The organism is Pseudomonas eucalypticola, from assembly GCF_013374995.1.
Taxonomy (GTDB): Bacteria; Pseudomonadota; Gammaproteobacteria; order Pseudomonadales; family Pseudomonadaceae; genus Aquipseudomonas; species Aquipseudomonas eucalypticola.
Genome location: NZ_CP056030.1, coordinates 791,117 through 848,787 on the forward strand (window position 1 = coordinate 791,117; position 57,671 = coordinate 848,787).

At 60.3% G+C, this 57,671-nt stretch carries 48 protein-coding genes, 2 tRNA genes, 1 other RNA gene and 4 pseudogenes (2 of these 55 running past the window's edge); 36 read left to right on the forward strand and 19 right to left on the reverse strand.

Features of this window, described 5'->3' with window-relative positions; all coding sequences use genetic code 11:
* The 5 genes and pseudogenes from HWQ56_RS03620 to HWQ56_RS28985 all read left to right on the forward strand — a co-directional run.
* Positions 1-223 carry the 3' end of a GIY-YIG nuclease family protein gene (locus HWQ56_RS03620; protein WP_176569807.1) on the forward strand. Its footprint begins 713 nt before the window's first position, so only the last 223 of its 936 coding nucleotides appear in the window; the start codon falls outside the window, past its left edge; it ends in the stop codon at positions 221-223.
* Positions 224-410: 187 nt separating this feature from the next.
* On the forward strand, positions 411-3,599 hold the full coding sequence (locus tag HWQ56_RS03625; RefSeq protein ID WP_176569808.1) for a type I restriction endonuclease subunit R: 3,189 nt from the start codon (positions 411-413) through the stop codon (positions 3,597-3,599).
* Between the two features lie 276 nt (positions 3,600-3,875).
* Complete coding sequence (locus HWQ56_RS03630; RefSeq protein ID WP_176569809.1) at positions 3,876-4,088, forward strand: hypothetical protein; 213 nt, start codon at positions 3,876-3,878, stop codon at positions 4,086-4,088.
* 97 nt (positions 4,089-4,185) lie between these two features.
* Complete coding sequence (locus HWQ56_RS03635; RefSeq protein ID WP_209008698.1) at positions 4,186-4,641, forward strand: restriction endonuclease subunit S; 456 nt, start codon at positions 4,186-4,188, stop codon at positions 4,639-4,641.
* A gap of 110 nt (positions 4,642-4,751) precedes the next feature.
* Positions 4,752-6,049 (forward strand): annotated as a pseudogene (locus HWQ56_RS28985) (N-6 DNA methylase).
* A 112-nt stretch (positions 6,050-6,161) separates the two neighbouring features.
* Here HWQ56_RS28985 and HWQ56_RS28990 read toward each other — a convergent pair.
* From HWQ56_RS28990 to HWQ56_RS03660, 4 genes and pseudogenes are all read right to left on the reverse strand, one after another.
* Positions 6,162-6,515 (reverse strand): hypothetical protein, encoded by a 354-nt coding sequence (locus tag HWQ56_RS28990; protein WP_245217814.1) that lies wholly within the window; start codon positions 6,513-6,515, stop codon positions 6,162-6,164.
* A pseudogene (locus HWQ56_RS03650) lies at positions 6,512-7,492 on the reverse strand (integrase domain-containing protein). The gene HWQ56_RS28990 and the pseudogene HWQ56_RS03650 overlap by 4 nt, the downstream one beginning before the upstream one ends.
* Positions 7,470-7,829: a hypothetical protein gene (locus HWQ56_RS03655; protein WP_176569812.1), complete on the reverse strand. Its 360-nt coding sequence runs from the start codon at positions 7,827-7,829 to the stop codon at positions 7,470-7,472. The pseudogene HWQ56_RS03650 and the gene HWQ56_RS03655 overlap by 23 nt, the downstream one beginning before the upstream one ends.
* Positions 7,813-8,211: pseudogene (locus tag HWQ56_RS03660) on the reverse strand (DUF3987 domain-containing protein); the annotation flags it as partial. The pseudogene HWQ56_RS03660 and the gene HWQ56_RS03655, both read right to left, overlap by 17 nt.
* A gap of 126 nt (positions 8,212-8,337) precedes the next feature.
* Here HWQ56_RS03660 and HWQ56_RS03665 point away from each other — a divergent pair.
* Positions 8,338-9,534: an IS256 family transposase gene (locus HWQ56_RS03665; protein ID WP_060501916.1), complete on the forward strand. Its 1,197-nt coding sequence runs from the start codon at positions 8,338-8,340 to the stop codon at positions 9,532-9,534.
* Between the two features lie 58 nt (positions 9,535-9,592).
* On the opposite strand, the pseudogene HWQ56_RS03670 reads toward HWQ56_RS03665, so the two are convergent.
* Positions 9,593-10,597 (reverse strand): annotated as a pseudogene (locus tag HWQ56_RS03670) (DUF3987 domain-containing protein); the annotation flags it as partial.
* Between the two features lie 556 nt (positions 10,598-11,153).
* Positions 11,154-12,316, reverse strand: a protein-coding gene (locus tag HWQ56_RS03675) for an IS3 family transposase (RefSeq protein ID WP_176569813.1) whose coding sequence is annotated in 2 segments (ribosomal slippage) — positions 11,154-12,064 and positions 12,064-12,316 — 1,164 coding nt in all. Because the reading frame shifts where the segments join, the coding sequence is not laid out codon by codon here.
* Between the two features lie 240 nt (positions 12,317-12,556).
* Between HWQ56_RS03675 and HWQ56_RS03680 the strand changes: the two genes are divergently transcribed.
* Positions 12,557-13,663 carry an endonuclease NucS domain-containing protein gene (locus HWQ56_RS03680; protein WP_176569814.1) on the forward strand — a complete coding sequence of 369 codons (1,107 nt, stop codon included), beginning with the start codon at positions 12,557-12,559 and terminating at the stop codon, positions 13,661-13,663.
* Positions 13,664-14,102: 439 nt separating this feature from the next.
* Positions 14,103-14,468 (forward strand): DUF6124 family protein, encoded by a 366-nt coding sequence (locus HWQ56_RS28995; RefSeq protein WP_245217815.1) that lies wholly within the window; start codon positions 14,103-14,105, stop codon positions 14,466-14,468.
* A 241-nt stretch (positions 14,469-14,709) separates the two neighbouring features.
* Here HWQ56_RS28995 and HWQ56_RS03690 read toward each other — a convergent pair whose 3' ends face one another.
* From HWQ56_RS03690 to HWQ56_RS03725, 8 genes are all read right to left on the reverse strand, one after another.
* Complete coding sequence (locus HWQ56_RS03690; protein ID WP_158153873.1) at positions 14,710-14,964, reverse strand: hypothetical protein; 255 nt, start codon at positions 14,962-14,964, stop codon at positions 14,710-14,712.
* Positions 14,965-15,056: 92 nt separating this feature from the next.
* Positions 15,057-15,448: a transfer-messenger RNA gene (gene ssrA / locus HWQ56_RS03695) on the reverse strand.
* Positions 15,449-15,540: 92 nt separating this feature from the next.
* Complete coding sequence (locus HWQ56_RS03700) at positions 15,541-15,822, reverse strand: hypothetical protein (protein WP_158153874.1); 282 nt, start codon at positions 15,820-15,822, stop codon at positions 15,541-15,543.
* A 281-nt stretch (positions 15,823-16,103) separates the two neighbouring features.
* Positions 16,104-18,914, reverse strand: coding sequence for an FAD-binding and (Fe-S)-binding domain-containing protein (locus HWQ56_RS03705; RefSeq protein ID WP_176569815.1), 2,811 nt, complete (start codon positions 18,912-18,914; stop codon positions 16,104-16,106).
* On the reverse strand, positions 18,911-19,582 hold the full coding sequence (locus HWQ56_RS03710) for a LutC/YkgG family protein (RefSeq protein ID WP_176569816.1): 672 nt from the start codon (positions 19,580-19,582) through the stop codon (positions 18,911-18,913). Before HWQ56_RS03710 ends, HWQ56_RS03705 begins: the two co-directional genes overlap by 4 nt.
* A complete protein-coding gene (locus HWQ56_RS03715) occupies positions 19,579-21,036 on the reverse strand; it encodes a LutB/LldF family L-lactate oxidation iron-sulfur protein (protein WP_176569817.1) in 1,458 nt (485 codons plus the stop codon). Before HWQ56_RS03715 ends, HWQ56_RS03710 begins: the two co-directional genes overlap by 4 nt.
* Positions 21,033-21,857, reverse strand: coding sequence for a (Fe-S)-binding protein (locus HWQ56_RS03720; protein WP_158153878.1), 825 nt, complete (start codon positions 21,855-21,857; stop codon positions 21,033-21,035). The genes HWQ56_RS03715 and HWQ56_RS03720 overlap by 4 nt, the downstream gene beginning before the upstream one ends.
* A 94-nt stretch (positions 21,858-21,951) precedes the next feature.
* Entirely contained in the window at positions 21,952-23,646 is a 1,695-nt protein-coding gene (locus tag HWQ56_RS03725; protein ID WP_176569818.1) for a lactate permease LctP family transporter, read from the reverse strand.
* Between the two features lie 163 nt (positions 23,647-23,809).
* On the opposite strand from HWQ56_RS03725, the gene HWQ56_RS03730 reads away from it, so the two are divergent.
* Positions 23,810-24,577, forward strand: coding sequence for a GntR family transcriptional regulator (locus tag HWQ56_RS03730; protein WP_158153880.1), 768 nt, complete (start codon positions 23,810-23,812; stop codon positions 24,575-24,577).
* Between the two features lie 97 nt (positions 24,578-24,674).
* Here the strand turns inward: HWQ56_RS03730 and smpB are convergent, their stop codons facing one another.
* Entirely contained in the window at positions 24,675-25,157 is a 483-nt protein-coding gene (gene smpB, locus HWQ56_RS03735; RefSeq protein ID WP_008373856.1) for an SsrA-binding protein SmpB, read from the reverse strand.
* Between the two features lie 151 nt (positions 25,158-25,308).
* On the opposite strand from smpB, the gene HWQ56_RS03740 reads away from it, so the two are divergent.
* Both HWQ56_RS03740 and HWQ56_RS03745 read left to right on the forward strand, forming a co-directional pair.
* The gene (locus tag HWQ56_RS03740) at positions 25,309-25,743 is read left to right on the forward strand and encodes a type II toxin-antitoxin system RatA family toxin (protein WP_158153881.1); all 435 of its coding nucleotides are present in this window, start codon (positions 25,309-25,311) and stop codon (positions 25,741-25,743) included.
* Complete coding sequence (locus tag HWQ56_RS03745) at positions 25,736-26,044, forward strand: RnfH family protein (protein ID WP_245217816.1); 309 nt, start codon at positions 25,736-25,738, stop codon at positions 26,042-26,044. Before HWQ56_RS03740 ends, HWQ56_RS03745 begins: the two co-directional genes overlap by 8 nt.
* Positions 26,045-26,545: 501 nt before the next feature.
* Here HWQ56_RS03745 and HWQ56_RS03750 read toward each other — a convergent pair.
* Positions 26,546-27,070: an outer membrane protein assembly factor BamE gene (locus tag HWQ56_RS03750; protein ID WP_176569819.1), complete on the reverse strand. Its 525-nt coding sequence runs from the start codon at positions 27,068-27,070 to the stop codon at positions 26,546-26,548.
* A gap of 98 nt (positions 27,071-27,168) precedes the next feature.
* Here HWQ56_RS03750 and fur point away from each other — a divergent pair, with 98 nt between their 5' ends.
* On the forward strand, positions 27,169-27,573 hold the full coding sequence (gene fur / locus HWQ56_RS03755; RefSeq protein ID WP_158154920.1) for a ferric iron uptake transcriptional regulator: 405 nt from the start codon (positions 27,169-27,171) through the stop codon (positions 27,571-27,573).
* Between the two features lie 96 nt (positions 27,574-27,669).
* On the opposite strand, the gene recN is transcribed toward fur, so the two are convergent.
* Complete coding sequence (recN, locus tag HWQ56_RS03760) at positions 27,670-29,346, reverse strand: DNA repair protein RecN (protein WP_176569820.1); 1,677 nt, start codon at positions 29,344-29,346, stop codon at positions 27,670-27,672.
* 231 nt (positions 29,347-29,577) lie between these two features.
* Between recN and grpE the strand changes: the two genes are divergently transcribed.
* From grpE to HWQ56_RS03800, 8 genes are all read left to right on the forward strand, one after another.
* Positions 29,578-30,144, forward strand: coding sequence for a nucleotide exchange factor GrpE (grpE, locus tag HWQ56_RS03765; RefSeq protein ID WP_158154924.1), 567 nt, complete (start codon positions 29,578-29,580; stop codon positions 30,142-30,144).
* A gap of 127 nt (positions 30,145-30,271) precedes the next feature.
* Positions 30,272-32,191, forward strand: a complete 1,920-nt coding sequence (gene dnaK, locus HWQ56_RS03770; protein WP_176569821.1) for a molecular chaperone DnaK — start codon at positions 30,272-30,274, stop codon at positions 32,189-32,191.
* A gap of 189 nt (positions 32,192-32,380) precedes the next feature.
* Positions 32,381-33,508: a molecular chaperone DnaJ gene (dnaJ, locus tag HWQ56_RS03775; RefSeq protein ID WP_158154928.1), complete on the forward strand. Its 1,128-nt coding sequence runs from the start codon at positions 32,381-32,383 to the stop codon at positions 33,506-33,508.
* Between the two features lie 10 nt (positions 33,509-33,518).
* A complete protein-coding gene (gene dapB / locus HWQ56_RS03780; protein WP_158154930.1) occupies positions 33,519-34,325 on the forward strand; it encodes a 4-hydroxy-tetrahydrodipicolinate reductase in 807 nt (268 codons plus the stop codon).
* Between the two features lie 413 nt (positions 34,326-34,738).
* Entirely contained in the window at positions 34,739-35,875 is a 1,137-nt protein-coding gene (gene carA / locus HWQ56_RS03785) for a glutamine-hydrolyzing carbamoyl-phosphate synthase small subunit (RefSeq protein WP_176569822.1), read from the forward strand.
* A 137-nt stretch (positions 35,876-36,012) separates the two neighbouring features.
* Positions 36,013-39,234 (forward strand): carbamoyl-phosphate synthase large subunit, encoded by a 3,222-nt coding sequence (carB, locus tag HWQ56_RS03790; protein ID WP_158154934.1) that lies wholly within the window; start codon positions 36,013-36,015, stop codon positions 39,232-39,234.
* Entirely contained in the window at positions 39,231-39,707 is a 477-nt protein-coding gene (gene greA / locus HWQ56_RS03795) for a transcription elongation factor GreA (protein WP_158154936.1), read from the forward strand. Before carB ends, greA begins: the two co-directional genes overlap by 4 nt.
* The gene (locus tag HWQ56_RS03800) at positions 39,685-40,131 is read left to right on the forward strand and encodes an MFS transporter (protein WP_176569823.1); all 447 of its coding nucleotides are present in this window, start codon (positions 39,685-39,687) and stop codon (positions 40,129-40,131) included. The genes greA and HWQ56_RS03800 overlap by 23 nt, the downstream gene beginning before the upstream one ends.
* A gap of 13 nt (positions 40,132-40,144) precedes the next feature.
* Here the strand turns inward: HWQ56_RS03800 and yhbY are convergent, their stop codons facing one another.
* Positions 40,145-40,453, reverse strand: a complete 309-nt coding sequence (gene yhbY, locus HWQ56_RS03805; RefSeq protein WP_176569824.1) for a ribosome assembly RNA-binding protein YhbY — start codon at positions 40,451-40,453, stop codon at positions 40,145-40,147.
* 101 nt (positions 40,454-40,554) lie between these two features.
* On the opposite strand from yhbY, the gene rlmE reads away from it, so the two are divergent.
* From rlmE to HWQ56_RS03885, 16 genes are all read left to right on the forward strand, one after another.
* A complete protein-coding gene (gene rlmE, locus HWQ56_RS03810; RefSeq protein WP_158154940.1) occupies positions 40,555-41,178 on the forward strand; it encodes a 23S rRNA (uridine(2552)-2'-O)-methyltransferase RlmE in 624 nt (207 codons plus the stop codon).
* 219 nt (positions 41,179-41,397) lie between these two features.
* Positions 41,398-43,305, forward strand: a complete 1,908-nt coding sequence (gene ftsH, locus HWQ56_RS03815) for an ATP-dependent zinc metalloprotease FtsH (protein WP_158154942.1) — start codon at positions 41,398-41,400, stop codon at positions 43,303-43,305.
* Between the two features lie 8 nt (positions 43,306-43,313).
* Positions 43,314-44,165 (forward strand): dihydropteroate synthase, encoded by an 852-nt coding sequence (gene folP, locus HWQ56_RS03820; RefSeq protein WP_176569825.1) that lies wholly within the window; start codon positions 43,314-43,316, stop codon positions 44,163-44,165.
* A 16-nt stretch (positions 44,166-44,181) separates the two neighbouring features.
* Complete coding sequence (gene glmM / locus HWQ56_RS03825; protein WP_158154946.1) at positions 44,182-45,522, forward strand: phosphoglucosamine mutase; 1,341 nt, start codon at positions 44,182-44,184, stop codon at positions 45,520-45,522.
* A gap of 65 nt (positions 45,523-45,587) precedes the next feature.
* Positions 45,588-46,343: a triose-phosphate isomerase gene (gene tpiA / locus HWQ56_RS03830; protein ID WP_176569826.1), complete on the forward strand. Its 756-nt coding sequence runs from the start codon at positions 45,588-45,590 to the stop codon at positions 46,341-46,343.
* A gap of 4 nt (positions 46,344-46,347) precedes the next feature.
* The gene (gene secG, locus HWQ56_RS03835; protein WP_176569827.1) at positions 46,348-46,731 is read left to right on the forward strand and encodes a preprotein translocase subunit SecG; all 384 of its coding nucleotides are present in this window, start codon (positions 46,348-46,350) and stop codon (positions 46,729-46,731) included.
* A 22-nt stretch (positions 46,732-46,753) separates the two neighbouring features.
* A tRNA-Leu gene (locus HWQ56_RS03840) sits at positions 46,754-46,839 on the forward strand.
* Positions 46,840-46,937: 98 nt separating this feature from the next.
* Positions 46,938-47,014, forward strand: a tRNA-Met gene (locus HWQ56_RS03845).
* 131 nt (positions 47,015-47,145) lie between these two features.
* Entirely contained in the window at positions 47,146-47,604 is a 459-nt protein-coding gene (gene rimP / locus HWQ56_RS03850) for a ribosome maturation factor RimP (RefSeq protein WP_027981879.1), read from the forward strand.
* A 59-nt stretch (positions 47,605-47,663) separates the two neighbouring features.
* Complete coding sequence (gene nusA / locus HWQ56_RS03855; protein WP_027981880.1) at positions 47,664-49,145, forward strand: transcription termination factor NusA; 1,482 nt, start codon at positions 47,664-47,666, stop codon at positions 49,143-49,145.
* 27 nt (positions 49,146-49,172) lie between these two features.
* A complete protein-coding gene (infB, locus tag HWQ56_RS03860) occupies positions 49,173-51,677 on the forward strand; it encodes a translation initiation factor IF-2 (protein ID WP_158157551.1) in 2,505 nt (834 codons plus the stop codon).
* A gap of 109 nt (positions 51,678-51,786) precedes the next feature.
* Positions 51,787-52,188, forward strand: a complete 402-nt coding sequence (gene rbfA / locus HWQ56_RS03865) for a 30S ribosome-binding factor RbfA (protein ID WP_176569828.1) — start codon at positions 51,787-51,789, stop codon at positions 52,186-52,188.
* A gap of 3 nt (positions 52,189-52,191) precedes the next feature.
* Positions 52,192-53,109, forward strand: coding sequence for a tRNA pseudouridine(55) synthase TruB (gene truB, locus HWQ56_RS03870; protein WP_176569829.1), 918 nt, complete (start codon positions 52,192-52,194; stop codon positions 53,107-53,109).
* A 116-nt stretch (positions 53,110-53,225) separates the two neighbouring features.
* Positions 53,226-53,495, forward strand: a complete 270-nt coding sequence (gene rpsO, locus HWQ56_RS03875) for a 30S ribosomal protein S15 (protein WP_158157548.1) — start codon at positions 53,226-53,228, stop codon at positions 53,493-53,495.
* A gap of 253 nt (positions 53,496-53,748) precedes the next feature.
* Positions 53,749-55,854 (forward strand): polyribonucleotide nucleotidyltransferase, encoded by a 2,106-nt coding sequence (gene pnp, locus HWQ56_RS03880; protein WP_176569830.1) that lies wholly within the window; start codon positions 53,749-53,751, stop codon positions 55,852-55,854.
* A gap of 285 nt (positions 55,855-56,139) precedes the next feature.
* Positions 56,140-56,478: a BON domain-containing protein gene (locus HWQ56_RS03885; protein WP_158157546.1), complete on the forward strand. Its 339-nt coding sequence runs from the start codon at positions 56,140-56,142 to the stop codon at positions 56,476-56,478.
* A gap of 571 nt (positions 56,479-57,049) precedes the next feature.
* Here the strand turns inward: HWQ56_RS03885 and HWQ56_RS03890 are convergent.
* Positions 57,050-57,671, reverse strand: partial view of a DUF748 domain-containing protein gene (locus tag HWQ56_RS03890; protein ID WP_176569831.1) — the final stretch only. It continues 2,315 nt past the right edge of the window; only the last 622 of its 2,937 coding nucleotides appear in the window; its start codon lies beyond the right edge, outside the window — the gene reads right to left on this strand; its stop codon occupies positions 57,050-57,052.

Here is a 57,671-nt window from a genome sequence, read left to right on the forward strand (position 1 = left end):
GTACCAGCAGTTGGTGAGTGATGGTGTGATGGTCAGTGACGGAAGTGAGTATCTGGTGTTTAAGGACGACTATGCCTTCAGTAGCCCGAGTGCCGCAGCAGCGGTTTTGTGTGGGCGTGCAGCTAGCGGTCGAACCGCTTGGCTGGTCGAGGATAGTGGCGAAACTTATGCCGCCTGGCAGGACAGCCAACTCAACGGTGTTGGTGTGAAGCCAGAAAACTAGTAGCTCGATGAATAAGATCAAGCAGCTGCAGCGGTTGATCTTGATGGCGCCACCAACTACGAACTTGACTGTTGGCACCTACGAAGACGGTGGGTGAACGTTCCCCGGGTGTATCTGTAGATACGCCCGATAGACATTATTAGATGGGCTGTTCCCAAGGATGGCCGCGAAGTAGAAGGACGAAACGATGAGTCAGATCCACCACGAATGCGAACTGGAACGCTATATCGTCGAGCAGCTTGCAGGGGCCGGCTGGCTGGTGGGTAAATCAGCTGACTATGATCAAGGACGGGCGCTAATCCCTGAGGACGTGGTGGGCTGGCTGGAGGACAGTCAGCCAGTGGCCATGGCCAAGATCGTTGCCCTCAATGGTGTTGGCGCGCGTGATGTGGTACTGGACCGGTTGGTCAAGCAGCTGGAGAACAAGGTCGATGGTGGCGCGGTGAATGTGCTGCGGTACGGCTTTGCCGTGGCCGGTGGCGGCACGCTGGCTATGAGCCAGGCGCTGCCCGAAGACGCGCGCAACGACACGGTGATCGCCCGTTACGCTGCGAACCGTCTGCGCGTAGTGCCGCAGTTGCGTTACTCGTTGGACAAGGCCGACGAGATCGATCTGGCCTTCTTCATCAATGGTATTCCAGTGGCCACGGTGGAGTTGAAGACCGACTTCACCCAGTCAGTTGACGCCGCCATGCAGCAGTACTGCATGGACCGCCGACCTGAGCGCAAGAGCGGTGGCCTGGAGCCCCTGCTCACCTTCAAGCGTGGTGCGGTGGTGCATTTCGCCATGAGCGATAGCGACATACGCATGACCACCAAACTGTCCGGAGATTCGACCTTCTTCCTGCCGTTCAACCGGGGCAATGATGGCGCCGCCGGCAACCCGCCGGGCGACAACGGTAGTTACCCGGTGAGCTACTTCTGGGAGCGGGTGCTGCAGAAGGACAACTGGCTGCACATTTTCCACCGCTTCGTGCTGCAGGAGCGTAAGGAAGCCCAGGACGTCAACGGCAAAACCTACTTCAAGGAAGGCCTAATCTTCCCGCGCTTCCATCAGTGGGAAGGTGTGACCAGGATGATCGATGCGGTGCGGGTAGAAGGGGCAGGGCAACCGTATCTGATCCAGCACAGCGCCGGCTCGGGCAAGACCAATACCATCGCGTGGACCGCGCATTCGCTGATTCGTGTGCGCCGCCCAGACGGTGAGCCGTATTTCCACAGCGTGATCGTGGTGACAGACCGCCAGGTGCTTGACCAGCAGTTGCAGGATGCCATTCAGCAGATCGAGCACCAGGCCGGCGTGGTGTGCGCCATTGACCGCCAACAGTCGAACCTGCCCAAGAGCCAGCAGTTGGCCAAGGCCATGCTCGATGGTGTACCGATTATCGTCTGTACTCTGCAAACGTTCCCTTATGCGCAGAAGGCCATCCTCGGCGAGCAGAGCCTGCGCAATCGCCGTTTCGCCATCATCATTGACGAGGCGCACAGCTCCACCGGGGGCAGCACGGCGGATGACCTACGTTATGTACTGACCGGGCAGAGCGAGGCAGAGTGGGAAAAACTCTCCAAGGCGGAGCGGTTGTCCGTGTGGCAGAGCTCGCGCTCGCGCCCCGGCAATGCCAGCTACTTCGCCTTCACCGCCACGCCCAAACATTCGACGCTGAGCCTGTTCGGCCGTCCGCGCAATCCGGCGCAACCGGTTGGCACTGAAAACCCGCCCGCACCGTTCCATCTCTACACCATGCAGCAGGCCATCGACGAAGGCTTCATCCTCGATGTGCTGAAGAACTACACCAGCTACGAGGTGGCGTTCAAAATCGGCAGCGAGATGGTCGATGACAAGCGAGTGGACGAGAAGAGCGCCGGGCGCAAGCTGGCCAAGTGGCTGTCGCTCAACCCAGTGAATGTGGGGCAGAAGGTCGAACTGATCGTTGAACACTTCCGCAAAAACGTGGCGCACCTGCTCGGCGGCCAGGCCAAGGCCATGGTGGTGACCAGCTCGCGTGCTGCAGCGGTGAAGTACCACTTGGCGCTGGAGGACTACTGCAAACGCAAGGGCTATGACAACGTGCTGGCGATGGTGGCCTTTTCAGGTGAAGTGCCTAATACGGATGTGGATGAGCCCAGCTTGCCCAAGGATCATCAGTTCAGTGAGACCAACCTGAACCCCGGTCTGCATGGCCGCGATATGCGCAAGGTGTTCGACACGCCGGACTACCGGGTGATGATCGTCGCCAACAAGTACCAGACCGGCTTCGACCAGCCCAAGCTGTTGGCCATGTATCTGGACAAAAAAATATCCGGTGTGGAGGCCGTGCAGACCCTCTCTCGCTTGAATCGCACCTTCCCCGGCAAGGACAAGACGTTCGTCATCGACTTCGCTAATAAGGCCGACGAGATACTGGTGTCGTTCAAGACCTTCTATCGTGATGCCCAGGTGGCGGACATCCAGGATCCGAACATCGTTTATGACATCAAACAGCGCCTGGATGGTATGTTCATCTATGAGCAGGTTGATGTGCATGCCTTTGGTGATGCCATCGTCGATCCGAAGGTGACGCACCAGAAGCTGTTCTCGCTTACACAGTCAGCCACTGACCGCTTCAACGGAAAGTTGAAGACGCTCAATGATGCTATCGAACAGTGGGAAAAAGCCTGGGAGAAGTCCCATGACGAGGGCAGCGACAAGGACATGGAGTACGCCGATGTACAGCGTTCGGAGTATTGCAAGGCACGCGACGAGCTGATGATCTTCAGCGAGAGCCTGACCAAGTTCGTGCGTAGCTACGAGTATATCGCTCAGTTGATCGACTTCGGCGACCCCAGCCTGGAGGCTTTTGCCAGCTATGCACGCCTGCTGCGTAAACGGCTCAAGGGTATCTCCGCTGAACAGGTTGATCTGGGTGACCTTAAACTCAGCCACTACAAGATCAAGAAGGGCAGCAACCTCAGTGGTGTAACGGTGCAGGCTGAAACACCTGGTCTGTACGGTATGACCGACAACGGCCTACGTGACGGCCGTGACCGAGAGAAGAAATACCTCGCCGAGCTGATCGAGAAACTCAACAATTCCTTCGGCAAGGACATCACCGACACCGACCAGGTGGCCTTCGCGGTGCACGTTTCCGAGACGCTGCGCGCTGACAGCGTGGTGATGGCCCAGGTGCAAAACAACACTATGGAACAGACCATGAAGGCGGACCTGCCTTCAAAAGCCATCTCTGCCATCGCTGCCGCCATGAGCAGCCACACTAGCATGGCGACTAAGCTGCTCAGCGATGAGTCGACGCGCGAGATGTTCCTGACAGTGGTGTACGAGCTGTTGAAGAAGGATTCTGGTGCGGAGCTCTTTGGCCTAGCGAGGCCGAGTGAGTAGAGCTTGGTTAGCCCTCCACATTGAGGCGGGGGCTGCTCTGAAAGCTTTTGTCGTCGATTCGTTGGACTCCTCGCTGGGTTTCGTAGGGTCACTTCATCACGTAAAGCTTGTCCCTTCACGCTGACCTACCGCGCAAAAAAATGCAGAATGTGACAGTACTGTGTTGACGGGCCGCGTTCATTCCCTTGGCATGAGTTCCAAGTCGGCTGCAGTATGATTGCATTCTGCGCCTGAGACGGATCGAACTGACCATTGGTAGACACGCAAGGAGATTGAATGAAACGAAAACGATTGAAATTAGCGCCCCCGACGTATTTTTCCCTTGTGGTCTACCTTGCCCTCAGCCCCAATATCGAGGTCGGCTTCAATCGGTCGTGGCAGGTACATGCCGATGGCAGTGAAACTAGATATTTGCAAGTTGAAGTAAAAAAATCTGAACCTGGGAAGTTAATAAATGGTGGCGAAAAAAATACTCTCTCATATCGCTGATGTCTCATTAGGTCAGACTTTCCGGGAGCGAGCGGAGACAGACAGTCCTGAAAGCGGCATTAGGTTGATTCAGATAAAGGACATTCGGGAGGGAGAGTTGAATGATATAGACTCCCTTCCTTTTGCTGATATCGAGCCATCTAAACTGAAGGTTAAACTCCAGGCCGGAGATTTGCTGTTACCACTGAGAGGTACGCGAACTGAAGCCATGATGTTTAACGGGGTGAGCGATAATGTCACTACAACAAACCAAGTCGCCATAATTCGCCCAAGGCAGGGTGGAGGGGTGAAGTTAGAGTATCTTCATTGGTTTTTTAATTCGGCTAAAGGTAATGTTTTACTTGAGTCCATACGAACCTCTGCAAGCATACCAAATATAAGCGTTAAGAACTTGATTGAGATATCCGTGCCAGTCCCAAGCCTGGAAAAGCAAGAGCGAATTATTGATATTTATCATAATTGGTGTGCGCAGAGGATTACGTTGCGCGAGTTGATTGCTAATGGAGAGAGTATGGTGGCAAGTGCTGCTCACGAAATGCTGGATGGAGACTGATTGTAATGAGTATTTCATTTGTTGGTTTGAAGTCGTTTGTGCTGGAAAGCATAGAGCGTATGCGCGTTAGAGGAGCGGGTCTGGATGCAGTAAAGGTTCTGTTGCTCCTTATGGTCTGCAAAAAAAAATTTGATCTACTCGAGGCAGAACGGAGTATCCAAGCGAGAGAAGGCTGTATTAAAGGCTTAAGTCTCGATGAATTTTGCGATGTGCAATCATTGGAATATATTGTTGCGCAGATAGTTGAGGGTGAGTCTAATTCATTTTTCTCAGGCGCAATAAAAAGTATCTGGGGTGAAATAAAGTCTGTCCTAAATTCCAATGTGTCGGAAAGGAGTGAGTTGGTTCAGCTTTGGGATGCTTTTAGATGTTTTTATTTTGATGGGCTTGATCACGAAGAAGAATTGGGCAAGCTTTTTGAGTGGTTTTTGGTAGAGCTGGCTGAGCGGAATTCTAATAAGGGTGGCTATTTATTTACACCTGACGGGATAGTTAGTTTGATGGTCCGGCTCCTCGAGCCTAAAAGTGGAGAAAAATTATATGACCCGGTTTGTGGCTCCGGAGAGTTTTTGATAAAAGCTATCAATAAGGTTAAGGAGTCATCGGAAAGGGATTGGTTGCATGTTTTAGGGCGGGAAAGGTCAGCTGAGACAGCTTTTATAGCAATGGCAAATGCTTATGTCCACGGAATAAGTGTGGATAGTATAGAGGTTTGCGATGCGCTAGCCTATATGAATTATGGTGAGGCGATTTCCGGACAATTTGATCTGGCTCTTGCAAATCCACCTTTCTCACTTCGTCACTGGGATGGCCCAAGGTCGTCTGAATTTCTACATTATGGGACGCCTCCTCAAGCTAATGCGGATTTTGCATTTATCCAAAATGTCCTTTTCAGTTTGAATGAGAACGGTCGAGCAGCGATGGTTGTGCCGATGGGGGTTTTATTCAGAGGGGGGGGGAGAAAGAAATTAGGAAGAGGATGCTGTTAGAGAATAACGTGGATGCCGTTATTTCAATTCCGCCAATGTCATTTTATGGTACTGCCACACCGGCGAACATTTTGATAATGAGGAAGTCTTCAGTCTTTAGAGATGTTCTTTTCATTGATGGGTCAAGTTTTTTCTCCAGAAGTCGGCGACTTAATCGTTTGGGCGAGGATGCGATAGATAAAATTCTAAGTTTATATGTGGGTAGAAAGACTGTTGATGGTCTTGCTTGTTGTGTTCCGCTTAAGGAACTGGAGGGTGGTGACTGGAATCTGACTGTTTCTAGATATGTAGTCCCTCCCGTCACAGAAGGAGTTGAATCTGTAGCTTCTCTATTGAAGAGGCAAGATAAGCTGCATTTTGAGTTGAGTGTGCTGCAGCAGGAGATGAGGGTGCTTTTGAATAAAGATAATGTTGGTTAAGTTATAAGGTTTTTTGGTGGGAGGGTTGATTGCGCAACTTTGTTTGTTCTGTTTGTTTTTAGTGGGTTGAGGTTTTATAGGTATTAATTTCTAATGAATTAGCTTGTGGTGGTTAGCGCTCGGCCTCGCTTAAGTAATTCGTGGCTGTAGGGCTGGTTTTACTAATTTTGAGGAATAGACTCGTATAGGGCTGGTGCTTAAATGTAGCGGGCCCCTTAATTCTTTTCCAGATTAATAAGGCCGTAAGTCGATAATAGTACCGGCTGGCCTCAGAATGGCCTTTTAGGTACTGATTGAAAAACCAGCGAAAATGCTTGAACTGCCAGGTCCACGGATTATCACGGTGCCAGCGTCTTTTAATCGCCGCTTGTATTACTTGAGCCTGGCGTAGGTGCCGTTGCTGGGTTGATTTCGAGCCAGTCAGTACGCCTAGTAGGAACAGTGTCATGTCAAATGGCCTGCTCATCTTCGTCCGCCAATGTAAGTCGAAACCACATCAATACGGATATGCCCGAGTTCTAGACTGAGTTGTTGGCGTGACTGCCAATCAAGCTTGCGATTGATTTGATAGCATTGGCCGCCATATACTGGGGCTGCGTGGCCAGTGAGATGAGAGTAGCGTTCGCAGGCGTATGCCGCGCGCAGTTCATGAAAACCTTTTAGCCCGTGCATATGCATTATTTCGCGGGCGGGGAGCACCGTTCGTTGCAAGAATGCCACGTAGCTTTCGGTTCGCTCCAGTAGGTTACGGCTGCCCGCGGGCGAGACCTCACACGCCAGCTGGAGCGCTGCTTGCACCTCTTCATTGGCAATGATCCAACGCGGTGCTGATATCCCTGAGCGGCCGCCTTTTGTACCGTCCTGAATATTAATGCGGCCCAAACGCACTGCTTCGCGGTGCAAGCGTGGCAAGTCCGCGAGGATTGCTTCGCGTAGGCGCATACCGGTTGTTCGGGCCAACATGACGATAGCTGCCACTCGCTCGTGTCGTTCTTCGCAAAGCGCCTCAACCACTCTGCGTACCTGGGAATTATCTAGGCCATCCGGTGCACGGGTGCGTATTGTGGAACGCTGCTGGCCCAACGCCTGACTCGGATTGATGATTCTCACGTTCTGATCACCGCGCAGCGCAGCGAGGGTGCGGTTAACGCTGCTCAGGCGGTTTTGCGCGGTAGCGATGCACAGATTGCCCTGCTGGATCTGCTGACGCAGGTATGCGACCTAGTCTTGGAGCGTCTGTCGATCAATCTGGCGCGCATCGTTGTAACCGGGGCCGCCCTCTGACCAGCACCAGCGCACGAAGGATTGCCAGCGATCGCTATGCGCTTTGACTGTGGCGAAGTGGCCACCGCCAAACAGATCTTCCAGTGCCTGCCGACCGGCGTAACTCAGTTGGCGACCGTAGCCAAAGTTGCGACCGTCACGCCGACCGACCAGCGCCATTGTCTTCACCTTGATCATTGGTTTGTAGGAGCGCCAGCAGGGCTTTCCAGTGGGGGCCGATGGTGTCCAACTGTCCCCAGTGTGCTGGGCGGATGAGGAGGGCATTTTCGCTGCGTTGCAGCAAAGCCCCTTCTTCTTGCAACTGCTCGATAAGCCGAGCGAGGTCGGTTGACTCAGATGTTGGAGCGGCGACAGCGGCGACACTGGCGACAACCCCCGCCGCATCTGGATTGGCACGTGGCGACAAAGTGGTGGCAGTGGCGGCGACACACCGTAACTCGGTCGGCGAGCGATGTTGCGCTCGATATCGGCGCACGGCGTCATTGAGGCGGAACATGGCGCACCTCGAATTTGTCCCCGTCATTGTCCAGCCAGTTATGGGCAACTAGTTGCAGCAATAACTCGAAGGTGTGCCGCGTGCTTTTACGGGCAAAGCGGGGGCCGTTGCGCGTAAGGTCGCGCAGGCGAAACGGTGGCCAGTTCTTCTTTATCAACCAGCGCAGCAGGCAATCAGCCTCTGCGCGAAGCTTGTTCAGAGGCTCCTGTTCAGTCAGGCGTTGGTTCTCGGCCAGGTAGTAATCCATCAGCGTGGAGGCGCGCTGAATGTGCATGTCTTCCAATACAGTCGATTCTTCAACCACCGCCATCACACCAGCCATGCGTAGTACGTTCGTGGCGGCTTTGCTCGCTGCAGCTTGGACGTTGACCAGCTCGCCGAACGATCGTGTCCCAGGAAGTGGTGTAACTAAACCAATCGAAGGCGCCCTGCGGGCGAAAGAGGTTGGTCATCGTGGTTTTTGGCTAACGTTGAGTTTGCGGACTTAACCTTCACCAGAGAAACCACGATGACCAAGCCCACTATCGCATTGACCGAGTTGGTTGAGAAAGGGGCAGATGCTGATCTGCTCAAGCAAATGATCCAGTTCGTTGCCCAGCGCATGATGGAGTTCGACGTCGAAGGCCTGTGCGGCGCCGGCTTCGATGTCAAAAGCCCAGACCGGACGAACAGCCGCAACGGCTACCGTGATCGCCTCTGGCAAACCCGCGCTGGCGATGTCGACCTAAAGATCCCGAAACTGCGTCAGGGTAGCTATTTCCCCGGCTTTCTAGAGCCACGCCGTACTGCCGAGAAGGCTATGGCGGCGGTGATCCAGGAGGCCTATATCCAGGGTGTTTCAACGCGTTCAGTGGACGAGCTGGTCAAAGCCATGGGCATGACCGGCATCTCCAAGAGCCAGGTGTCACGGCTGGCTGGCGAGATTGATGAGCGGGTCCACGCCTTCCTTGATCGCCCACTTGAAGGCGACTGGCCCTATCTCTGGATCGATGCTACTTACGTCAAGGTGCGGGAGGCCGGGCGCATCGTCTCGGTCGCCGTCATAATCGCCGTGGCCGTGAACACCGATGGTGGCCGCGAAGTCCTGGGCATGCGGGTTGGCCCTTCGGAAGCCGAGCCGTTCTGGACAGACTTCCTGCGAAGCCTTATGCGGCGTGGCCTGCGTGGCGTAAAGCTGGTCATCTCTGACGCCCACGAAGGGCTCAAGGCCGCTGTTTCCAAGGTCTTCAACGCGACTTGGCAGCGTTGCCGCGTGCACTTCATGCGCAACGCCATGGCCCATGTCGGCAAGGGGCAACGCACCATGGTGGCGGCGCTCCTGCGTACGGTTTTCGCCCAAGACAGCCGTACCGAATGCCATCAGCAGTGGCGCCTGGTCGCCGATCAACTGCGCGAAAAGTACCCCAAGATCGCAACGCTCATGGACGGCTGCGAGGATGAAGTGCTGGCGCACATGGCGTTTCCCAAGGCGCACCGGCAGCAGTTGCACAGCACCAATCCACTGGAGCGGCTCAATGCCGAGATCAAGCGCCGCACCGATGTCGTGGGTATCTTTCCCAACGATCCGGCGATCACACGGCTGGTAGGCGCGATGCTGTTGGAGCAGAACGACGAGTGGTGCCTGCAACGGCGTTATATGCAGTTGGAGGCCTTTGAGGCAGTCAGCGATAATCCACAGGCCAAGCTGTCGGCCGTGATCAACTAAACGGCAAGCTCTGTGGCCAGAACCGCGATGAGTTACACCACTTCCTGGGACACGATCCGCCGAACTCCCCGGACTCGCATTCAATGGTGTCGTGAATGGCAATCCATGCTTCACGGGCGTGGGGGCTTAACTCTAGGGTTGCAGGGTTGAGGCCGCCGTCTTTATGGCGTGACCAAGGCTTCTGCATGAGCGCGGCAATGCGCTGCTGGTACAGTTGCACCTTTGGATCTCGGGTCAGGTCGATGGCTTTGTACAGCCGTTGTCCAACCAGACGCTCGGGCCAACTGATCAGGCAGCGCCCCAGGATGCCCTGGTCTTTGATATCTGCGTCCTGAAGCAAGCGGTCGGCCAGGCGGGGTTGCAGCATCAAGTGCATGCTGAGACGGCGGTCATAGGCACGCAGACTTTCCCCTGCCATCGCGCGCGACCGATCAATCGGGCTGCCGTCCCACAGCGTCGACAAGTGAGTGATGGCCTTGATCATGTTGTCCTTGCTCATGGTGCTGCTGCCCAAAAACTGGCCGCCTTCATCGCTGAACAGACCCATGCTGGGCAAGCCGTGGCACAGGCTTTTGACTAGGCCCTCTATGGTCGGCTCAGCAGTGAGCAGTCTCGGTTGGACGGGTTCGGGTTGGGCGTCCAGCGCTAGCTGTGCTGACTTTTTCGAGGTCGGTGACTTCGCGGTGAGGCTCATTGCAGCTCGGTGCGCCTTGAGCTGTTCGCCATAGGCGATCCACTGCTGTCTTTCCCAGTCCCGTACGGCCTGCAGCGCAACATGGTCCACCGCGCTTTTGCGATCACCCGAGCAAGCCACCGTCAGCAAGTACAGCGACAACGGATAGATTCGGCCGTCGAGGTGAACATTGGCGTGCGCCTGGCTCGCCAAAGCTGCCGTGGCCAGAACGGATTGCGCGGCCATGGCGCAGGGCACGCCGATCACATCGGCCATGCGTTCCACGGCAGGCCCCAATAGATCGCCCAGCGCCGCGACCGGGTAGGGTAGGGGCGCTATCTGCTGTTCCAACAAGGGGCGTGGCGGCCCTTGTACTTCGCGCAGTTGCATAGCCTTCCTCCATAAATTACCGATCTCTCCCTCACGTCATCCCGCCAAGAATGCTGAGTGTTATCAGGGATCAAGGCCCCTGCGACCTGTGAGGGTGTCCACTGACGCGGGACTGGCGGCTCCTTACGTCCGGGAGCAAGGGCATCTCATGATCTGGCCTCCTGAGCACCGTTGCCGGTGGGCGGGTGGAGGCTGCATTGGCTGACGAGACCAGTGCCGCGAGATCCTGAGCCAGGTGCAAGCAGCACTGCGATGACCGGGGCATGCCTGACTGTCAGTCAGGTGCAGTCCATTCCCTGGCCTGCGGCACCATCATCTACAGCGCTGTTGCTGGTGACATCGGTGTTTGTCACGCCGATTGTCACGAGGGGAATTGCCGCAAAGCCCTGTGCGATGAGGGCTGCAGCAGGGTTAGAAGCGCCCGTCTCTTTCCAGGAGAAAGAGACGGGCGCAGGTTGGCGCAAGATTCGGCCAAGCGGATAGGTTGCTGCAGGGCAGCGAGGTACGGTGTAGCTGGCGCACGAGGGCCAAGAGATTAGAGGGCATCCTGTAGTGGTCAACTGATCCCGGACACTGAATTGAGTTTTTCCTCTGCGACCGCAGGCGGTAGCCCTTCGTTGAATTGATGCGGTCGCCGCCAGTTGTACCGCTCCATCAAAAACCGACTGATATCTTGCTGTGCCAGCACAGCGCTCATGTAGCCCACCGGCGGTATCCATTCAGTCTTCAGGCTGCGAAATAGCCGCTCCATCGGCGCGTTGTCGTGGCAGTTGCCGCGCCGACTCATGCTCTGCGTGAAGCGGTATCTCCATAGTCTCTGGCGGAAACTCCGGCTCCCGTATTGGCTGCCCTGGTCGCTGTGAAACAGCACATTCTGAGGCCGGCCACGCTGCTCATAGGCCATATCCAATGCCTTGATCACCAGGTCGGCATCAGGCTTGGCTGAGAACGCCCAACCTACAACACGCCGTGCACAAAGGTCGATGACAGCCGCCAGATAGTGCCATTGGCCTTCAGCCCAGACGTACGTAATGTCACCGCACCAGACCTTGTTCGGGGATGCCACGCTGAACCCGCGATCAAGCACGTTCGGGATATCAGGCCGCTCCACGGTAGCCTTTTTGTAGGCATGGGAGCCCGGCTGTTTGCTGATCAAGTTCAGCTCATGCATCAACCTACGTACTTTGAATCGCCCGATCTGCATACCGTCCTCTTTCATCATCAGCATGATGCTCCGGCTGCCCGCAGCGCTTCGGCTTTGCGTAAACAACTCGTTCACGCGGCTACGCAAGACTACTCGTTCGGGATCCGGATACCGACGTTTCCGGCAGTACGCGTAGTAGCAAGATCGGGTGACATCAAATACCGAGCACAACAGATCAACAGGCTCTTGAGCCCGCAGTTGATCGATTAACGCGAACGCTCGTGTTCCTCGGCCATCAAGAGCGCGGTGGCCTTTTTTAAGATCGATTTTTCCCGTTCTAGCCGATTGATACGGGCTTCGAGTTCCTGGATTTTTTGCTGCTCTGGCGTCAGAGCCTTGCTGCTGGGAGTAACACCGCCACGTTCTTGCTGAAGCTGGCTCACCCATCGACGAAGCGCCGATTCGACCAATCCGAGCGAACGGGCGGCTTCGATATGGCTGTAGCCTTGGTCGAGCACCAGGCACGCAGCCTCGCGTTTGAACTCAGGGGTAAAGGTACGACGTTGCTTGGTCATCAGACACCTCTCTATGACGAGCATTCTCGCCTAAATGGGTGTCCGGTTTCATTAGACCACTACATCCATCACCGGGGAGGTGACCGTGCGAGCTGCCGGATACGAATCGCCCTCGGGGAGAACCACCGCGGGAGCGGCGTGACCTTTAAGGTTCGGCTCTGACGAGCCCGAAGAGCACCTATCAAAGTCTCTCCCATTCATGCTTCACTACCGCCCACCATAGCGCTCAAGGAATGCTCCGTGCCCATCAAAACCGACGTTTGGACCGTTGGCTCTGCACCAAAAAAGCTCTACCAAAGCAAATTGCCCAGTGAGCAGCTTTTAGAGGAAATGATCGTCAACTCGCCGAGCATTCTGTCCGAAGAATGGATGCTCATAGGACGGCAAGAACTTACAGATGCGGGTGGGCGCATCGACCTGCTAGCTGTCGCCCCTGACGGCAGCCTTGTGTTGATTGAGCTCAAACGAGACCGTACGCCTCGCGAGGTGGTTGCTCAAACACTTGATTACGCCGCCTGGGTTGATGGCCTGACGGAAAGCGATATCGCTGCGATTTATCAACGTTTCCGTCCAGGGCAAAGCCTCTCTGTCGACTTCCAAACACGTTTCGGCCGTGTGCTGGATGACGATGAGCTGAATGCCAGCCATCAGTTGATAATCGTCGCCACAGAGTTGGATGCGAGTAGCGAGCGGATCGTGCAATACCTGAGCAAGCGCGACATTCCGATCAACGTGCTCTGCTTCCAGGTCTTTCAGGCAGGCGAGCAGCAATTGCTAAGTAGGTCCTGGTTGCTCGATCCAGTGCAGACCCAAGTGAATGCCGCGTCTGCCAGCCAAGGCCTGAGTGAGCCTTGGAATGGCGAGTTTTACTGCTCATTTGGAGACTCGGTTTCACGCTCATGGGCCGATGCCGTCGAGTTCGGGTTCATATCCGGCGGTGGAGGTTCCTGGTACAGCAAGACGCTCCAGCTGTTGTCCGCGGAGGATCGTGTGTGGATCAATATTCCCCAGCAAGGTTATGTGGGGGTTGGTCGCGTGCTTGGCCCTGCGGTCGCAGCAAACGAATTCAGGGTGATGAAGGATGGCGAGGAGCGGCCGGTAATGGAAGTCGCGGTCCGCGCGAGCTATCACGCCCAATTCATTGATGACCCTGAGCACTGCGAATATTTCGTTCCGGTTCAGTGGCTACAAACCGTTCCGATTAGCCAGGCGGTTCGTGAGATTGGGATGTTCGGGAATCAGAATACGGTTTGTCGGCCCAAGACGCCGAAATGGAGAGCAACCATCGAGCGATTGAAGGAGCGCTTCCCTCATTTCGATGATATAGCCGCTAGTGCGGTTCAGTAGTGCCGGCCGAGCTCTGGGGTTGATTCGAGGTTGCGCATCATCCAGGGGCGCTTTAACCAGCTCACGCTTGGGAAAAGTCCTAGGACGTTTCCCACAACCTCTGCGATAATCGCCTTACAGCTTCAAAAGAATTGCGAAATGTTTCTATAGTTCGCGTTCTTGATTCCCGCTTGCACTGACTTTTCTACGCGGCTACTCTCAGTCCGCCGCTGCTCATCAGCGGTCGGATTTAGCAGTCCGAATACGTCAGGCGCATAGCGCATCCATAGCCATTGCCAGTGTTCCACACTGCAATGTCGTTTTATGGCGGCTGTGCGTGGGGCACCTTCGGGTGCGCCGGGTACCTGACGGTCCGGTCTGCTAACCCGCGTACAACCGCCACCTCTTCGTTTAGCAGCGGGTCTTGGCGGTTTCAATCAAACGTCAGGAGTAAAGCGCCATGTTCAAACCGGTCCCCGATCCCCCCGATTCAACTTCACCACCGTTACCACCCGAAGCCTTCGCCGCCGAAGGAAAATCCCCGTACCCCGATCCCATCCTGTTAAGCCACCACTTCACCGCCCACCACGCCTTTGGCCCCTGCGTCGGTGACATGCCCATCTTCGCCGTGCGCGAAGGCATGCCGTTGGAGGAGGTGTTGGTTCAGGCCAGTTCGTATCTGCGTAGCGCCAGTGCGGGTGCTGCCGAGCTGGTGGAGAATTGCCCGGAGGAGTGGCGGGCGTTGGCTCGCAATGTTGAGCATGTGAGTGAGATTGCTCGGGCGTTGGTAGAGGCTGCGGTGGCGGGGTTGCCTCGGGCGGGGTAGGTTGGTTCTTGCGCTGTGGCTGTAGAGGTTTTCTGTTGTGGGGTTGGGGGGAGTTCGGGAGGGAGGTGCGTCGCGTTTGGCTGAAATGCGCGGTGGTCTTTTCCCGAGCTTCGCCCGGTCCCACAGGGTCGGATGCTCGCTGGGGTGGTGCTGGCTGTGTTCGCGCTATGAGCTGGTGTGGCTGGATGTAGCGTTGACGGTGAGCGGGCCGCGGTTGGCTTTGACGCGGCTAGGTCCGCTGCTACGGGCGTGGGGCGGTGGGAAGTTCTTGGAGTCGGGCTTGTACGGCATCATCGAAGATGATGTACAGGGTTTCCACGTCGGCGGGCTTTACCTTTCGCCCACTCTCCAGCTCGCCGATCAGGGCGATCTGCATTTCCGCTTCGCGCTCCAGATCCGCCCGCGTACTCGCCGCATTCAACGCGCGAACCAGGTCATCGATCTGGTTGCGTACAGGCTTGGCAAGCTTCAACAGGTCCAGTCGTTCTTGGAGCATGGGTACGATCTCTGGCGGGAATGAAGGGGCAGTAAAACCCCGGAAACAAAAAAAGGCACCCGCTAGAGGTGCCTTTTTCGTGACGCTTTGTTTGGTGGAGCCGGGGGGATTTGAACCCCCGTCCGCCAGTACTCCGCTGTCGGTTCTACATGCTTAGCCGTGTCTACTAGGTTAACCCTCGGCCGCCCGACGGGCAGGGTGCTTCAGGCGAGTTGTGTAAGTTTTAGGCGCTTCGTCCACAACGTACTAGGCGACGATTCTGTTCTATATGACAATCGCTTCGAGTTTACAGACATCCTCTAACGATTGCTGGAGCCGAAGCTACCAGAAGGGAAGGCTAGCGCCGCTTACGCAGCGAGAGCGAATTCCCCGTAATTGTCATCATTGGCAATTATAAAGTTTGCAACAGTGGATTTACGAGTTCTGTTACCCACTCGGCATGCACCTAAAGTTTCGTTACCGGCGTCGAATCCTAATCGGCCCCGCTTTCTGCTCTAGCCTGCCCGCGTGAACGGGCAAGGCGTTCAGTTTACGACAAAACGTGGCAAGAGTCGACCGCTTGTCGTTGACGGCGTGTTACTGGGTCTTGCCGTCGGTGTTGGTGGCCTTTTCGTATTCCTGCAGCACGCGGGTGGACAGGGCGATGCAGGTCGCTTTGTCGCCGCTGGCCTGGGCGGCCTGGGCTTTCTGGATGTCTTCCTTGTTGCTTTCCATGATCTGCGCCGAGGCGCTGCCGGCGGTTTTGTCCTGGTCGTCGATTTTCTGCAGGTTCGCGGCGCACAGGTCGTCGGCGGCGAAGGCGTGGGACGTCAGCAGGGCGGTGGCGATGCACAGGCCGGAGAGGGTAAGACGTTTCATGGGAAAACCTCCTGAACAGGGGGAAGACTCGGCTGCGCAGGGGCTCGGTGCCGAGTGGACGGTGAGCCTTTTCACAGGCCATGAAAGATGGACTTTGGGGCTGTGAAGGGGTTCGAAATATTTGCGCGCGGATAGTCTGAAAAACTTATTTCAATTGCAACTGAATACTTCAGAGCGCGCGGTGGCGAGTACCCGAGCTGCGCCCGGCCCTACAGGCCGGGCCGGGGATCGGGGCCAACCCTGTGGGACCGGGCGAAGCTCGGGAAAAGCGCACCGCGGTCTCAGAGCGCACGCGGCCGAGTAACGCGGTCCACCAGGTAGACAAGGCTGTGGTAGTCGATGCCGCTGTGGCTGCTCAGGCCGATTTCGCAGGTGCGGCTGGTGGAGATGCCTTCTTCGCAGTACTGCACGGCGTTTTTGAGGGTGCGCAGGGCGTGGTCGTTGAGCTCGGGGGTGGTGAAGCCTTTGTCGCCGGCGAAGCCGCAGCAGTGGATGCCTTCGGGAATGACCACCTGGGTGCTGCAGCGCCGCGCCAGGTCGATGAGGGCCTGGCTCTCGCCCAGGTGCTGGGTGCTGCAGGTGACGTGCACGGCGATCGGCGTGGCCTGGGGGGTGAAGACCAGTTTGTCCATGAGGTGGGTGCGAATGAAGCGCACCGGGTCGTAGAGGTCCAGGCGGGTGTCGGCCAGGTCTTGCACCAGGCGCAGGGTGCAGGGACTGGTGTCGCAGTAGATGGGGTCCAGGCCGCCGCGGCTGGCGGTGAGAAGCGCGGCGATGAGTTCCTGGCGTTTGTGTTCGGCCTGCTCGGCGTAGCCTTTGGAGGCGAAGGGCTGGCCGCAGCAGAGGCTGTCCTGGTTTTCCGGGAACACCACCTGGTAGCCGGCTTTTTCCAGCAGGCCGCGGGTTTTGTCCAGCAGGGACATTTGTTCGCGGTCGCTGGCGGCGGGGCCCATGACGCGGGACACACAGGCGGCCAGGTACACCACGCGCGGGCGGGCGTCGGTGACGGCTGGGGTGAAGCGGATGGCGTTTTCCGCTTGCGGCATGGCCGGGGTCCATTGCGGCACGCGGCCTTTGCTGGCGCGGGTGAGGCGGGCGGACAGGCTGGCCAGGCGCGGGGCGCCCAACAGCATGCGCGCGCCGTTGGCGGCGTGCAGGGTGAAGCGCGCGCCGTTGAGGGCGGTAGCGAAGTGCTCGCCCAGCCAGGTGGCGGTTTTCTGGTGGTGGGCGGCCTGGGCGCGCAGTTTTTTCACCAGTTCGCCGGTGTTGATGCCCACCGGGCAGCGTTGGGCGCACAGGCCGGTGGCGGCGCAGGTGTCGATGCCCTGGTATTGGTAGTCGTGTTCGAGTGCCGTGGTGTCGATGCCGGCGCGTTTTTTTGCTTGGATGTCGCGCCACATCACGATGCGCTGGCGCGGGCTGAGGGTCAGGCCTTTGGAGGGGCACACCGGTTCGCAGAAGCCGCACTCGATGCATTTGTCGACGATGTCGTCGGCCGCGGGCATGGGCTTCAGATTTTTCAGGTGAATGTGTGGGTCTTCGCTGAGGACCACGTCGGGGTTGAGGATGCCGGTGGGGTCCAGCAGGCGCTTGAGTTGCCACATCAGCTGGTAGGCGTCGTGGCCCCATTCCAGTTCCACGAAGGGCGCCATGTTGCGGCCGGTGCCGTGTTCGGCTTTCAGCGAGCCGCCGAATTCCACGGCCACCAACTGCGCCACGTCGTCCATGAAGGCCTGGTAGCGCGCCACTTCCTCGGGGTTGTTGAAGCCCTGGGTGAAGACGAAGTGCAGGTTGCCCTCCAGGGCGTGGCCGAAGAGGATGGCTTCGTCGTAGCGGTGTTTTTCGAACAGGGCGATCAGGCGGTTAACGCCGATGGCCAGTTGTTCGACCGGGAAGGTGACGTCTTCGATGATGACCGTGGTGCCGGTCTGGCGCACGGCGCCGACGGCGGGGAAGGTGTCTTTGCGGATGGCCCACAGGCGGGCGTTTTCCACCGGGTCTTCGCTAAAGTCGACCTGGCGTTCCACTGGGAACGGCGCCAGGCTGGCCATGATCTGCGCCAGTTGTTCGTGCAGCAGCACTTGGCTGGCGGCGCGGGATTCGATAAGCAGGGCGCAGGCGCCGTCGGACAATTCCCGCACGAAGGCGGGCATGCCTTTCATGCCTTGCACCGAGCGCAGGCTGCGGCGGTCCAGCAGTTCGACGGCGGCGACCGGTTGGGTCTTGAGCACGGTGACGGCGTTGCAGCAGGTTTCTACGTCGGGGAAGACGATCAGCGCCGAGGCCTTGAAGGGGTGGTCGATGACGGTGTCGTAGGTGACCGCGCTGATGAAGCCCAGGGTGCCTTCGCTGCCCACCAGCAGGTGGCTGAGGATATCCAGGGGGTCGTCGTAGTCCACCAGGGCGTTGAGGGACAGGCCGGTGGTATTTTTCAGGCGGTATTTGTGGCGGATGCGCGCGGCCAGTTCGCTGTTGGCGCGGGTCTCGCGGCCCAGTTCGGCCAGCCTGTCCAGCAGTGCGCCGTGGCTGGTGCGGAAGGCGGCGACGCTGGCCGGGTCTTCGCTGTCCAGGCGGGTGCCGTCGGCCAGTACCAGGCGAATGCCTGCCAGGGTGTGGTAGGTGTTTTGCGCGGTGCCGCAGCACATGCCGCTGGCGTTGTTGGCGACGATGCCGCCGATCTTGCAGGCATTGATGGAGGCCGGATCGGGGCCGATCTTGCGCCCGAATGGCGCCAGCCAGGCGTTGGCCTGGGCGCCGATGACACCGGGCTGCAAGCGGATCTGCGTGCCCTGGCCGCGAATTTCGCGGCCGTTCCAGTTGTCGCCCAGCACGATCAGTACCGAGTCGCTGATGGCCTGGCCGGACAGGCTGGTGCCGGCGGCGCGAAAGGTGACGGGCACCTGTTCGCGGTGGGCGAGGGTGAGCAGGGCCACCACTTCGTCTTCGGATTCCACCCGCACCACCAGCTTGGGGATCAGCCGGTAGAAGCTGGCGTCGGTGCCAAAGGCCAGGGTGGAAGTGGGGTCGTCGAAGCGGCGCGCCGCCGGGATCAGTTGGCAGGCTTCACGCAGGAACGCAGCAGGCAGGCTCATTGGTCCTCCAGAATCAGTACCACCAGGTCTTTGGGGCCGTGGGCGCCGTAGGCCAGTACCTGTTCGATGTCGGCGGTTTTCGACGGGCCGGACACCAGCAGGGCGTTGGTGGGCATGCCGCCCGCCCAGTTGAACTGCCGTTGCACCTGGTAGAAGTTGTCGTGGATCTCGCTGGCCTTCAGCAGGGCGAAATGCACCGGCGGCACCAGGCTCATCAGCCGCGGTTCTTCGCGGGTGGGCCACAGGATCAGGCTGCCGGTGGCGGCGATGGCCCCCACGGTGCTGGTCAGGCTGGCGGCGGTGTCGTTGAATAACTCGGCTTTCCAGGCTTCCACGGGGCGGTCGTAGGCTTTGAGCGCCGGCAGGTCGGCTTGGTGCTGCCAGTGTTTGCTGATGCGTTGGCCGTGGGCAGTGCCAGGGGCGATCAGCAGGTTGGGCAGGTGCCGGTCGCGCAGCAGTTGCGCGAGCAGGGCGGGCCAAGCGGCGTCAGTGGTCAGGTGGATTTCCGTGTGCACGGCCTCCATCAGTTTGCGCAGTTGGGCGATGCGCTCGCCTTGTGGATAAGTCCACGGGCGGGTGACCAGGCCCTCGTCGAAGTTATCCACAATGGGCGTGGTGCCAATCAGGCTATTGCGCAGTTTGGCCAGGATGTTCTGTTTGGCGCTCATGGGCGGCCTCCCTGTTGGGCCAGATGCTCGCGGGCCATGTCGTGCAGCGAGCGGGCGGCGGGTTTCGGCGCGCTGTGGTGTTGCGTCCAGGGGCCGACGTGCTTCGGCGTCAGGTGGCGCAGGCGCGTGGCGAAAAAACTGAAGGCTTTATAGAGCACTGGGTGACCGTTGAGGGTGGCCCAGGCGTTCCAGATCAAGCGCTCCTTGCGCGAGTATTTGCTGCCTTGGCCGCGCATGACCGGATGGGGGCTGTCGGGGGCTTTGACGTTTTCTTCGCGCAAGCGGCGCAGCAACGCCGGGATGGGGATTTTCACCGGGCACACTTCACCGCAGGCGCCGCACAGCGACGAGGCGCTGGGGTGGTCTGGCACCTTGGCCAGGCCGACCATGTGCGGGGTGATGATCTTGCCGATGGGGCCGGGATACACCTCGCCGTAGGTGTGGCCGCCCACGCGGGTGTACACCGGGCAGTGGTTCATGCAGGCGCCGCAGCGAATGCAGTTGAGGGTCTGGCGCAGTTCGCCGTCGGCGAAGGCCTGGCTGCGACCGTTGTCCAGCAACACCAGGTGCACTTCCTGGGGGCCGTCGCGCTCGTCGGGCTGGCGCGGGCCGCTGATCATGTTGACGTAGGTGGTGATGGGAATGCCCAGCGCCGAGCGGGTCAGCAGGGACAGCAGTGGCACCACGTCACGCAGGTTTTCGACGACTTTCTCGATGCCCGTGACGGCGATGTGCACCGGCGGCACGGTGGTGGACATGCGCCCGTTGCCTTCGTTTTCCACCAGCAGCAGGGTGCCGGTCTCGGCGACGGCGAAGTTGACCCCGGACACGCCGATGTCGGCCTCGAAAAATTTCTGCCGCAGTACCCGGCGGCCGATCTGGATCAACTGGTCGACGTCCTTCGTGTACTCCACGCCCAGTTTGTCATGGAACAGGCTGGCGACCTGGCCGGCGTTCTTGTGAATGGCCGGCATGATGATGTGGGACGGCTTTTCGTGGTCCAGCTGGACGATGTACTCGCCCATGTCGGACTCCAGGCATTCGATGCCGCGGGCCTCCAGGGCGTGGTTCATTTCCATTTCTTCGCTGACCATGGACTTGCCCTTGATCACCTGCTTGGCGCCATGGGCGTCGATGATCGACTGGACGATGCCGTTGGCTTGCTCGACTGTCTCGGCCCAGTGCACCTTGACGCCGTTGCGGGTGAGGTTGCGTTCCAGGGTTTCCAGCAGGTCAGGGAGTTTCGACAGGGCGCGGGCGCGCACGGCGTTGCCCAGGGCGCGCAGTTGCTCGCGCTCGTCCGGGTCGGCGAAGGCCACGGCGCGCTTGGTCATGAGCGAGTCCATGGCGCTGCGGAAGTTGCTGCGCAGTTGTGGGTCGCCCAGGGCGTTGTGGGCGCGGCTGCGGAAGTCGTCGTCGATTTCCACGGCGGGGATGCGGGCCTGGCTGTTCATCGGCCACCCCCGCTGCGTTGCCACAGGAAGGTCGCCAGGTGCTGGCCGCGCAAGGTCTCGCGTTGCTTCTCGAGGGCGCCGTTGATGTTCATCAGGCAGCCGCAATCGGCGCTCAGCACCTGATGGGCGCCGGATGCCTTCAGGTTGTGGGTCTTGTCGGCCACCATGGCGCCGGAAATGTCCGGCATGCGTACGCTGAACGTCCCACCGAAGCCGCAGCATTCGCTTTCATGGCTGTGCTCCACGCGCTCGACGTTGGTCAATTGCGCCAACAGCGCGCGTCCATGCAGGTGGGTGTTCATTTCCCGGCGTGCCGAGCAAGAGGTGTGCAGGGCCACCTTGACCGGTTGGCCGTTGTCCTTGAGCTGCACCTTGCACACGTGCAGGAGGAATTCGGCCAGCTCGAAGGTGCGTTCCGCCAGGGCCTGTACCTGCTCGAGGGTTTCAGGCTCGTCCTTGAACAGGTCGGCGTAGTGCTGGCGCAGCATGCCGGCACACGAGCCGGACGGCACCACCACGGGCTGGTCGCCGGCGAACAGCGCCAGTTGCGCGCGGGCCACGGTTCGGGCCTGGTCGGTGTAGCCGCTGGTGTAGGCCGGTTGGCCGCAGCAGCTCTGGCCTTGGGGGAAATCCACGCGGATACCTTCGCGCTCCAGCAGGCGAATGGCGTCCATGCCGGCCTCGGGGTAGAACAGGTCGACCACGCAGGTACCGAACAGGTACACGCGAGCCGGTTTGCTCGCCGGGTACTGGCGCGGCTGGGGAATGGGCGGCGCCACGCGGGTGGCATTCGGTACGGCGTTGTAGAAAAGCTCGCTCATCAGGCGTTGTCTCCGGGTGGGCCCGGTTATCCGGCCGCGGTGGGCCGGGGTTATCAGTACCGGCGCCGCGCAGGGCAGCGCCGGGCGTGTTGCATCAATGCACCAGCATGCCGGTGAACCAGTACGCCTGGGCCAGGGTGATCAGGCCGACGATGGTCGCGAAGAACAGGCTGTGCTTGAGGGTGAAGCGGAACAGGTCGGACTCCTTGCCTACCAGGCCGGTGGCGGCGCAGGCCACGGCGATGGACTGCGGCGAGATCATCTTGCCGGTCACGCCGCCGCTGGTATTGGCCGCTACCAACAGCGTGTCGCTGACGTTGATCTGGTGCGCGGTGGTGGCCTGCAATGAACTGAACAGGGCGTTGGACGAGGTATCGGAACCGGTCAGGAACACCCCCAGCCAACCCAGGAACGGCGAGAAGAACGGGAACGCCGCGCCCGTCGCCGCCAGCACCAAGGCCATGGTGGAAGACATGCCCGAGTAGTTGGTGACGAAGGCAAACGCCAGCACCATGCCGATGGACAGGATGGGCCAGCGCAGTTCGTACAGGGTATCCTTGAAAGTGGTCAGACCAATATGCGCCTTGATTTTAAGCACGGCCATGGAGATCAGCGCGGCCAGGAAGATCGCCGTGCCGGTGGCGGCGATGGGGTCCAGTTTGAACACCGCGGCGATGGGGGTAGGCGTGGCCGCGATGGGGGCGACCTTGATCACCAGTTGGTCCAGGTGCGGGATGGCGAAGTTGAACACCGTGGCGTACAGCGCGCCGCCCGCGGCAAACATGGCCTTGAAGGGCTTGAGGGTCCAGATGGTTACCAACACGGTCAGGATCAGGAACGGTGACCAGGCCTTGAAGATCTCGCCAAAGCTGTAGGGCGAATCCAGTTGTACCCGGGGTTTGCCGAAGCCACCGACGCTGGCCACGGCCGCGGCGCCTTCGGCCGTGCCGGCGATGTGGTCGCCGGCGCTGCGGTGCGGTTGCCAGACCTTCAGGAACAGGGTCAGGGCAATCAGGCTGACGAGGGCCGAGGTGATGTCCGGCAACTCCGGGCCGATGAAGTTGGACGTGAAATACTGGGTGATGGCGAAGCTGCCACCCGCCACCAGGGCCGCCGGCCAGGTTTCACGCACGCCGCGCTTGCCGTCCATCATGAACACCAGCCAGAACGGCACGAACACCGACAGCAGGGGCAATTGGCGGCCGGCCATGGCGCCGATCTTGAAGGCGTCGATGCCGGTGACCTGGCCCGCGACGATGATCGGAATGCCCAGGGCGCCGAAGGCTACCGGGGCGGTGTTGGCGATCAGGCACAGACCGGCCGCGTACAGCGGGTTGAACCCCAGGCCTACCAGCAGCGCGGCGGTGATGGCCACCGGCGCGCCGAAGCCGGCCGCGCCTTCCAGGAACGCACCGAAGCAGAAACCGATCAGCAATACCTGCAGGCGCTGGTCATCGGTAATGGACAGTACCGAGCTGCGGATGATCTCGAACTGGCCGCTCTTGACGGTCAGCTTGTAGAGGAAAACCGCCGCCACGATGATCCAGGCGATGGGCCACAGGCCGTAAATGAAGCCGTAGCCGGCCGCGGCCAGGGCCATGTCGGTGGGCATGCCGAAAGCGAAGATCGCCACCAGCACCGCCAGTACCAAGGTGATGCTGCCCGCCACGTGGCCTTTGAGGCGCAGCACGGCCAGGGCGAGGAAGAAGAATACGATCGGGATGACAGCGGCGAGGGCGGACAGGCCGAGGCTGCCGAGCGGGCTGTAGAGTTGTTGCCAGGTTTGCATGTGGGGTGGCCCCTAATTGTTGTTGGTCAGGCGTCGCACTGGCATTGGCAAATTGGTAATACCAATTTACAATGCGCAAGTGCTAGGTTAGAGGCCCTGCTGTCAGTGTGTCAATTTGTCACCCTGATACTTTCGTCGTGGTGGGATGAGTGGAGAGGTAGTGATGGCGTTTGATCAGGTCCGCCAGCGGCGGTTGTCCGACGATATCGTCGAGCGGCTCGAAGGCATGATTCTGGAAGGCACCCTGCGTGCCGGGGAGCGGTTGCCGGCAGAGCGCGTGCTGGCTGAACAGTTCGGGGTGTCGCGGCCGTCGTTGCGCGAGGCCATTCAGAAACTGGTGGCCAAGGGCATGCTGATCAGCCGCCAGGGTGGCGGCAACTACGTGGTGGAAACCTTGGGGTCGACCTTCAGTGACCCGCTGATGCAGTTGCTGGAAAGCAACCCTGAATCCCAGCGCGACCTGCTGGAGTTTCGCCACACGCTGGAGGCGTCCTGCGCCTTTTATGCGGCCAAGCGCGCTACCGAACTGGACCGTGAACGGTTGAAGGTGGCGTTCGAGGCGCTATTGGATTGCTACGCCCGGGAAGACCAGGTCACGCGCGCCGAAGAGGGCGCGGCCGATGCCAATTTCCACCTGGCCATCGCCGAGGCCAGCCACAACGCGGTGTTGCTGCACACCATTCGCGGGCTGTTCGACCTGCTCAAGCGCAACGTGGTGATCAACATTGGTGGGATGTACCAGCAGCGCAGTGAAACCCGCGACATGCTGATCAGCCAGCACCGCGAGCTGTACCTGGCCATTATCGAGGGGCGTGCGGAAGACGCCCGAGAGATCTCCAGCCGCCACATCCTGTATGTGCAGGAAGTGCTCGACGAAGTCAGGCAGCAGGTTCAGCGCGTGGCACGAGCAGAGCGCCGCAAGGGGCTATGACGCTGTGGGGCAGGGTGAAGCCGGGACAGGGCACCTCGGTGCGCCGTGTTCTTTTCCCCAGCTTCGCCCGGCTCCGCAGGCACCGGCCCCTTGGAGGCTACTCGTCCTTGCCCTTGGTGCGCACGGCGCGGTGCAATTCGCGGTCGGAATCACGCTCGCGCTCGGTGTGGCGCTTGTCGTATTCCTTCTTGCCCTTGCCCAGCGCGATTTCGCACTTGATCAGGTGCTGCTTCCAGTACATGGACAGCGCCACGCAGGCATAGCCTTTCTGTTGCACCAGGGTGAACAGCTTTTCCAGCTCGCGCTTGTTGAGCAGCAGTTTACGGGTACGTACCGGGTCAGCGATGACGTGAGTGCTGGCCGCGGTCAAGGGCGTGATATGGCTGCCCAGCAGCCAGGCTTCGCCATCCTTGAGCAGGACGTAGCTGTCGATCAACTGCGCCTTGCCGGCACGCAGACTTTTTACTTCCCAACCGGACAGGACCAGACCGGCCTCGAACTTGTGCTCGATGAAGTAATCGTGTCGCGCCTTCTTGTTCTGCGCGATAGTCCCTTCGGGGTGTTTCTTTTGTTTGGCCATAGGGGGCGCATTATAGGCAGTCGCGGCGTTGTCGGCTACGGTGTATACGTGCTTGAGCCTGTGCGGGTTATCCCGGACAATGCGCGATCTTTTTTGATCACCTGGGCCTTGTTGTTGTCGACTGGAAGGCACCGGAGGAAATGACGCACTCATGACTACGCATATCCAACGTTCGGCCCTGCTGCCTTACCCCGCACAGGCCCTGTACGACCTGGTCAACGACGTGGCGAGCTACCCCAAGTTCCTGCCGTGGTGTTCGTCCAGCACAGTGATCGAGGAAACTGACGTACTGATGCGCGCCAGCCTCGAAGTCGCCAAGGGCGGGCTTTCTCAAAAATTTGTCACGCGAAATGTACTGGTGCCGGGCAACACCATCGAAATGAACCTCGAGGAAGGCCCGTTCACGCAGTTGCATGGCCTGTGGGTGTTCAAGCCTCTGGGCGAAAAAGCCTGCAAGATCAGCCTGGACATGTCGTTCGACTATGCCGGCTCCATCGTCCGCGCCACCCTGGGCCCGTTGTTCAACCAGGCGGCCAACACCCTGGTGGATGCTTTCTGCCAGCGCGCCAAGCAACTGTATGGCTGAGGCCATGGTGGAGGTCGAGGTGGTGTTTGCCGCCGTCGACCGGCAGGCGTTGTTGAGCGTTCAGGTGCCCGCGGGTTGCTCTGTTCGCGAAGCCGTGCAGCGTTCGGGGATCGCCGAGCGGTTTCCTGAGGTGGCGCTGTTGGACTGCCCTGTGGGCATCTTTGGCAAGGTGGTACCCGACCCAGCCGCGCAGGCGGTGGAGGAGGGCGACCGTATCGAGCTGTACCGCCCGCTGGTCGCCGACCCCAAAGAGGTGCGACGCATGCGCGCAGCGAAGGCCAAGGCCAGCAGCGGCCAATAAAAAGGGGCTTCGCGAAATCCCCGGGAAGTTGGTGGCGCCTTCAAAGATCTGTAGTGAACAAACAAAGCGGACCAGGTGATCTTAAAGGCATAACTGGCCCGAAACAGATGTGGGACCGGGCTTGCCCGGGAAGCGCCGCGCCGGCGGCGCTCGATCTCAACAGCGACACTACAACATCGCCTGGCGCTTAGTAGCCTTGATGCAATCCCCAGCCAGGAGCTCCGATGAACATCCTATCGGCCCGTCTTGCAATCGCATCAAGGCCACCGGATGCATGTCTTGGTTTTTCCTGCGCCCTTGAAACCGAGCGCCGCCCGCGCGGCGCTTCCCGGGCAAGCCCGGTCCCACATCCGTTTCCGGCCAGTTATGCCTGTGAGATCACCTGGTCCGCTCCGTTTGTTCACTGCATATCGGTGGTAGTGCCATAACTTTCCCTGCAACCCGTGAAGAACCAATAAAAAGCCCGGCACATGTGCCGGGCTGCTTTTTTGCTACGCCTGATTACTGAGGGTTGGCCTCGATAGGCGTAGGCGTTGGTACGGGAACCACTTTCACGTCGTCGACGCTGCGCTGGATCTGGTCCAGGGTGGAGCCCGGCTTGGCAGGTGTTTCCGGTGCCGGTTGGGCGGTGTTGTCCACTGGCGCGGCCGGTGCGGCGCCTGGGGTGCCCAGGATGGTCTGGTCTTTGCTCACGCCGGGCATGAAGTCACCGGACAGGCTGGCCAGCTGGTCGTTTTCATTGAAGAAAACGCTCATCCGTTCCTGCTGGCGCTCACCGCCACCTGGTTGGATACTGTAGAGGTAATCCCAGCGATTGGCATGAAACGTATCGACCAGCAGGGGGTTGCCCATGATAAACCGTACTTGCCGGCGGGTCATTCCCGGGCGTAACTGGTCTATCATGTCCTGCGTGACGACATTGCCCTGCTGGATGTCGATTTTGTAAACCCCGGGGAATGAACAACCGGCGAGTGCGAGCAGTCCCACGAAGGTGAGGCTGAATAGCAAGTGCTTGGTGTTTTGCATCGGTGGGCGACTTCCACTATCTTGGCTGGGACAACGTAAACCCCGATCATACCCGCATTAAGAGAAGCTGCGAAGCAGCATCGGCGAGAAAGCTGACCATGGTTGAAAATAGCGAGTTACGAAAAGCCGGCCTCAAGGTGACCCTGCCTCGAGTCAAGATCCTGCAAATGCTTGACGGCGCAGAGCAACGCCACATGAGCGCCGAGGACGTCTACAAGGCACTGATGGAAGCAGGCGAAGATGTGGGCCTGGCCACGGTTTACCGTGTACTGACCCAATTCGAAGCTGCTGGCCTGGTGGTTCGTCATAACTTCGATGGCGGCCACGCCGTCTTCGAACTGGCCGACGGTGGCCACCACGACCATATGGTCGATGTGGACTCCGGCGAGGTGATTGAGTTCGTCGACAAGGATATCGAAGAGCTGCAGCATGCCATTGCCGAAAAGCATGGCTATGAGCTGGTTGACCACAATCTGGTCCTGCACGTACGCAAGAAGAAGTAATCGACTGGCGTAACGAACGAAGGCGACCCTAGGGTCGCCTTTGTGCTTTCTTGAGTGTGTCGCCAGCCCGGTGGAGGGGGCGGGCGGCCGTGATGCTCAGCCGCAGCGGGCAGTGACGACCATCTTCTTGGCGTGCGCCAGCGACTCCTTGGTCAGGTCGATGCCGCCCAACATGCGCGCCACCTCTTCCACGCGCTCTCCTTTATTAAGGCTGGCCACCGCCGTGCGGGTTTCGTCACTGCCACGCACCTTGTGCACGAACAGGTGGTGGTGCCCCTGGGCAGCTACCTGCGGCAGGTGGGTGACGGTCAGCACCTGGCCGCGCTCACCCAGGCGGCGCAGCAGCTGGCCGACGATTTCCGCGGTAGGGCCGCCGATGCCCACGTCCACTTCGTCGAACACCAGGGTCGGCACCCGCGAGGTCTGGGCGGTGATGACCTGGATCGCCAGGCTGATGCGCGACAGTTCACCCCCCGAAGCCACTTTCGCCAACGGCTTGAGTGGCTGGCCCGGGTTGGCGCTGACCAGCAATTCCACTTGCTCCAGGCCATGGGGCGCGAGATCGTCGGTGCCGAGCGGGCGCAGTTCGATGGTGAAGCGCCCGCCGGGCATGCCCAGGCGCTGGATTTCCACTTCCACCGCCGCGGCCAGGCCGGTGGCCGCGTGCTGGCGCAGGCGGCTGAGCTCCTGGGCCTTTTCCTGGTAATGGCGCGCGTAGGCCGCCACTTCGTCGCCCAGGCGTTCGATGGATTCGTCGTTGGCGTTGAGGGTCTCGATCTCGTCCAGCAGCTTCTGTTGCAGCGCCGCCACTTCGGTGGGGTGGATGCGATGCTTGCGCGCCAGGGTATAGATGGTATCCAGGCGCTCTTCCAGTTGCTGCAGGCGCGCCGGGTCGGCGTCGAAATGGTCGAGGAAGCGGTTCAGCTCGCCCACCGCTTCTTCCACCTGGATCTGCGCGCTGGAGAGCATGCTGGCGGCCTCGCCCAGTGCGCGCGGTGCGTTGTGCACGGCGGTCAGGCGGTTGAGGCTGGCGGTCAGGGCGCTGAGCACGTTGCCCGAGTCGTTTTCGCTGCAATGGTCGATGACCTGGCGGCAGATGCCGAACAGGGCCTCGGCGTTGGTCAGGTTCTTGTGTTCCTGCTCCAGCAGCTCCAGCTCGTTCTCGCCCAGGTTGAGGTTTTCCAGTTCCTCCAGCTGGTAGCTGAGCAGCTGGTGGCGGGCGCGTTGTTCGTCACCGGAGTTCGACAGGCGGTCGAGTTCCTGGCGGGTCTGGCGCCATTTGTGCGCGGCCAGCTGAACCTGGCGGGCCAGGTCGGTGGCGCCGGCGTATTCATCCAGCAGGCGGCGGTGGGTGTCGGTTTTCAGCAGCGACTGGTGTTCGTGCTGGCTGTGGATGTCGATCAGCAGTTCGCCCAGGGCTTTCAGGTCGCCCAGGGGGCACGGTGTGCCATTGATATAACCGCGCGAGCGGCCTTCGGCGGTAATCACACGACGCAGAATGCATGGGCCGCTGCCGTCCAGGTCGCGTTCGTTGAGCCAGGTGCGGGCCTCGGGAATGTCCACCAGGTCGAAGGTGGCGAGAATGTCGGCCTTGTCGGCACCCGGTCGAACTACGCCGCTGTCGGCGCGGTCACCTAGGGTGAGCCCCAGGGCGTCGAGCATGATGGACTTGCCCGCGCCGGTCTCGCCGGTGATCACGCTCATGCCGCGCGCGAGCTCCAGGTCGAGATGTTCGACGATGGCGTAGTTGTGTACGGATAGGTGCACCAGCATGGGGCGGCTCCCGGGCTTAAAAAGTCTGGTTATTTATACAGTGTTTTTATTCGCGCTGACAATGCCCCCGTTTAGCACCATTGGCTCGCATGGCGGCTTTTTTAATCGCGCCGCGGCATTTGCCAATCTGCACAAGCGTGCATCGCTGCCCTTGAAGCTGGAAATTGCGACCCCATATAGCGGGCAGAAGCGCGAGTCGAGCTCGCAGACGAAATTGAAAGGAGAACCCTGATGGCTGACGAACAGACTCTGGACGAACAGAATCTCGATGCAAACCAGGCTGGCGAAGCCGGCGCTGATGATCTCGCTGCACGGGTGAAAACCCTCGAAGAACAGCTGGCTGCCGCCCAGGACCAATCTCTGCGCGTGGCCGCCGACCTGCAGAACGTGCGCCGCCGCGCCGACCAGGACGTAGAGAAGGCGCACAAGTTCGCGCTGGAGAAATTCGCCTCCGACCTGCTGCCGATCATGGACAGCCTGGAGCGTGGCGTCGAGCTGAGCAGCGCCGACGATGAAGCGCTGCGCCCGATGCGTGAAGGCATGCAGCTGACGCTGAAGATGTTCGAGGACACCCTCAAGCGCTACAACCTCGAAGCCATCGACCCCCATGGCCAGCCATTCAACGCCGAGCACCACCAGGCGATGGCCATGCAGGAAAGCGCCGACGTGGAACCCAACAGCGTGCTCAAGGTGTTCCAGAAGGGCTACCAGCTCAATGGCCGCCTGCTGCGCCCCGCCATGGTGGTGGTCAGCAAGGCCCCCGCGCCGGTGTCGCCGTCCATCGACGAGCAGGCGTGAAACTTCTGTTAATGGTGGGCCTTGAAATTCATCCACGGGCCCCCATTTTGATGTCAAGCGTTTAAGTGCTACCGCAGACAGCCACTACTGCTGCGGCATCCAAATCCAAAGTTTCGGGAGAGTTAACATGGGCAAGATTATCGGCATCGACCTGGGGACCACCAACTCCTGCGTTTCCATTCTGGAAAACGGCAAGGCCAAGGTCATCGAGAACTCTGAAGGCGCTCGTACCACCCCTTCGATCATCGCGTACGCCAACGACGGCGAAACCCTGGTTGGCCAGTCGGCCAAGCGTCAGGCGGTCACCAACCCGCACAACACCCTGTACGCGGTAAAGCGTCTGATCGGCCGTCGCTTCGAAGAAGAAGTCGTGCAGAAAGACATCCAGATGGTCCCTTACAAGATCGTCAAGGCTGATAACAACGACGCCTGGGTGGAAGTGAACGGCCAGAAAATGGCCCCGCCACAGATTTCCGCCGAAATCCTGAAGAAAATGAAGAAAACCGCTGAAGACTACCTGGGCGAAGCGGTGACCGAAGCGGTCATCACCGTGCCTGCGTACTTCAACGACAGCCAGCGCCAGGCGACCAAGGACGCCGGCCGCATCGCTGGCCTCGACGTCAAGCGCATCATCAACGAACCTACCGCGGCTGCTCTGGCCTACGGCATGGACAAGGCCAAGGGCGACCACACCGTGATCGTCTACGACCTGGGTGGCGGTACCTTCGACGTTTCGGTCATCGAAATCGCCGAAGTCGACGGTGAGCACCAGTTCGAAGTACTGGCCACCAACGGCGACACCTTCCTGGGTGGTGAAGACTTCGACATCCGCCTGATCGACTACCTCGTCGACGAGTTCAAGAAAGAAAGCGGCATGAACCTCAAGGGTGACCCGCTGGCCATGCAGCGCCTGAAAGAAGCCGCTGAGAAAGCCAAGATCGAGCTGTCGTCCAGCCAGTCGACCGACGTCAACCTGCCGTACATCACTGCAGACGCCACCGGTCCGAAGCACCTGAACGTGAAAATCTCGCGTGCCAAGCTGGAATCGCTGGTTGAAGACCTGGTTCAGCGCACCATCGAGCCTTGCCGCATTGCCCTGAAGGACGCCGGTATCGATGTAGGTTCGATCAACGACGTGATCCTGGTCGGCGGTCAGACCCGTATGCCACTGGTTCAGAAGGCTGTTACCGACTTCTTCGGTAAAGAAGCCCGTAAAGACGTCAACCCTGACGAAGCCGTTGCCATGGGGGCTGCCATCCAGGGCGCCGTGCTGGCCGGTGACGTGAAAGATGTGCTGCTGCTGGACGTCAGCCCGCTGACCCTGGGTATCGAAACCATGGGTGGCGTGATGACCGCGCTGATCGAGAAAAACACCACGATTCCTACCAAGAAATCGCAGGTTTTCTCCACTGCCGACGACAACCAGAGCGCTGTGACCATTCACGTGCTGCAAGGTGAGCGCAAGCAGGCTGCCCAGAACAAGTCCCTGGGCAAGTTCGACCTGGCCGAGATCCCGCCAGCACCACGCGGTGTTCCACAGATCGAAGTGACCTTCGACATCGACGCCAACGGCATCCTGCACGTAGGCGCCAAGGACAAGGCCACTGGCAAGACCCAGTCGATCGTGATCAAGGCCAACTCCGGCCTGTCTGATGAAGAAATTCAACAGATGATCCGCGACGCCGAAGCGAACTCGGAAGAAGACCGCAAGTTCGAAGAGCTGGCTGGCGCCCGTAACCAGGGTGACGCGCTGGTTCACTCGACTCGCAAAATGGTCGCTGACGCCGGTGACAAGGTCACTGCCGAAGAGAAGGCTGCCATCGAAGCTGCCGTGGTTGCCCTGGAAGCCGCTGTCAAAGGCGACGACAAGGCCGCCATCGAGGCCAAGGTCGAAGAGCTGTCGAAAGTCAGCGCCCCGGTTGCCCAGAAGATGTACGCCGAACAGGCCGAGCAGCCTGCTGGTGCCGCAGCCCAGCCTGAAGAGGCTGCCAAGCACGACGACGTCGTCGACGCCGAGTTCGAAGAAGTCAAAGACCACAACAAGTAATCCTTGTTTGTTGGTCGGCCAGTTCACTGCCTTCGGGCAGTGGCTGGTAGGATGTCGCCGCGCGGGGGCTTGCTCCCGCGTTGGCGTGTCTGGAATAGACGAATTTTTACAGCATGCGACTGACTCGGATGCTGTCGGCACGGTCGGAGGCGCCTGAGTGCTCCGACGTCCTGAAGAGTAAATAGAACTATGTCAAAGCGTGACTACTACGAGGTTCTGGGGGTCGAGCGCGGCTCCAGCGACGCCGATCTGAAAAAGGCCTATCGCCGCCTGGCGATGAAGCACCACCCTGACCGCAACCCGGGCGACAAAGCGTCGGAAGACATGTTCAAGGAAGCCAACGAGGCTTACGAAGTACTGTCCGACTCCAGCAAGCGCGCCGCGTATGACCAGTACGGGCATGCCGGTGTCGACCCGAGCATGGGGGGCGGCGGTGCCGGTTTCGGCGGCGCCAATTTCTCCGATATCTTCGGCGATGTCTTCAGCGATTTCTTCGGTGGCGGCGGCCGCGGCGGTTCCCGTGGCGGTGCCCAGCGCGGCAGCGACCTGCGCTACACCCTGGAGCTGAACCTGGAAGAAGCCGTTCGCGGCACCACGGTCAGCATTCGCGTGCCGACCCTGGTCAACTGCAAACCCTGTGACGGCTCGGGTGCCAAGAAAGGCTCCTCCCCGGTTACCTGCCCAACCTGTGGCGGTATCGGCCAGGTGCGCATGCAGCAGGGCTTCTTCTCGGTACAGCAGACCTGCCCGCGTTGCCATGGCCAGGGCAAGATCATTTCCGACCCGTGCGAATCCTGCCGTGGCGAAGGCCGCGTGGAAGAGTACAAGACCCTGTCGGTGAAAGTGCCGGCTGGCGTCGACACCGGTGACCGCATCCGCCTGTCGGGTGAAGGCGAAGCCGGCACCCAGGGTGGCCCGACCGGCGACCTGTATGTGGTGATCAGCGTGCGCGAGCACGACATTTTCCAGCGCGACGGCAAGCACCTGTACTGCGAAGTGCCGATCAGCTTCACCGAGGCTGCCCTGGGTGGCGAGCTGGAAGTGCCGACCCTGGACGGCCGCGTCAAGCTCAAGATCCCGGAAGGCACCCAGACCGGCAAGCAGTTCCGCCTGCGTGGCAAGGGCGTTGCCCCTGTGCGTGGCGGTGGTGCCGGCGACCTGATGTGCCGCGTCGCCGTGGAAACCCCGGTCAATCTCAGCCGTCGTCAGCGCGAGCTGCTGGAAGAGTTCCGCGGCACCCTGGAAGGTGACAGCTCGCATTCGCCCAAGGCCAGTGGCTGGTTCGAGGGTATGAAGCGTTTCTTCGGCGATTTGTAAGGGTTCAGGTATGAGACGTATTGCGGTGATGGGCGCTGCCGGGCGCATGGGCAGGAACCTGGTCGAGGCGGTCACGCAGCGCGCGCCGCAGGCCGGGCTGACTGCCGCCGTGGTTCGCCCTGGCAGCACCATGATTGGTGCTGACGCTGGCGAACTGGCTTCGCTGGGGCGCATTGGCGTGCAGTTGTCCGGCAACCTGGAGCAGGTGGCCGATGAATTCGATGTGCTGATCGATTTCACCCTGCCGGACGTGATGTTGAAGAACCTGGCCTTCTGCCGCGCAGCAGGCAAGGCCATGGTCATCGGCACCACGGGTCTGAACGCCGAGCAGAAGCAGTTGCTGGTGGAGGCGGGCAAGGATATCCCGATCGTCTTCGCCTCCAACTTCAGCGTTGGCGTGAACCTGTCGTTCAAGCTGCTGGACCTGGCGGCGCGGGTGATGGGCGAGGAGGCGGACATCGAGATCATCGAGGCCCACCACCGCAACAAGGTCGACGCGCCGTCGGGCACGGCGGTCAGCATGGGTGAGGTGGTTGCCAAGGCCCTCGGCCGCGACTTGTCCAAGGTGGCTGTCTATGGCCGTGAAGGTCATACCGGCGTACGTGAGCGCGACACCATCGGCTTTGCCACCGTGCGTGGCGGCGATGTGGTGGGTGACCACACTGTGCTGTTCGCTGCCGAAGGCGAGCGCCTGGAGATCACCCACAAGGCTTCCAGCCGCATGACCTTCGCCAAGGGTGCGGTACGTGCCGCGCTGTGGCTCGACGGCAAGGCCGCCGGCCTGTACGACATGCAGGACGTGCTCGACCTGCATTGATTGCCCGGCTCGCTCCGTTCCCCTGTGGGACCGGGCGAAGCTCGGGAAGCGGTCACCGCGGTGCTCCAGCTACACCGCGTAGCACGCTTCCCGAGCTGCGCCCGGTCCCACAAGGGGCGGCGGTGGGCGGTGTGTTGGCGCGATAAAGCTCGCCGCGGGGGCCGCTGCGGCGTACAATATGCCCCTCGAATCCCCCGTTTTACCCCGCCAAGCGATCCCTTGTCGCATTCCTCTGCCTTTCAGGCTCAATGGCGGTAGATAAAAAAATCATTTTTCTGTAAGCTACAGCTTTAGTGTGTCCACTAAAAGCGCGCAGATAATTCGATGAAGAAGCGGGGTGACGTGTCTATACGTCATTCCGCTTTTTTACAACCTGCGATCGCCCTTTCAGGTTTTATTTACGGGAGGTCTTCTTGACTAAGCCAGCCATACTTGCCCTTGCTGATGGCAGCATTTTTCGCGGTGAAGCCATTGGCGCCGACGGCCAGACTGTCGGTGAGGTGGTGTTCAACACCGCAATGACCGGCTATCAGGAAATCCTTACCGATCCTTCCTATGCCCAGCAAATCGTTACCCTGACCTACCCGCACATCGGCAACACCGGTACGACCCCGGAAGACGCCGAGTCGAACCGTGTATGGTCCGCCGGCCTGGTCATTCGCGACCTGCCACTGGTGGCCAGCAACTGGCGTAACACCCTGTCGCTGTCGGACTACCTGAAGGCCAACAACGTTGTCGCCATCGCCGGTATCGACACCCGCCGCCTGACCCGCATCCTGCGTGAGAAAGGCGCCCAGAACGGCTGCATCATGGCCGGCGACAACATTTCCGAAGAAGCGGCCATCGCCGCCGCGCGCGGCTTCCCGGGCCTCAAGGGCATGGACCTGGCCAAGGAAGTCAGCACCAAGGAAAGCTACCAGTGGCGCTCCAGCGTCTGGAACCTGGCCACTGACAGCCACCCGGAAATCGCCGACAGCGAACTGCCGTACCACGTGGTTGCGTTCGACTACGGCGTGAAGCTGAACATCCTGCGCATGCTGGTAGAGCGCGGCTGCCGCCTGACCGTGGTGCCGGCCCAGACCCCTGCCAAGGACGTCCTGGCCCTGAACCCAGATGGTGTGTTCCTGTCCAACGGCCCAGGTGACCCCGAGCCTTGCGACTACGCTATCCAGGCCATCAAGGAAGTGCTGGAAACCGAGATTCCGGTGTTCGGTATCTGCTTGGGTCACCAGCTGCTGGCCCTGGCTTCCGGCGCCAAGACCGTGAAGATGGGCCACGGCCACCACGGTGCCAACCACCCGGTCCAGGACCTGGACACCGGCGTTGTGATGATCACCAGCCAGAACCACGGTTTCGCCGTGGACGAGGCCACCTTGCCAAGCAACGTGCGGGCGATCCACAAGTCGCTGTTCGACGGTACCCTGCAGGGCATCGAGCGCACCGACAAGAGCGCGTTCAGCTTCCAGGGCCACCCTGAAGCCAGCCCAGGCCCGAACGACGTGGCCCCGCTGTTCGACCGCTTCATCGACGCCATGGCCAAGCGCCGCTGAGTGAAGCCGTCGCAAGCGTAATGCGCGCCGCGCAGGCCCCGCTCCAAGCGGAGATTGCCTGCCCGGCGCCGCCAAAGAATGTTCAAGGCGGCTCGCCTCAGGGCCTGCCGACTGACCTGCGGATTTGAGTGACAACCATGCCAAAACGTACAGACATAAAAAGCATCCTGATTCTCGGCGCCGGCCCCATCGTGATCGGCCAGGCCTGTGAATTCGACTACTCCGGCGCCCAGGCTTGCAAAGCCCTGCGCGAAGAGGGCTACCGCGTCATCCTGGTGAACTCCAACCCGGCCACCATCATGACCGACCCGGCCATGGCCGACGCCACCTACATCGAGCCGATCAAGTGGCAGTCCGTTGCCAAGATCATCGAGAAAGAGCGCCCGGACGCCCTGCTGCCGACCATGGGTGGCCAGACCGCCCTGAACTGCGCGCTGGACCTGGAACGCGAAGGCGTGCTGGAAAAGTTCGGCGTGGAAATGATCGGTGCCAACGCCGACACCATCGACAAGGCCGAAGACCGTTCGCGCTTCGACAAGGCCATGAAAGACATCGGCCTGGCCTGCCCGCGCTCGGGTATCGCCCACTCCATGGAAGAAGCCAATGCCGTACTGGAGAAGCTGGGCTTCCCGTGCATCATTCGTCCTTCGTTCACCATGGGCGGCACCGGTGGCGGCATCGCCTACAACCGTGAAGAATTCGAAGAAATCTGCGCTCGTGGTCTGGACCTGTCGCCGACCAAGGAGCTGCTGATCGACGAGTCGCTGATCGGCTGGAAAGAGTACGAGATGGAAGTGGTCCGCGACAAAAAGGACAACTGCATCATCGTCTGCTCCATCGAGAACTTCGACCCGATGGGCGTGCACACCGGTGACTCCATCACCGTGGCCCCGGCCCAGACCCTGACCGACAAGGAATACCAGATCCTGCGTAACGCCTCCCTGGCGGTACTGCGCGAGATCGGCGTTGAAACCGGTGGTTCCAACGTGCAGTTCGGTATCTGCCCGAACACGGGCCGCATGGTCGTGATCGAGATGAACCCGCGTGTTTCGCGTTCCTCGGCACTGGCGTCCAAGGCCACCGGTTTCCCGATCGCCAAGGTCGCGGCCAAGCTGGCCGTGGGTTACACCCTGGACGAACTGCAGAACGACATCACCGGCGGCAAGACCCCGGCGTCCTTCGAGCCGTCCATCGACTACGTCGTCACCAAGCTGCCACGTTTCGCCTTCGAGAAATTCCCGAAAGCCGACGCCCGCCTGACCACCCAGATGAAATCCGTGGGTGAAGTCATGGCCATCGGCCGTACCTTCCAGGAATCCCTGCAGAAAGCCCTTCGCGGCCTGGAAGTGGGCGTTTGCGGCCTGGACCCGAAAGTCGAGCCAAGCAACCCCGAGTTCCACAGCATCCTGAAGCGCGAGCTGACCGTGCCGGGCGCCGAGCGCATCTGGTACGTAGCCGACGCCTTCCGCGCTGGCATGACCTGCGACGAAATCTTCGCCCTGACCGCCATCGACCACTGGTTCCTGGTGCAGATCGAAGACTTGATCAAGGACGAAGAGAAGGTCAAGACCCTGGGCCTGGCCGACATCGACAAGGCGCTGATGCTCAAGCTCAAGCGCAAGGGCTTCTCGGACCAGCGCCTGGCCAAGCTGCTGGGTGTGACCGACAAGAACCTGCGTCGTCACCGCCACAAGCTGGAAATCTTCCCGGTCTACAAGCGCGTCGACACCTGCGCCGCCGAGTTCGCCACTGACACCGCCTACCTGTACTCCACGTACGAGGAAGAGTGCGAAGCCAACCCGTCGGACCGTGAAAAGATCATGATCCTGGGCGGTGGCCCGAACCGTATCGGCCAAGGCATCGAGTTCGACTACTGCTGCGTGCACGCGGCCCTGGCGCTGCGTGACGATGGTTACGAAACCATCATGGTCAACTGCAACCCGGAAACCGTGTCCACCGACTACGACACCTCCGACCGTCTGTACTTCGAGCCGCTGACCCTGGAAGACGTGCTGGAAGTGGTGCGCGTCGAGAAGCCTAAAGGCGTGATCGTCCAGTACGGCGGCCAGACCCCGCTGAAACTGGCCCGCGCCCTGGAAGAAGCTGGCGTGCCGATCATCGGTACCAGCCCGGACGCCATCGACCGCGCCGAAGACCGCGAGCGTTTCCAGCAGATGGTTCAGCGCCTGAACCTGCTGCAGCCGCCGAACGCCACCGTGCGCAGCGAAGAAGAAGCCATCCGCGCCGCTGGCGTGATCGGCTACCCGCTGGTGGTTCGCCCGTCCTACGTACTGGGCGGCCGCGCGATGGAGATCGTCTACGAACTGGACGAACTCAAGCGCTACCTGCGTGAAGCCGTGCAAGTGTCCAACGACAGCCCGGTGCTGCTGGACCACTTCCTCAACTGCGCCATCGAAATGGACGTGGACGCGGTCTGCGACGGTACCGACGTGGTGATCGGCGCGATCATGCAGCACATCGAACAGGCCGGTGTTCACTCCGGTGACTCCGCGTGCTCGCTGCCACCGTACTCGCTGCCTGCCCACGTGCAGGATGAAGTGCGCGAGCAGGTCAAGAAGATGGCCCTGGAACTGGGCGTTGTCGGCCTGATGAACGTGCAGCTGGCCCTGCAGGGCGACAAGATCTACGTGATCGAAGTCAACCCGCGCGCCTCGCGTACCGTGCCGTTCGTGTCCAAGTGCATCGGCACTTCCCTGGCCATGATCGCTGCCCGCGTGATGGCCGGCAAAACCCTGAAAGAGCTGGGCTTCACCAAGGAAATCATTCCTAACTTCTACAGCGTGAAAGAGGCGGTATTCCCCTTCGCCAAATTCCCTGGCGTGGACCCGATCCTGGGCCCAGAGATGAAGTCCACCGGTGAAGTCATGGGCGTCGGCGACACCTTCGGCGAGGCTTTCGCCAAGGCCCAGATGGGCGCCAGTGAAGTGCTGCCTACCGGCGGTACCGCGTTCATCAGCGTGCGTGATGACGACAAGCCGCTGGTGGCTGGTGTTGCCCGCGACCTGATCGCCCTGGGCTTCGAAGTGGTGGCCACCGCCGGCACCGCGCGCGTCATCGAAGAAGCCGGCCTGAAAGTACGCCGTGTGAACAAGGTGACCGAAGGTCGCCCGCACGTGGTCGACATGATCAAGAACGACGAAGTTACCCTGATCATCAACACCACCGAAGGCCGCCAGTCGATCGCTGACTCCTACTCCATCCGCCGCAACGCACTGCAGCACAAGATCTACTGCACCACCACCATTGCTGCTGGCGAAGCGATCTGCGAAGCGTTGAAGTTCGGTCCGGAAAAGACCGTGCGTCGCTTGCAGGATCTTCACGCAGGACTCAATGCATGAATAAATACCCCATGACCGTCCAGGGCGCTCGCGCCCTGGAAGAGGAGCATGCCCACCTGACCAAGGTGGTGCGGCCCAAGCTGAGCCAGGACATCGGTACTGCGCGCGAACTGGGTGACCTCAAGGAAAACGCCGAATACCATGCCGCCCGCGAACAGCAGGGCATGGTCGAGGCGCGTATCCGCGACATCGAAGGCCGCTTGCAGAACGCCGTGGTCATCGACGTCACCACCATCGAGCCAACCGGCAAGGTGATCTTCGGTACCACCGTGGAAATCGCCAACGTCGAAACCGATGAGCGGGTCAAGTACCAGATCGTCGGCGAGGACGAAGCCGATATCAAGCAGGGCAAGATCTCGGTGGGTTCGCCTATCGCTCGCGCCCTGATCGCCAAGGAAGAAGGCGATGTCGTGGCGGTGAAAACCCCCGGCGGCGTCATCGAGTACGAGATTGTCGAAGTCAGCCACATCTGATGGCCGCGGCCCGTACGCGACGGGCGCGATCATCTGGCAGCTCGCCCAGGTACTCTGGGTGGGCGGCCTGTGGGTTCTGCACCTCGGCGTGATTCCGGCGCTGGCCCATGTCGGGCTGGCCCCGGCGCTGATCGAGGACATAGGAACGCAAATCGGCGGGTTGCTGACCGGTTTCTGTGCATTCTGTGCCGTCGTGCAGATGCTGGTGCTGGTCAGTGGCCAGGGGTTTGCTGCCCTGTGGCGGGACATGCGTGGACAGTTGCTGTCCATGGCCGTGCTGGTTGCCGCGCTGTATGGCGGGGTGACACACTGGTCGCCCGAACCGCTGCGCTGGCAGTTGTTCTGTTACCTGGCGATGGGCCTTCTGGGCCTGGCGCTGGTGTTGCAGCCGGTACCGGGCAGGGCGCGCGAGGCGCGCCACTGACCGCGGGTCAACATCACTTGTAGCGGTGGATGTTCGACAGCTGCTTGTTGGGCTGCGGGTTGCGGCGGTAGATCAGCGCTTTCTTGCCGATGGTCTGCACCAGCTCGGCGCGGCCTGCCTTGCACAGTTCGGCAATGATGGCGGCACGGGCTTCGCGATCTTCGGCGCGAATCTCGACCTTGATCAATTCGTGATCGACGAGCGCGCGCTCGAGTTCGTCGGTAACGCCCTCAGTCAGGCCATTGCCTGCCACAATCAGAACAGGTTTCAGATCGTGGCCAATGGATTTGTACTGTTTCTTCTGCTCGTTAGTGAGCGGCATAATCTGACCCTTAGTTTGGATTTTGCAAAAATGGCGGCCATTTTACCCGAGGGCCCGTGGATCCGCCCAATTAATCACGACCCTTATCATCGAGGTGCCCAGTGGCCCGTTCCAAAACCAGCCTTGGTTGGCTGAAAGAACATTTCAACGACCCTTACGTCAAAATGGCGCAAAAGGATGGCTATCGCTCGCGCGCCAGCTACAAATTGCTCGAAATCCAGGAAAAGTACCGGCTGATCCGCCCTGGCATGAGTGTGATCGACCTCGGCGCGGCCCCCGGTGGCTGGTCGCAGGTGACCAGTCGTCTGATTGGCGGCCAGGGGCGTCTGATTGCGTCCGATATCCTGGAAATGGACAGCATCCCGGACGTGACCTTCATTCGCGGCGACTTCACCGAAGACTCGGTATTGGCCGAGATCCTGGAAGCGGTCGGTAATTCGCACGTGGACCTTGTGATTTCCGATATGGCCCCCAATATGAGTGGTACGCCCGAGGTCGACATGCCCAAGGCCATGTTCCTGTGCGAACTGGCACTGGACTTGGCGGGCCGGGTGCTCAAGCCCGGTGGCGACTTCGTGATCAAGATTTTCCAGGGTGAAGGCTTCGACCAGTACTTGAAGGATGCCCGCAAGAAGTTCGACAAGGTGATCATGCTCAAGCCCGATTCTTCCAGGGGCCGCTCCCGCGAACAATACATGCTGGGGCGCGGTTACAAGGGCGAGTAAAGGGCAGGCAGGGAAGGTGGCGAGGTAGCCCATAGCTTTTTCCAATCGGCCGGAATGCCTCGCCTGGATCGACATCGTGTAGTCTAGTTTTCACAAAGGGTTACAGACGGCACCTGCAGACACGTAGGTTATGTAGTAAGTTAAGCCGGTGATTATCATGCGAAGCACACCTGCGCGTGTTGCGGGTAGCAGGCTTCAGAGGGTAGCGAATTGAACGATATGGCAAAGAATCTGATCCTGTGGTTGATCATTGCGGCCGTGCTGGTGACGGTAATGAACAACTTCTCAAGCCCCAATGAGCCTCAGACCCTCAACTATTCCGACTTCATTCAGCAGGTCAAGGATGGCAAGGTCGAGAAAATCACCGTGGACGGCGCAGTCATCACCGGCAAGCGCAACGACGGTGACAACTTCAAGACCATCCGGCCGAACATTGCTGACAACGGCCTGATCGGTGACCTGGTCGACAACCACGTGGCCATTGAAGGCAAGCAGCCAGAGCAGCAGAGCATCTGGACTCAATTGCTGGTCGCCAGCTTCCCTATACTCGTCATCATCGCGGTGTTCATGTTCTTCATGCGCCAGATGCAGGGCGGTGCGGGCGGCAAGGGCGGGCCGATGAGTTTCGGCAAGAGCAAGGCGCGCCTGCTGTCCGAAGACCAGGTAAAAACCACCCTCGCTGACGTCGCCGGTTGCGACGAGGCCAAGGAGGAAGTGGGTGAGCTGGTCGAGTTTCTGCGTGACCCGGGCAAATTCCAGCGCCTGGGCGGTCGTATTCCGCGCGGCGTGCTGATGGTAGGCCCGCCCGGTACCGGTAAGACCCTGCTGGCCAAGGCCATCGCGGGTGAAGCCAAGGTGCCGTTCTTCACCATTTCCGGTTCGGACTTCGTGGAAATGTTCGTCGGTGTCGGCGCCAGCCGTGTGCGTGACATGTTCGAACAGGCCAAGAAGCACGCGCCGTGCATCATCTTCATCGACGAAATCGACGCTGTCGGTCGCCACCGTGGCGCCGGCATGGGTGGCGGTCACGACGAGCGTGAGCAGACCCTCAACCAGTTGCTGGTGGAGATGGACGGCTTCGAAATGAACGATGGCATCATCGTCATCGCCGCTACCAACCGTCCTGACGTACTGGACCCTGCGCTGCTGCGTCCTGGCCGTTTCGACCGCCAGGTGGTGGTTGGCCTGCCGGACATTCGTGGTCGCGAGCAGATCCTCAAGGTGCACATGCGCAAGGCTCCACTGGGTGACGACGTCAACCCGGCGGTCATCGCGCGCGGTACCCCCGGTTTCTCCGGTGCCGACCTGGCCAACCTGGTCAACGAGGCCTCGCTGTTCGCGGCCCGCAACGGCAAGCGCATCGTCGAGATGAAGGAATTCGAACTCGCCAAAGACAAAATCATGATGGGCGCCGAGCGCAAGACCATGGTCATGTCCGAGAAAGAGAAGCAGAACACTGCTTACCACGAAGCGGGTCACGCCATCGTCGGCCGTATCGTGCCCGAGCACGACCCGGTCTACAAAGTGTCGATCATTCCCCGTGGTCGCGCCCTCGGTGTGACCATGTTCCTTCCTGAGGAAGACCGCTACAGCCTGTCCAAGCGTGCGCTGATCAGCCAGATCTGCTCGCTCTACGGCGGCCGTATCGCCGAGGAGATGACCCTGGGCTTCGACGGTGTCACCACCGGCGCGTCCAACGACATCATGCGCGCCAGCCAGATCGCGCGGAACATGGTGACCAAGTGGGGCTTGTCCGAGAAACTGGGCCCGCTGCTGTACGCCGAAGACGAAGACCAGGGTTTCCTGGGTCGTGGCGGCAGCGGTGCGAATTCCAGTGTCTCGGGTGAAACCGCGAAAATGATCGACCTGGAAGTGCGCAGCATCATTGACCAGTGCTACGGCACGGCCAAGCAGATCCTCACCGATAACCGCGACAAGCTGGACGCCATGGCGGATGCCTTGATGAAATACGAGACCATCGATGCCGATCAGATCGACGACATCATGGCCGGCCGTACGCCGCGCGAGCCGCGCGACTGGTCGGGTGGTCCTGGCTCCACGGGCACCCCGGTGCCGCGGGACGAGCGTCCCGAGAGCCCGATCGGCGGTCCTGCAGCTCAACACTAAGGCTCGACATGACTTCAAAGCAGTACCCAACCCGGTTGCCTTGCGGCAACCGGGTTCTTGATTTAAGCCGTACCCATGTCATGGGTATCCTCAACGTCACCCCCGATTCCTTCTCCGACGGCGGCCGTTTCAACCAGCGCGACGGGGCCTTGCGCCACGCCGAGGCCATGGTTGCCGCCGGCGCCACCCTGATTGACGTGGGTGGCGAGTCCACCCGGCCGGGTGCGCGCGTGGTCTCGCCCATCGAAGAGCTGGAGCGGGTAGCCCCCATCGTCGAGGCCATTGCCCGCGAACTGGATGTGATCATCTCGGTGGATACCTCCACGCCCGCGGTCATGCGCGAGACGGCGCGCCTGGGCGCAGGCCTGATCAACGACGTGCGCTCCTTGCAGCGTGACGGGGCGCTGGACGCTGCCGCGGCCACCGGCCTGCCGGTGTGCCTGATGCACATGCTGGGCGAGCCGGGCGACATGCAGGACGACCCCCGGTACGTTGATCTGGTGGGTGAAGTGACGGGTTTTCTCGAGGCGCGCATGCAGGCGTGCGAAGCGGCGGGTATCCCGGCCGAGCGCATCATCCTCGACCCGGGCTTTGGTTTCGCCAAGACGCACGCGCACAACCTCAGCCTGTTCAAGCATATGCAGGCGCTGGATGCCCTTGGGCGGCCGCTGCTGGTCGGCGTGTCGCGCAAGAGCATCGTTGGCCTGGCACTGGGTCGCCCCGTCTCGGAGCGGCTCTACGGCAGCTTGGCGCTGGCCGCATTGGCCATGTTCAAGGGCGCACGGATCCTTCGGGTGCACGATGTGGCCGAAACCGTCGATGTCGTACGAATGATCACAGCGGTCGACACCGCTGAATAAGAATGACGGAGCACACATGAGCAGAAAATACTTTGGCACCGACGGTATTCGCGGTCGTGTCGGGGAATACCCCATTACCCCTGATTTCATGCTCAAGCTGGGCTGGGCGGCCGGCATGGCGTTCCGCAAGATGGGTGCCTGCCGCGTGCTGGTCGGCAAGGACACGCGCATCTCGGGCTACATGTTCGAGTCGGCCCTTGAGGCAGGCCTGTCGGCCGCCGGCGCCGACGTGATGCTGCTGGGCCCGATGCCCACGCCGGCCATCGCCTACCTGACCCGTACTTTCCACGCCGAGGCGGGGATTGTCATCAGTGCATCGCACAACCCCCATGACGACAACGGCATCAAGTTCTTCTCGGGCCAGGGCACCAAGCTGCCCGACGAGATCGAGTTGATGATCGAAGAATTGCTCGACACGCCGATGACCGTCGCCGAGTCGAGCAAGCTGGGCAAGGTATCGCGCATCAACGATGCGGCCGGCCGCTACATCGAATTCTGCAAGAGCAGCGTGCCCACCAGCACCGACTTCGCCGGCCTCAAGCTGGTGATCGACTGCGCCCACGGTGCCACCTACAAGGTCGCCCCCAACGTGTTCCGCGAGCTGGGCGCCCAGGTCACGGTACTGTCGGCGGCGCCTGACGGCCTGAACATCAACGACAACTGCGGCTCCACCCACATGGAAGCCTTGCAGGCGGCCGTGCTGGTGGGCCACGCCGACCTGGGCATTGCCTTCGACGGCGATGGCGACCGGGTGCTGATGGTCGACCACACGGGGGCCATCGTCGACGGTGACGAGCTGTTGTTCATCATTGCCCGCGACCTGCAGGAGCGCAACAAGCTGCATGGCGGCGTGGTGGGCACCTTGATGAGCAACCTGGGCCTTGAGCTGGCACTGGAAGAGCTGTCCATTCCGTTCACCCGCGCCAAGGTGGGCGACCGTTATGTCATGGCTGAGCTCAAGGAGCGTGACTGGCAGCTGGGCGGCGAAAACTCCGGCCACATCGTCTGCTGTCAGCACACCACCACCGGTGACGCGATCATCGCTGCGCTGCAGGTCCTGCTGGCGCTCAAGCGTCGTGACGAAACCCTGGCCCAGGCCCGCCACGGACTGCGCAAATGCCCGCAGGTGCTGGTCAACGTACGCTTCGCCGGCGGGGATGTAGACCCCATCGAACATCCGTCGGTCAAGCTGGCGTGCGAGCGCGTCACCGAGGCCATGGCTGGTCGTGGCCGCGTGCTGCTGCGCAAGTCCGGCACCGAGCCGCTGGTGCGTGTGATGGTCGAAGGTGACGATGAAAGGGCGGTCAGCGCGTACGCCGATGAGCTTGCCAAGGTCGTCAGTGAAGTTTGCGCCTGATACGGCTTGCCAGTAGCCTCCGCGTTGGGTAACATCTGCGCCCACTTTGACCGACGAGGTACAGCATGCGTCGCCCTATGGTAGCTGGTAACTGGAAAATGCACGGTACCCGCGCCAGCGTCGCTGAGCTGCTCAAGGGTCTTGGAAGCGAGGCCCTGCCTGGCGGTGTTGATGTGGTGGTGTTTCCACCGAGCCTGCATGTCGAACGAGTGATCGACGGCCTGCAGGGTGCATCGATCGAAGTCGGCGCGCAGAATTGCGCGACGCAAACCGGGCAAGGCGCCCTGACCGGCGAAATATCGTCGACTCAGTTGGCTGATGCCGGTTGCAAGCTTGTGTTGGTCGGTCACTCCGAACGTCGCCAGGTCATCGGCGAGTCGGATGAAGTGCTGGTTCGCAAGTTCGAGGCGGCTCAGGCTGGCGGTCTGATTCCGGTGCTGTGCATCGGCGAGACCCTGGCGGAGCGTGAGGCAGGCAAGACCCTGGAAGTGGTAGGGCGCCAGCTGAGCAGTGTCATCGATGCCCTGGGCATTGGTGCCTTCGCCAGGGCGGTGATCGCTTATGAGCCTGTATGGGCCATCGGCACTGGCCTGACGGCAACGCCAGAGCAAGCGCAGGATGTGCACGCAGCCATTCGCGCCCAATTGGCGGTAGAGAATTCTGAAGTCGCGCAAGGTGTGCGGCTTCTATACGGCGGCAGCGTGAAGGCGGCCAATGCGGCTGAGCTGTTCGGCATGCCGGATATCGATGGGGGGCTCATTGGTGGAGCCTCCTTGAATGCAGATGAGTTCGGTGCGATCTGTCGCGCCGCGGGAAACTGAGAAGATGCTGGAAACAGTCGTAGTCGTGTTTCATCTGCTGGCTGCCCTGGGTGTAGTTGCCCTGGTTTTGCTGCAGCAGGGTAAAGGTGCGGACGCTGGCGCGTCTTTCGGAGCAGGTGCTTCAAATACTGTGTTCGGAAGCCAAGGTTCCTCTACCTTTCTTAGTAAGTTTACTGCTATACTTGCCGCAGGTTTCTTCATAACCAGCTTGGGGTTAGGATACTTTGCTAAAGAGAAAGCTCACCAGCTGACTCAGGTAGGGTTACCCGCTCCGGCCGCCGTTGAAGCGCCAACGCAAAAACCGGCGACAGATGATGTTCCGGTGCTTCAAGAGCAAAAGACTGATGTGAATGCCACTGACGTACCTCCAGCTCAAGAGCAAAAGTAACAAGGGTTTCAAACGTAGTATTGCCGAGGTGGTGGAATTGGTAGACACGCAACCTTGAGGTGGTTGTGCCCATAGGGTGTAGGGGTTCGAGTCCCCTTCTCGGTACCAATTAATCAGGAGAGCCCGCAACAGCGGGCTTTCTTGTCGGTGGAAGTGTGCGATTGACCCAGAAGGGTATCAGCCGTATACTTTTGCCCCAGCTTTGTCGCGGGATGGAGCAGTCTGGTAGCTCGTCGGGCTCATAACCCGAAGGTCGTTGGTTCAAATCCAGCTCCCGCAACCAGTTTTACTGGAGCCCCTTTTACAGGGGCTTTTTGTTAGCTGAAAAGATCATAGCGCCGGTATTCAACGGCGTTTCAGGGATGGGCGCTTCGCCCATTTTTTATTTGCATAAGCATGCACGAGGGGGTTCAGGTGTCGAGCAAGCTAGAACAGTTGCAGGCCTTGTTGGCCCCGGTGGTCGTGGCCCTAGGCTATGAATGCTGGGGTATCGAGTTTTCGGCCCAAGGCCGTCACTCAATGTTGCGCATTTATATCGACAAAGAAGGCGGTGTGCTGGTGGATGACTGCGCCATTGTCAGTCGTCAGGTCAGCGGGGTTCTGGATGTCGAAGACCCTATCGCTGTCGAGTACACCCTTGAAGTGTCTTCTCCTGGCATGGAACGCCCGCTGTTCACTCTCGAACAGTTCGCCAAGTATGCCGGGGATCAAGTGAAGATCAAGCTGCGTTCCCCTTTCGAAGGGCGTCGCAACTTTCAGGGCCTTCTGCGCGGAGTAGAGGAGCAGGATGTCGTGGTGCAGGTGGATGACCACGAATTCCTTCTGCCGATCGACATGATCGACAAGGCCAACATTATCCCCAGTTTTGACTGAGACGTGCCAGATACTGCGGATCCCGCGGATCCAATGGCTTGCGAAAGGCGAGGCGTACGATGAGCAAAGAAGTACTGCTGGTTGTTGAGTCGGTATCCAACGAAAAGGGTGTACCGGCCGGCGTAATATTCGAGGCGCTGGAGATTGCTCTGGCAACCGCTACCAAGAAGCGCTTCGAGGATGAAGTGGACCTGCGTGTGGAAATCAACCGCCACACCGGTGCCTATGAAACGTTCCGTCGCTGGGCAGTGGTCGAGGATGAAGACCTGGACGACCCGGCGATCGAGTTGGCCGTCGACCAGGCCCAGGCCAAGAAGCCGGGCGCCGTTGCCGGCGACGTGATCGAAGAGAAGATCGAGTCGATCGAATTCGGCCGTATCGCAGCACAAACCGCCAAGCAGGTGATTGTCCAGAAAGTTCGTGAAGCCGAGCGCGCCCAAGTGGTTGACGCCTACCGCGAGCGCCTGGGCGAGATCATCTCCGGTACTGTCAAGAAGGTTACCCGTGACAACGTCATCGTGGACCTTGGCAACAACGCCGAAGCCCTGCTGGCCCGCGAGGACATCATTTCTCGCGAAACTTTCCGAGTCGGTGTGCGCCTGCGTGCCCTGCTCAAGGAAATCCGCACCGAGAACCGCGGTCCTCAGCTGATCCTGTCGCGTACCGCGCCGGAAATGCTGATCGAACTGTTCCGCATCGAAGTGCCGGAAATTGCCGAAGGCCTGATCGAAGTGATGGCTGCGTCCCGTGACCCGGGTTCGCGTGCCAAGATTGCGGTCCGCTCCAAGGACAAACGCATCGACCCTCAAGGTGCCTGCATCGGTATGCGCGGTTCGCGCGTCCAGGCAGTCTCCGGTGAATTGGGCGGTGAGCGTGTGGATATCGTCCTGTGGGATGACAACCCCGCGCAGTTCGTGATCAACGCGATGTCCCCAGCTGAAGTGGCGGCGATCATTGTCGACGAAGATGCCCATGCAATGGACATCGCCGTTGGCGCTGACAATCTGGCTCAGGCCATTGGTCGTGGTGGTCAGAACGTGCGTCTGGCCAGCCAGTTGACTGGCTGGACCCTGAACGTGATGACCGAATCGGACATCCAGGCCAAGCAGCAAGCGGAAACCGGCGACATCCTGCGCAACTTCATCGACGAGCTGGAAGTCGACGAAGAGCTGGCGCAGGTGCTGGTGGACGAAGGCTTCACAAGCCTGGAAGAGATTGCCTACGTACCGTTGGAAGAAATGCTCAACATCGACGGCTTTGACGAGGACATCGTCAACGAGCTTCGCGCTCGGGCCAAGGATCGACTGTTGACCAAAGCCATCGCTACTGAGGAAAAGCTGGCAGACGCCCATCCGGCCGAAGACCTGCTCTCGCTTGAGGGTATGGACAAGGATTTGGCGATGGAACTGGCGGTGCGCGGCGTGATTACCCGCGAAGACCTGGCCGAGCAGTCTATTGATGACCTGCTCGACATCGACGGCATTGACGATGATCGTGCCGGCAAGTTGATCATGGCCGCCCGAGCCCACTGGTTCGAGTAATTAGGCGCGGCCTGAGGAGAGAAGTGCATGACGCAAGTCACGGTGAAAGAACTGGCCAAAGAGGTCGCCGCACCGGTAGAGCGCCTGTTGCAGCAGATGCGTGAGGCAGGTCTGCCGCACACCGACGCCGGACAAGTTGTGACCGATAATGAGAAGCAGGCTCTGCTGGCTCATTTGAAAAGCAGCCACAAGGCTAAAGCGGAAGAACCGCGCAAGATTACCTTGCAGCGCAAGACCACCAGCACCCTGCGTGTGGCTGGCAGCAAGAGCATCAGCGTAGAAGTACGCAAGAAGAAAGTATTCGTGCAGCGCAGCCCGGAAGAAATCCAGGCCGAGCAGAAGCGCGAGCTGGAAGAACGTCGCGCCGCCGAAAACGCAGCGCGTCAGAAGGCTGAACAGGAAGCTGCCCGTCAGCGCGCCGAAGAAGAAGCGCGTCGTCCGGCTGCACCTGCTGCCGCCCCGGCCGCTGCCGAGCCTGCGCCTGCCGCACCAGCCAACGTCGACCTGGGTGCACCCGCACCTGCGCCGGCGGCTGACCGCAAGAAAGACGAGCCGCGTCGCCCGGACAAACCGCGCAACGACGACAGCCGTCGCAACGATGGCGAGCGCAAGAACGCGCCGCATCGCGCTTCGGTAAAAGAAAAGGAAAAGGCGCCGACCCCACGTGCCGCTCCACGCACCACCGACGAGGAAAGCGATGGCTTCCGTCGTGGCGGTCGTGGCAAGGGCAAGTTGAAGAAGCGTAATGCCCACGGCTTCCAGAACCCTACCGGTCCTGTGATTCGTGACGTGCAGATCGGCGAGACCATCACCGTGGGTGACCTGGCCGCGCAGATGTCGGTGAAAGCCGCCGAAGTCATCAAGTTCATGTTCAAGCTGGGTACCCCGGCGACCATCAACCAGGTACTGGACCAGGAAACTGCCCAGCTGGTTGCTGAAGAACTGGGCCACAAGGTGACCCTGGTCAGCGACACCGCCCTGGAAGATTCCCTGGCCGAGTCGCTGAAGTTCGAAGGCGAGGAGTTCTCCCGTGCGCCAGTCGTGACCGTCATGGGCCACGTTGACCACGGCAAGACCTCGCTGCTGGACTACATCCGTCGTGCCAAGGTAGCTGCAGGCGAAGCCGGCGGCATCACCCAGCACATCGGTGCGTACCACGTGGAAACCGACCGTGGCATGGTGACGTTCCTCGACACCCCTGGCCACGCCGCGTTTACCGCGATGCGTGCCCGTGGTGCCAAGGCGACCGACATCGTGATCCTGGTGGTGGCTGCCGACGACGGCGTGATGCCACAAACCATCGAAGCCGTTCAGCACGCTCAGGCTGCTGGCGTACCGCTGGTTGTCGCGGTGAACAAGATCGACAAGCCGGGTGCAGACCTGGACCGTATTCGCAGTGAGCTGTCGGTACACGGCGTGACCTCGGAAGAGTGGGGTGGCGACACTCCATTCGTACCGGTTTCGGCCAAGCAGGGTACTGGCGTCGACGAGCTGCTGGAAGCTGTCCTGCTGCAAGCCGAGGTTCTGGAACTGAAGGCCACCCCTTCGGCCCCTGGCCGTGGTGTTGTCGTGGAATCGCGTCTGGACAAGGGCCGCGGCCCTGTCGCTACCGTTCTGGTTCAAGACGGTACCCTGCGCCAAGGCGACATGGTACTGGTCGGTTCGAACTATGGCCGCGTGCGTGCCATGCTCGACGAGAACGGCAAGCCGATCAAGGAAGCCGGTCCGGCCATTCCGGTCGAGATCCTGGGCCTGGACGGTACCCCGGACGCTGGCGACGAGATGAGCGTGGTTGCCGACGAGAAGAAAGCCCGTGAAGTGGCTCTGTTCCGTCAAGGCAAGTTCCGCGAAGTCAAGCTGGCCCGTGCTCACGCCGGCAAGCTGGAAAACATCTTCGAAAACATGGGCCAGGAAGAGAAGAAGACGCTCAACATCGTCCTCAAATCCGACGTCCGTGGTTCGCTGGAAGCTTTGCAGGGCGCTCTGAACGGCCTGGGCAACGACGAAGTGCAAGTGCGCGTGGTCGGTGGCGGTGTCGGTGGTATCACCGAGTCCGACGCCAACCTGGCACTGGCCTCCAATGCAGTACTGTTCGGCTTCAACGTGCGTGCCGATGCCGGCGCGCGCAAGATCGTCGAGCAGGAAGGTCTGGATATGCGTTACTACAACGTGATCTACGACATCATTGAAGACGTCAAGAAAGCCCTGACCGGTATGCTGGGCAGCGACGTTCGCGAGAACATCCTGGGCATCGCCGAAGTGCGTGACGTGTTCCGTTCGCCGAAGTTCGGCGCGATCGCAGGCTGCATGGTCGTCGAAGGTACCGTTTACCGGAACCGTCCGATCCGTGTACTGCGCGAAGACATCGTTATCTTCGAAGGCGAGCTGGAATCCCTGCGCCGCTTCAAGGATGACGCGTCCGAAGTACGTGCCGGCATGGAATGCGGTATCGGCGTCAAGAGCTACAACGACGTCAAGGTCGGCGACAAGATCGAAGTCTTCGAGAAGGTCCAAGTGGCTCGTACGCTCTAATATGCGAGCTAGAGGGGTGTGCCGGGTTCGCCTGGCCACTCTAAACGCAACGCCCGGTCCGGCTTTCGCCTGGCCGGGCGTTTGCCGCTTTAGTTACAGGTAAGCATTCATGGCAAAAGAATACAGCCGTACCCAGCGCATCGGCGACCAGATGCAACGCGAGCTGGCGCAACTGATCCGCCGTGAGGTCAAGGACCCACGCGTGGGCCTGGTCACCATCACTGCCGTCGACGTCAGCCGTGACGTGGGCCATGCCAAGGTGTTCATCACCGTCATGGGCCAGGACAGCGCCGAGGATATCAAGCAGACCGTCAAGGTGCTGAATGCTGCCGCAGGCTTCCTGCGCGTGCACCTGGGCAAGGAAATGAAGCTGCGCAGCGTGCCGCAGTTGCACTTCCATTACGATGAGAGCGTCACCCGTGGCGCCCAGTTGTCGGCGCTGATCGAGCGTGCCGTGGCCGAAGATAGCCAGCACCAGGATTCCGACAGCAAACCAGGCACCGAGGAGTAAGCGGTGGCTCAGGTCAAGCGTATCCGTCGTAACGTCAGCGGTATCATCCTGCTGGACAAGCCGCTGGGGTTCACCTCCAACGCGGCCCTGCAGAAGGTCCGTTGGCTGCTCAATGCTGAAAAGGCCGGCCACACCGGCAGCCTCGACCCTCTGGCCACCGGCGTGCTGCCGCTGTGCTTCGGCGAGGCCACCAAGTTCTCCCAGTACCTGCTCGATTCCGACAAGGGCTACGAGACGGTCATGCAAATGGGCCAGACCACCACCACGGCCGACGCCGAAGGCGAGGTGTTGCGTACCCGGGATGTAACCGTTGGTCGCAACGATATCGAAGCCGTTTTGCCACAATTTCGTGGTCAAATCAGTCAGATACCGCCGATGTACTCTGCCCTCAAGCGTGATGGCCAGCCGCTTTACAAGCTGGCGCGTGCAGGGGAAGTAGTGGAGCGCGAGGCGCGTTCTGTTACTATTGACCGGTTGGAATTGCTGGCCTTCGATGACACTCGCGCACGGTTGTCGGTAGGGTGCTCCAAAGGGACCTATATCCGTACCCTGGTGGAAGACATCGGTGAGCAATTGGGCTGCGGCGCGTACGTCGCTGAACTGCGTCGCACCCAGGCAGGCCCCTTCACGCTGGCCCAGACGGTCACCCTCGAAGAACTCGAGCGTGTGCATGCCGAGGGCGGCAACGAGGCGGTCGACCAGTTCCTCATGCCTTCGGACAGCGGCCTGCTGGATTGGCCCCTGTTGCAGTTCTCCGAGCACAGTGCGTTCTACTGGCTGCACGGACAACCGGTAAGAGCCCCGGACGCGCCGAAATTCGGCATGGTACGGGTGCAGGATCACAACGGTCGCTTCATCGGTATCGGTGAAGTGAGCGAAGACGGGCGCATCGCGCCACGTCGCTTGATTCGGTCAGAATGACCGAACGAGGGTGGCTGTTAACAGGCACGGTTATCCCTCACTTTTAAATACGAGGATTTGTCCTCGGCCTGTTGGAAGCCGGTCAAACGGTTTTCCTTAGTAATGGAGATGCCCTCATGGCACTTAACGTTGAAGAAAAAGCAAAGATCGTTGGTGAGTTCCAGCAAGCCGCTGGCGACACCGGTTCGCCAGAAGTGCAGGTTGCACTGCTGACTGCCAACATCAACAAGCTGCAAGGCCACTTCAAGGCCAACGGCAAAGACCACCACTCGCGTCGTGGCCTGATCCGTATGGTTAACCAGCGTCGTAAGCTGCTGGACTACCTGAAGGGCAAAGACACCACTCGTTACAGCGCCCTGATCGGCCGTCTGGGTCTGCGTCGCTAACAGCGGCCCGGGCTTGTGGTGTGCGCGGCGTGTTGCCTCCGTCGAATCCGGCGCCTGGCGCCGGAGCTGACGAACACGCCGTGCGTATCAATGAGGTTGGTTGGCTGTTCTGCATGGGCGCTCAGGCGTTGATGCAGGGCAGGCTTCCAGCCTCAAGTTTTATCTGGACTGCCAAAGGGCCGATTCCCCTTGCTGCCCAAGAATTTCGCAAGAAACCAGTTCCCCCAGAGCAAACTGAAGAAGGTAGGAAACCGTGAACCCGGTAATCAAGAAGTTCCAGTTCGGTCAATCGACCGTCACCCTCGAGACTGGCCGTATTGCCCGTCAAGCCTCCGGCGCCGTACTGGTCACCGTCGATAATGACGTCACCGTGCTGGTCACCGTTGTAGGCGCCAAGCAAGCTGATCCAGGCAAGGGCTTCTTCCCTCTGTCCGTGCACTACCAGGAAAAGACCTACGCCGCCGGCAAGATCCCTGGTGGTTTCTTCAAGCGCGAAGGCCGTCCTTCCGAGAAAGAGACCCTGACCTCGCGCCTGATCGACCGTCCGATCCGCCCCCTGTTCCCTGAAGGCTTCATGAACGAAGTGCAGGTTGTCTGCACCGTCGTGTCGACCAGCAAGAAGACCGATCCGGACATCGCTGCCATGATCGGTACCTCGGCGGCCCTGGCCATCTCCGGTATTCCGTTCGAAGGCCCTATCGGCGCCGCCCGCGTTGCGTTCCACGAAAGCACTGGCTACCTGCTGAACCCAACCTACGAACAACTGGCTGCCTCCAGCCTGGACATGGTCGTGGCCGGTACCTCCGACGCCGTGCTGATGGTTGAGTCGGAAGCCAAAGAGCTGACCGAAGACCAGATGCTGGGCGCCGTGCTGTTCGCCCACGACGAATTCCAGGCGGTCATCAACGCCGTCAAGGAACTGGCCGCCGAAGCTGCCAAGCCTACCTGGGCCTGGGCACCTCAAGCCGAAGCCACCGAACTGCTGGGCGCTATCCGTGCCGAGTTCGGCGCAGCGATCTCCGAGGCCTACACCATCACCGTCAAGGCCGACCGTTACGCGCGCCTGGGCGAGCTGAAGGATCAGGTCGTGGCCAAGCTGTCCGGTGAGGAAGGTCAGCCTTCCGCCGCTGACGTGAAAGCCGCATTCGGCGAAATCGAATACCGTACCGTTCGCGAAAACATCGTCAACGGCAAGCCACGTATCGACGGCCGCGACACCAAGACCGTGCGCCCGCTGAACATCGAAGTCGGCGTGCTGCCCAAGACCCACGGCTCGGCCCTGTTCACCCGTGGCGAAACCCAGGCCCTGGTCGTCGCGACCCTGGGTACTGCCCGTGACGCGCAGCTGCTGGACACCCTGGAAGGCGAGAAGAAAGACCCCTTCATGCTGCACTACAACTTCCCTCCGTTCTCGGTGGGCGAGTGTGGTCGCATGGGCGGTGCTGGTCGTCGCGAAATCGGCCACGGCCGCCTGGCCCGTCGTTCGGTTCAGGCCATGCTGCCTGCCGCCGACGAATTCCCCTACACCATCCGCGTGGTGTCGGAAATCACCGAATCCAACGGTTCGAGCTCCATGGCTTCGGTCTGTGGCGCTTCCCTGGCCCTGATGGACGCCGGCGTGCCGATGAAGGCGCCGGTTGCCGGTATCGCCATGGGCCTGGTCAAAGAAGGCGAGAAGTTCGCCATCCTGACCGACATCCTGGGTGACGAAGACCACCTGGGCGACATGGACTTCAAGGTAGCCGGTACTGCCAAGGGTGTGACTGCCCTGCAGATGGACATCAAGATCAACGGCATCACCGAAGAGATCATGGAAATCGCCCTGGGCCAGGCCCTGGAAGCGCGCCTGAACATCCTCGACCAGATGAACCAGATCATCGGCAAGTCGCGTGAAGAGCTGTCCGAGAACGCTCCGACCATGATCTCGATGAAGATCGACACCGACAAGATCCGTGACGTCATCGGTAAAGGTGGCGCCACCATCCGCGCTATCTGCGAGGAAACCAAGGCCTCGATCGACATCGAAGACGATGGCTCGATCAAGATCTTCGGCGAAACCAAGGAAGCGGCCGACGCTGCCAAGCAGCGCGTGCTGTCGATCACTGCCGAAGCTGAAATCGGCAAGATCTACGTCGGCAAGGTTGAGCGCATCGTCGACTTCGGCGCGTTCGTCAACATCCTGCCTGGCAAGGACGGTCTGGTTCACATCTCGATGCTGAGCGACGCTCGTGTCGAGAAGGTGACCGACATCCTGAAAGAAGGTCAGGAGGTTGAAGTACTGGTACTGGACGTAGACAACCGCGGCCGTATCAAGCTGTCCATCAAGGACGTCGCTGCTGCAAAGGCTTCGGGTGTGTAATAACCCTTAGCATTTGAAAAAAGGGCCCTTCGGGGCCCTTTTTTTATGCGCTTGCGGCTGGGGGCGTTTGTTTTCACCCAGTTCTTTAGCGGACATGCAACTTGCACGCGGTTTTGGCGCCGAACATGCAATATGCACGATCAGCAAAAATGCGACTGTTTATAACCTATTGATTTTAAAGAAAATTATTTAAATAAGAGGTTGGCACAGGCCCTGCAACACTCTAGGTAACCCTGCCGCCAACCTAACCTGGCGCAGACTTCTCGAAAAACAGGAGTGACTCGTATGAAAAAGTTCGCTATTGCTGCCGCTACTGCTACCGCTCTGACCCTGGCCATGGGCAACTTCGCGTTCGCCGCTGAAACCACCACCAACGGCACCGTGGCCAAGACCGAACAAGCTGGCTCCGACACCTGGATCACCACCAAGGTCAAAGCCAACCTGCTGACCGAGAAAGGCATTCCAGGCAGCGACATCACCGTTGAAACCAACCACGGCGTCGTGACCCTGGCCTCCAAGGCTGGCACTACCCTGACCTCGGCTCAGAAAACCACCGCCGTCAACATTGCCAAGAAAACCAAGCACGTCAAATCGGTTTCGGCTGACGCGCTGGAAACCCAGTAACAGATTCATGCGACGGGCACAGGATGTGCCCACTCAAAGCCCCGGCCCAGTGTCGGGGCTTTTTTTTGGTTCTTCACGGAGTCCCGGGAAAGCGGGTGGTCCCTACAAACATCTGTAGTGAACAAACAAGGCGGAGCAGGTGATCTCACAGAAATAACTGGCCCGAAACGGATGTGGGAGCGGGGGGGCGCCTAGCCCTTGCCCGGGAAGCGCCGTGCGGACGGCGCTCGATTTCAACAGCGACACAACAACATCGCCTGGCGCTTGGAGGTCCTTATGCAATCCCCAGCCAGGAGCTCCGATGAACATTTTGTCGGCCTGCCTTGCAATTGCATCAAGGCTACCAGATGCATGTCTTGGTCTTTTCTGCGCCCTTGAAACCGAGCGCCGCCCGCGCGGCGCTTCCCAGGCAAGCCTGGTCCCACATCTGTTTCGGGCCAGTCATGTCTGTGAGATCACCTCGTCCGCCTTGTTTGTTCACTACAGATCTTTGTAAGCACCACCAACTTTCCCGGCAATCCGTGAAGAACCTTTTTTATGCCCGTGCGTTTAGTCGCGCATGGCACCAAGGTCAGTCAGCATTCACCTGCATCTCAGTCACCACGCTACCGTCTTTCTGCGCATCACCTATGACCGTATCGATGAGAAACACCTTCTCGTCCGGCAACTGCCCCTTGTCCACCAGGAACGCCTTGATAGCCGCGGCCCGGGCTTGCCCCAGGGCGCGCAGCAATGGCTCGCTGCCAGCCCAGGACTTGATCACGGCGTCATGCAGGTTGGCTTCGCGCTGCTTCTTCTCCAACTGCTCCCATGCCACAGGCGGCTGCTGGTTGAGCTGGGTGCGGTAGATGGCCGGCAGCATGGGGGCTTTCTCGTCCTCGGGCACGGTGAGCAGGTTGGCGTTGGCCGGCACCTTGTCGCCGCGGCGTTGCAGGGTCTTGAAGTAGGTGCTCTGGTATTCCTGCTCAAGGCGTTGCTGGGCAACCAGCGGGCCATCACTGCTGACCGCCGCCGCACCGGCCACCTCCAGGTGCAGGCCGGGGCGGCTCTTGAGGCCGGCGGCCAGCTTGAGCAGGTTGGCCTGGGCGCTGGGGCTCAGGTCGCTGGAACCCGGGGCGAAGGCGATGTTGCTCAGGTCGGCCGAGTCGCCGCCACTGACCAGGCTGCCGAGCAACTTGAAGGGCGCGGCCACC

Coding starts and splice junctions, on each gene's coding strand:
- HWQ56_RS03625 (WP_176569808.1), top strand. CDS start 411: ATGAGTCAGATCCACCACGAATGCGAACTGGAACGCTATATCGTCGAG.
- HWQ56_RS03630 (WP_176569809.1), top strand. CDS start 3,876: ATGAAACGAAAACGATTGAAATTAGCGCCCCCGACGTATTTTTCCCTT.
- HWQ56_RS28990 (WP_245217814.1), bottom strand. CDS start 6,515: ATGAGCAGGCCATTTGACATGACACTGTTCCTACTAGGCGTACTGACT.
- HWQ56_RS03655 (WP_176569812.1), bottom strand. CDS start 7,829: ATGTTCCGCCTCAATGACGCCGTGCGCCGATATCGAGCGCAACATCGC.
- HWQ56_RS03665 (WP_060501916.1), top strand. CDS start 8,338: ATGACCAAGCCCACTATCGCATTGACCGAGTTGGTTGAGAAAGGGGCA.
- HWQ56_RS28995 (WP_245217815.1), top strand. CDS start 14,103: ATGTTCAAACCGGTCCCCGATCCCCCCGATTCAACTTCACCACCGTTA.
- HWQ56_RS03690 (WP_158153873.1), bottom strand. CDS start 14,964: ATGCTCCAAGAACGACTGGACCTGTTGAAGCTTGCCAAGCCTGTACGC.
- HWQ56_RS03700 (WP_158153874.1), bottom strand. CDS start 15,822: ATGAAACGTCTTACCCTCTCCGGCCTGTGCATCGCCACCGCCCTGCTG.
- HWQ56_RS03705 (WP_176569815.1), bottom strand. CDS start 18,914: ATGAGCCTGCCTGCTGCGTTCCTGCGTGAAGCCTGCCAACTGATCCCG.
- HWQ56_RS03710 (WP_176569816.1), bottom strand. CDS start 19,582: ATGAGCGCCAAACAGAACATCCTGGCCAAACTGCGCAATAGCCTGATT.
- HWQ56_RS03715 (WP_176569817.1), bottom strand. CDS start 21,036: ATGAACAGCCAGGCCCGCATCCCCGCCGTGGAAATCGACGACGACTTC.
- HWQ56_RS03720 (WP_158153878.1), bottom strand. CDS start 21,857: ATGAGCGAGCTTTTCTACAACGCCGTACCGAATGCCACCCGCGTGGCG.
- HWQ56_RS03725 (WP_176569818.1), bottom strand. CDS start 23,646: ATGCAAACCTGGCAACAACTCTACAGCCCGCTCGGCAGCCTCGGCCTG.
- HWQ56_RS03730 (WP_158153880.1), top strand. CDS start 23,810: ATGGCGTTTGATCAGGTCCGCCAGCGGCGGTTGTCCGACGATATCGTC.
- smpB (WP_008373856.1), bottom strand. CDS start 25,157: ATGGCCAAACAAAAGAAACACCCCGAAGGGACTATCGCGCAGAACAAG.
- HWQ56_RS03740 (WP_158153881.1), top strand. CDS start 25,309: ATGACTACGCATATCCAACGTTCGGCCCTGCTGCCTTACCCCGCACAG.
- HWQ56_RS03745 (WP_245217816.1), top strand. CDS start 25,736: ATGGCTGAGGCCATGGTGGAGGTCGAGGTGGTGTTTGCCGCCGTCGAC.
- HWQ56_RS03750 (WP_176569819.1), bottom strand. CDS start 27,070: ATGCAAAACACCAAGCACTTGCTATTCAGCCTCACCTTCGTGGGACTG.
- fur (WP_158154920.1), top strand. CDS start 27,169: ATGGTTGAAAATAGCGAGTTACGAAAAGCCGGCCTCAAGGTGACCCTG.
- recN (WP_176569820.1), bottom strand. CDS start 29,346: ATGCTGGTGCACCTATCCGTACACAACTACGCCATCGTCGAACATCTC.
- grpE (WP_158154924.1), top strand. CDS start 29,578: ATGGCTGACGAACAGACTCTGGACGAACAGAATCTCGATGCAAACCAG.
- dnaK (WP_176569821.1), top strand. CDS start 30,272: ATGGGCAAGATTATCGGCATCGACCTGGGGACCACCAACTCCTGCGTT.
- dnaJ (WP_158154928.1), top strand. CDS start 32,381: ATGTCAAAGCGTGACTACTACGAGGTTCTGGGGGTCGAGCGCGGCTCC.
- dapB (WP_158154930.1), top strand. CDS start 33,519: ATGAGACGTATTGCGGTGATGGGCGCTGCCGGGCGCATGGGCAGGAAC.
- carB (WP_158154934.1), top strand. CDS start 36,013: ATGCCAAAACGTACAGACATAAAAAGCATCCTGATTCTCGGCGCCGGC.
- greA (WP_158154936.1), top strand. CDS start 39,231: ATGAATAAATACCCCATGACCGTCCAGGGCGCTCGCGCCCTGGAAGAG.
- yhbY (WP_176569824.1), bottom strand. CDS start 40,453: ATGCCGCTCACTAACGAGCAGAAGAAACAGTACAAATCCATTGGCCAC.
- ftsH (WP_158154942.1), top strand. CDS start 41,398: ATGGCAAAGAATCTGATCCTGTGGTTGATCATTGCGGCCGTGCTGGTG.
- folP (WP_176569825.1), top strand. CDS start 43,314: ATGACTTCAAAGCAGTACCCAACCCGGTTGCCTTGCGGCAACCGGGTT.
- glmM (WP_158154946.1), top strand. CDS start 44,182: ATGAGCAGAAAATACTTTGGCACCGACGGTATTCGCGGTCGTGTCGGG.
- tpiA (WP_176569826.1), top strand. CDS start 45,588: ATGCGTCGCCCTATGGTAGCTGGTAACTGGAAAATGCACGGTACCCGC.
- secG (WP_176569827.1), top strand. CDS start 46,348: ATGCTGGAAACAGTCGTAGTCGTGTTTCATCTGCTGGCTGCCCTGGGT.
- nusA (WP_027981880.1), top strand. CDS start 47,664: ATGAGCAAAGAAGTACTGCTGGTTGTTGAGTCGGTATCCAACGAAAAG.
- infB (WP_158157551.1), top strand. CDS start 49,173: ATGACGCAAGTCACGGTGAAAGAACTGGCCAAAGAGGTCGCCGCACCG.
- rbfA (WP_176569828.1), top strand. CDS start 51,787: ATGGCAAAAGAATACAGCCGTACCCAGCGCATCGGCGACCAGATGCAA.
- rpsO (WP_158157548.1), top strand. CDS start 53,226: ATGGCACTTAACGTTGAAGAAAAAGCAAAGATCGTTGGTGAGTTCCAG.
- HWQ56_RS03885 (WP_158157546.1), top strand. CDS start 56,140: ATGAAAAAGTTCGCTATTGCTGCCGCTACTGCTACCGCTCTGACCCTG.